We start from the raw sequence: 56,769 nt of genomic DNA on the forward strand, positions 1-56,769 counted from the left end.
CTCCAACCCCCCTGCGGACCCGGTGACTGCTGCCAAAGGCCCGCTCTCGGCTCCAGCCCCAGCACCACGCCCCCAGAAACCCCAGCAGCCGACCATTGACCCCGACAGCCTGTGGCTTCAGGGGCTCCTGGAGCACCATCACCGCCTGGTCAAGCAGGCCCTGCGGGAGCTGCGGCCCGTCACGGCAGGGCTCGAGCTCACCGAGGCCGTGGCTCAGGGTCTGCTGCCGAGGATGGGCCACGCCGGAAACATCGAGTACGTCATCAAGGACAACGTGGCCCGCGCGCTGGTGCAGGGGTATTTCATCCACTGGGACATCCGCACGGGTGGGCTGGTTCCCGGCGCCGAGGCCCAGACGCTGTGGTACATGACCCGTGACCACAAGGAGCAGTTTGGCGACTCGAGCGAGCTGAAGGTGCTCGAGGAGCTGATCCAGCGCCTGCGCAAGGCGGGCAGGCTCGAGACCTTGCTGATCCAGGCCCGCACCCAGGCCGGCCTCTACGGCTCTGGCCTGCGCGGCTGAACCCAGCCGTGCCTGACATGGCCATCAGCCATCGACCATCGACTACTGGCGACTTCGGCAAGAGTTCATTCACGGGCGGTACGTGCCCGCCACGAACTCCCCCATGCCCCTGGCCTCGACGGGCTGCCCCTGCCAGCTTCCCCCGCCCTGCACCGGCCCTTCCCAGTAGGCCACCCCGGTGGAGGTGGTGAGGAGTTCCTGGTCCTGGCGTACGGGGTTTAGCTCGAGCTGTAGCCCCTCGGCTTCGACCTTCCAGGAAAGGGCGTAGCTGCGTCCGCTGGGCGAGGTCCAGCGCTTCAGCGGGGTCATGCGCAGGTCCTTCAGCTCTGCGATCCGGCCCTGTGGGTCGGTGCGGCTCCCCGCCAGTTGTACCACCTCACCCTCAGCCTGCCCGGCACTCGGTGGCTTCTTGACCCGGTAGAGCATGAGGTCGCTGCCGTCGGAGAGGTGCAGGCCGAACCAGTCCCACAAAGCTTCCCGCCCCGAAAGCTGCCCGCCCCACTGATGGTCCATCCAGGCCTCGCCCCACACCTCGCGCCCGTTGATGCGCCCCTCGAGGCCCAGCCGGGTGTAGGAGACGTAGTACATGCGCCCCACCTCCGCCGTGCCCGAGTAACCCGGCGGATGCACCACGGCAGGCTTCCTGGGGGTCAACCGCAGGTCGAGGGGTCCCGCCGTGAGACGGTAGCTGGCCCCCTGCTGGATCAGCTTCCAGTCCCCCTGCTCGATGCGTAAGGGCGGAAACTCAATGATGGCATCGCCCCTGGGAGCGTCCGGGCGAAAGTCGGAGCGCTCGTCGAAGAATTTGCGGCCCTCCCTCAGGTCGGTGACGGCCAGGTGCGAAGCGTGAAAAGGGCCAGGGTACAGCAGGCCGAGGAAGGCTGGCCCAATGCGAGGGGTGAAGTAGCCCTTGAAGATGGCCCAGTGGAAGGCAATTCCCGCCTCGGGCACATAGGCCGAGATGTACCACCACTCCACCGGCGAGGGATTGGGGCCCCAGTTGTCGGCTTGCGGTGCGCGGACGGGATCCACTTCCTGCAAGGCCGGAACACAGGCGGCCAGAAGCAGCATGAGGCTGAGCCATAGCGGCTTCATGGGGCCATTTTAGCGAGGAGCGGGTACCGGCCTCAGGGTGTCCCTACAACCGGCGTTTGGCGCGTTGCGTACGGCGTACGACCCCACGACCATCAGCGTACCTTTAGGCTATTGAGCGTGACCGACACCCACTGCCACCTCGACTACCTCGAGCCCTCCGAACTCGCCTTGGCCCTCGAGGCGGCCCAGGGCTTCCAAGCGATGCTGAGCATCGGCACCGAGCCCGCGAAGTCGCGCCATAACCTCGAGATCGCCCACTCCGCCCCCAACGTCTGGGTAGCGGTGGGCATCCACCCCACCGAGGCCGAGCGCTGGCGGGAGTTCAAGCAAGAAACCCTCGAGCTCGCCCGCCATGAGCGGGTGCGGGCCATCGGCGAGAGCGGGCTGGACTTCTACTGGACCCCCCAGACCCGCCCCCAGCAGTACCAGGCCCTCGACTGGCAGGCCGAGTTGGCCGCGGAGCTCGAGCTTCCCCTCATCCTGCACGTGCGCAGCGCTAAGGACGATGACCGGGCCGAGCGAGAGGTGGCCGAGTGGCTAAAGCTCAACCGTCCTCCCAGGGTCGTGCTGCACGCCTTCGGCGGGCATCCGGCGCTGGTGGAGGCGGGGCTCGAGCTTTCCGCCTACTTCGGCTTCGCCGGCCCCCTCACCTACAAGAAAAACACCCAGATGCGAGAAGTGGCGCGGCAACTGCCCCTGGAGCGCCTGCTGGTCGAGACCGACACCCCTTTCCTGCCCCCCGAGCCCCACCGGGGCAAGCGCAACCAGCCTGCCTACGTGCGGCACACACTCGAGAAGCTGGCCGAGGTGCGCGGGCTGAGCACTGTGGAGATGGAGCGAATCACCGACGCCAACGCCCGGCGCTGCTTTGCCTTCGCCTGAGGCCACGGCACGCTGGTGAGTTAGAATACCTCCATGCGTTGCCAAGCTTTCACCATCCGCCTCGACGAGCGGCAAAGCCTGGACCTGAGCCGGCTCAACGACTTCCTCGAGCGCGTCCAGCCCATCCAGGTTTCCAGCGCCCTGGTCTCGGGCTCCGCCCCGGTGTGGTCGGTCCTGGTGTTTTATGAGGGCGAAACCCCCAAGGCTAAGGAGGGGCTCGAGAAGCCCCTGCCCGAAGCATCTGCGAAACCCCGCCCCACCGCCACCAACGACGCGCTCTATCAGGCTTTGCGCGAGTGGCGCTGGCAAAAAGCCAAAGCCGAGGGCGTGCCCCCCTACGTCATCGCCCACGACGCCCAGCTCGCCGCCATCGCCGACGCCCTGCCCTCCACCCCCGAAGAGCTCACCCAGATCAAGGGCTTCGGGCCCCGCAAGACCGAACGCTACGGTGAGGAAATCCTGGCCTTGGTCAGGGAAAAGACGAAGTAAAAGTTTTGCGTAGGACGTACAGCGTATGACCCACAAAGGCCTCCTTGACCAGGCGAGAACAGCCACTTAGACTATCGGGCAAGATGTTGCGCCGTTGGGACGACAATCCATAGCGGGGGGAGCGATTCCGACCCCCCGGTGCCTTGTTGTACCGGGGGTTTTTTCAATGCCCGCCAGCGGCCTTTTAGGAGAAGCAGATGTCACGCACACTGGTCAAGGAAGTGCCAAACAAGATCGGCGAGAAAGTTACCCTGCAAGGCTGGCTGCACTGGAAGCGCGACCTAGGCGGCATCCAGTTCGCCCTGCTGCGCGACCGCACGGGCATCGTGCAGGTCGTGGTGGAAAAGGGCGTGGACCTACCTCTGGCCGAGTCCTGCCTGCGCGTTACGGGCCAGGTGGTGCACAACGCCAAGGCTCCGGGAGGTTACGAGGTGCTGGCCAACGGCCTCGAGGTGCTCACCCCGGCCCTCGAGCCCTCCCCCATCGAAATCCCCAAGGAGGAGTGGCGCGTCAACCCCGAGACCCTGCTCGAGTACCGCTACGTGAGCCTGCGGGGGGAAAAAGCCCGCGCCGCGCTCAAGGTGCAGGCCGCGCTGGTGCGGGGCTTCCGCAGCTTCCTCGACGCGCAGGGCTTCACCGAGATCTACACCCCCAAGATCGTCTCCGCCGGAGCCGAGGGCGGCAGCAACCTCTTCGCCATCGACTACTTCGAGCAGCGGGCCTACCTGGCGCAGTCGCCCCAGCTCTACAAGCAGATCATGGTGGGGGTGTACGAGCGGGTCTACGAGGTGGCCCCGGTCTTTAGGGCCGAGCAGCACGCCACCAGTCGCCACCTCAACGAGTACCTCTCCCTCGACGTGGAGATGGGCTTCATCGAAAGCGAGCACGACGTGATCGACCTCGAGGAACACCTGCTCAGGGCCATGCTCGACGAAGCCCGCGAGGCAGCGGCGGATGAAGCGACGATGCTGGAGGTAGCGTGGCCCAACACCGCCGAGATGCCGCGCCTGGAGCACTCCGAGGCCCGCCGCATCCTGCGCGAGGAGTTGGGCATGCCGGTGGGCGCCGACTTCAACGAGGAGGCCGAGCGGGCGCTGGGCCAGTGGGCTAAGGAACAGTGGGGCGTGGACTTCCTCTTCGTCACCAAGTACCCCCAGGCCGCGCGGCCCTTCTACGCCTACCCCGAGGAAGGGGGCGCTACCCGTGGCTACGACCTGCTATTCAGGGGCCTCGAGATCACCAGCGGCGGGCAGCGCATCCACCAGTACGACGTGCTGATCGAGGCCCTGAAGAAGAAGGGCAACGACCCGGCCAGCTTCGCGGGCTACCTCGAGGTCTTCAAGTACGGCATGCCTCCCCACGGCGGCTTCGCCATCGGGGCGGAGCGTCTGACCCAAAAGCTCCTGGGGCTGCCCAACGTCCGCTACGCAAGGGCTTTCCCCCGCGACCGTCACCGCCTGACGCCCTGAAGCGCCACCCTCCCCTGGCCAGGGGACGTGCACATTTGCGGGTTGTGGGTTAATGCTTTATTAGAATTGCGCCGTGCTAGGTCTGCGGCCCGGTCTTCACCCCTTGCTGCGTACTGCGCCGCGAGTGGTGGTCGCCCCTGTCGGAGTGGGCTTCGGGCAGCAGGCGCTGGCCCTGTGGGCAAGGCGCAACCATCGCGCGGTGGTAAGGGCTCCTTCCGACATTGGCCGGGAGGCGTGTTTGTTCATTCCCCAAAGGCGCCGCCAGATCGAGTCCGTCCACCTCGACGATCCGGAGGAGGGCCTGTTCTTACACGAGACCGACCTCGCCTACACCAGAGGTGAATGGCTCGCAGCCCTCGGCACGGCTCGCGAAGGTTACGCCGAAGAAAGCTACCACCTGAGCCAGGGCTGGCCCGAGGGCTTGCTGATCGCCGCGCAACTCTCCGAGCGCCAGGATGCCATTCCCTTGCTCCACCATCCCCTCGCCCAGGCCCACCTCGGGCGCTTCATCCCCAAGGACGTCAACCGCGACACCCTCAGCCGCCTGGCCTCGAGCCCCCTCCTCATCCCCGAACTCTACGACTTCCTCGACCTCACCCCCGGCCTCATCGCCGAGTTGTACGACCGGGGCCTGCTCTACGCTGCCGATCAGGGCTACCGCCTGCCTGCGCTGTTGCGCCGAGTCCTCCACCAGCCCATGTCGCCGGAGCGAGCGCTCGAGCTCGCCCAGCTTCTGGCCTCGAAGCACCTGCACGACCCCGCCCTGGAGATTCTCCGCGAGCACCAGCTGTGGGAAGCGTACCTCGAGCTCATCGTCGAAACCTACGCGCCCAGGACCGGAGTCCAGGTCCTGCGCGAGCGCTTGAGCCAGGTTCCGCTCAGCCACCGGGGCCTCGAGGCCTATGAATACCTCACGGCGCTGTTGCAGCGCTCCTCAGGAGACATCGAAGGCGCAGCCCGGCGACTGCAAAGCCTTCAGCAGAGAGCTTCTCCCAGGCTTCAAGCGTGGATCATCAACGCCCTGGGGGTCGCCTATGGAATGCAGGGAGACTGTGCCAGGGCCGCCAAATACTTCGAAAGAGGCCTGGCCCAGACCCAGGTCTCCCTCGTTCACGGGCGTCTGCTGCACAACCTGGGAATCGCGCGGCTACACCTGCACCGCTACCGCGAGGGGGCGGAGGCTTTAGCGAAAGCCGTATCCTTGTACCGCGAGCTCGGCAACCACGCAGAAGAAGCTCTGAGTGCTGAGAACCTGGCAAATGCCAAGGTATTCGAGGGGTATCCCCTCGTGGCTTTAGCCGAGTTCAGCCGTTTATCTCCCATCCACCTAAGCCCACTGGCCCAGGTCAACATGGGGCGGGCCTACATCCAGCTCGGCGAGCTCGAGAAAGCCAGGCAGGCCCTGCTGAGGGCAAGGTTGAAGGCAAGCGAGGCGGACAACCAACGCGCGGTCAAATATTCCGAGATCGTCCAGGCGCAGGTGGCGTTGCTGGAGGAGCAGCCAGAGCTGGCCTATGGCCTGGCCAGCGGCGTGCTCCACGCGACCCAGGAAGCCGACTTACGCGGAGAGGCCCACCTCGTGCGCAGCCAGGTCGAGTTCCGGCGCGGCAACCTCGAGGCCGCACGGGAAGAGCTGGCCCATGCCGCCAATATCACCTTCAGCCACAAAACCGAGGCCGTGCGCCAAGGCCTGAGACCGCTCGAGCCCACCCTCGAGGAAGCCCGCGAAGCCGGGGCGACGTTCGACGTAGCCCAGTTGCTCATGCTCAAAGGCGACCTGACCTCCCTGAGGGAAGCCCTCAGCCTCTGCCAGCAGAACGGCTACGGGCTGCTCCTGAAACATCCCTTCTACAGCCATCACTGGCTGCCCCTGATCAAGGCCGATCCGTCCTGCTGGGCTGCCTTCCCCCTCAGCATCCAGACCTTCGGGGGGTTCAGGGTCTCCTTCCTGGGCAAGACCCTCGACCTGTGTGGCTTTCCAACCAGGAAAATCGCCGCCCTGCTGCTGGCCCTAGCGCTGCACGCCCGGCCACAAAACCGCGAGGTGCTGGCTGAGCAATTGTGGGCAGAGCTGAACCACCCGCTCGATTCGCTCCAGAACGCCGTTTCCAAGCTGAGAAGCCTGCTTCTCCCCCAGCTCATCAGCTCGAGCAAAAGCCAGTTGTCGCTCAACTTCCCCGTCGTGCTCGACTACCTGGAGTTCGTCAAGCAGGCGAGGGCATTTTTGGAAACTTCTGAGCCGGGACTCGAGGACTTCATCCAGCGTCACAGCGAACCCTGGCTTCCTGAGCTGGCCGACCTCTTTCCCTTAGAGCGCTCCGAGGTCGAACGCTACCAGCACGAGCTGTGGGCGATGGTGGCCGAGCAGCAGGAGCAGAAGCATTCGCCTCTGGCAGTAGTGGCCTACCGACACGCCCTCGCCCTCGACCCGTACTCCGAGCGTGCCTGGCAGGGGCTCATCGCCGCGTACGAAAGGCTCGACAACCCGGAGATGGCAGCCAAGGCGCGGCGCAGCATGGCCGAAGCCCTGCGAGAACTCCGCGATTGAGTGGTTTTGGCTTCATTTTAGCCTCGAGCCATAGGCTCTAGGCGGGTAGCTCCACGACCCCCTGAACTACTGCTCTTGGAGGAGGCAATGGGTTCGGACCAAATAAGCTTCGTGATCTGCTTCGAGAATGCCGGTGCGTCGTTTGAGGTCTTGCTCTCACGCGGGGAAGCTCCTCGGCTTTCCAAAGCGCTGTGCCGTGCCGAACAGCTCTGCGAGAAGACGGGCTGGAGATTGCTTCGGGTCGAGGACCGCCTCAGCGGGGAAGTGCTCGAGCCCTGCCCCAAATGCCTGGAGGAAGAAGCCCAGGACCTCGTATGCAGCCACTGTCAGGGGAAAGCCTACGTGAGCGCCTCCCCTGCCGAACAGGCCGCCTGATCAGCGGCCCAAGCGCAGAGGCAGGCGCAGCAGGCGCGCAAACGCGACAAACACACCCGCTCCCACCAGCCCCCCCACCAGCAGGGGGGGCAGGTTGCTGAGGAAGAGTTCGGGCGTGCCGAAGGGACGGGCCACCAGATAGGCCAGCAGCCCTGCCGGAGCCGCCGCGCCCACAACCTTCAGCAGTAGCCTCAACAGCCAGTGCACCGAGAGGATCGAAAGCCGCTCGAGCCGCCCTACATAAGCCAGGAGGCCCACCAGACCGGCCACCGCCGTGGAGAGGTTGAGCCACAACAGCCCCGCGTCGCGCAGGAGCCAGTACCCCAGGGTATTGAGGGCGAAGATGACCGCCGAAACCTGCACCGCCCGCCGGATCTCGCCTGTGGCGTAGAAGGCCCGCAGCATGAGCTGGTTGATCCCCCAGGGGAGCAGGGCAAAGCCATAGGCCAGCAACACCGCCGCCGTGAACTTCCGCACCGTGGGGTCGAGCCCGCCAAAGGAGAAGACCGCCCCCACGATCCAGGGGGCCAGTGCCGCCAGCATGGCTCCGGCAAAACCCAGCAGAACGCCCAGGCGCTCGATCGAGCGCTCGAGCAGGCTCCTTATCCCCGCATAGTCCTGGGCATTGCCCATTTGGACCAGGCGGGGATAGAGGGCCATGGCCGGGGATACGGCCAGGATGCCCAGCGCCGTCTGGAAGATCACCTCCGCATTGATGAATGCGGTCTGGGCCCCCACCGCATAGCGGGTGAGGACATTGGTCAGCACCAGGTTGAGGAACTGGCGCAGGCTGGTGGTGAAGGCAAAGGGCCCCATGCGCCATAGAGCCTCCCGAACCGCCCTGTGCCCCTTCAACTCCAGCCGGAACCCCTTCAGCGAGGGCAGCAACACGACCGCCTGCACCATCGCCCCGAGGGTGTAGGACAGCGCCAGCGCGGTAGCGCTCCCCGGCCAGATGAGCATGATGATGATCGAAACCACGTTGAGCGCCAGAGGCGCGAAGGCTACCAGTCCAAAACGCTCCTGCGACTGCAAAAAGGCCGAAAACAGAGCGGCCATCGAAATGAACAGCAGAAACGGCATCACCAGGCGGATCTGGTAGACCAATAGTTCGAAGCCGGGCCCACGGGCGAAGGGACTCGAGGAATCCACCAGCAAATCCGCGATCCAGGGGGCTAGCAGCAGCCCCAGGCCCAGCAGCAACAGGTTGAGGGCAAACAGCAGCGCGGCAAAGCGCCGCTTGAAGACCTCGCCTTCGTCGGCTGGGAGGGCGCTCAGGACCGGCACCAAAGCGTTGGTAACCGCGCCCTCGGCCACGAGTTCGCGAAACAGGTTGGGAACGCGGGTGGCGATGTTGAAGGCATCGGTCAGCAGGGGTGCAAACAGGTTGTTGATGACGATCTGGCGCACCAGTCCCAGCACGCGGCTCGAGAAGGTGCCCAGCATGGTGATGGCAGCATTGCGCAGGATTCGGCTCGACAAGGCAGCACCAACCCAGGCGGCTATTCTAAGGCCACCCCAACAAAGCACAAATAGACCTGCGGGGACTTACCCATCAGTCATCCGACCAGCGAATCCTGCTCCCGGCAGGGCTCTTCTCCACCCTGAGCCTAGCGGGCAATCGCTCGGCGAGAGCTTCCACGTGGGTCACCACCCCCACCAGCCGACCCCGTGTGGGCAGGGCTTCCAGCACGCCTGCGACCTGCTCGAGGGTCTCTACATCCAGCGTGCCGAAGCCCTCGTCGAGGAACAGCGCGCCCATGCGGCCTTTGGAGAGGTGTTCAGAGAGGGAGAGCGCCAGCGATAAGGAGGCCAGGAAACTCTCGCCGCCCGAGAGCGTGCGTACCGTGCGCACCGACTCGGTCCAACGGTCTTCGACGGCGTACTCGCTGTCCTCCAGGCGGAAGGCATAGCGTCCTTGTGAAAGCTCGTTCATGAGTTCGCTGGCCCGCTGGAGCAGGCCCGACTGGTAGCGCTCGAGGAGGAAGTCCTGGAAGCGGTCGCCCCGCAGGTCGCGCTCGAGCCGCTCCCACACGTCCACCTCACGCACCAGCTTGGCTTGCTGGGCCTCGAGTTCGCGGCGGCGGCGGAGTTGGTCTTCGGCGCGCTTGAGGTCGGCCTTGAGCCCTTCGGCCCTGCCGTGAGCGGCGCGGGCTCCCTGGCGCAGGGCCTCCAGGGCTTCGCGCTGGAGGCGCACGCTCGCCTCGTCCACCGGCTCTAGCCCCTCCAGCTCCCGCTCCAGCCGCCTGAGCCCCTCGGCGATAGCGATGCCCTCGCGCTCGTGCTCCTGGCGGCGCTGCTGGAGGGCCTGACGCTCGGCGGCGCTCAGGCGGGCCGCGCGGACGGCCTCGAGCCCATCGAAACCGGTCTCGCCCAGGAGCAAAGCCAGGCTGGTCTCCAGGCGCTCGAGGGCACGCTGACGTTCCTGGAGCACTTGGGCCTGGGCCGTGAGCTGGCGCTCGGCCTCGGCCAGCCGGGCCTCGGCTTCAGCCAGGCGCTCCTGGGCGGCCTGGAGTTCGGCCACCCGCTTCTGCAGGCCCGCCTTGAAGCGCCCCACCCCCTCTCCTCCCGTGGCCTGGCGAATTTCCTCCGCCAGACCGGCCAGCATGCGGGTTCGCTCGTCCTCCAGGGCCTCCGGCGAGCCGGAAAGGCCGGACCTGAGCTGCTCAACCTCACCCGCCAGCCGCCCGCGCTCCCGCAAGCGCGCCGAAAGTCGCTCCTGCTCCTCGGGCAGGCTCTGTGCGAGGGTCTTGAGCGAACCCCGCTTCTCCTGGAAGGCGTTGCGAAGCTCCTGCAACTGCTGCTCAGCTCGAGCGAGTTCGAGGCCGAGCCGCTCCAGGTCGGGCATCTCCCTCGGCGGGGGGAGCACCGCCACCGCCTGCTCGCACAGCGGGCAGGCCTCGCCCGCACGGAGCAGGTGGCGGTGTGCGAGAACGCCGGCTTTGCGCTGGGCTTGCTCGAGCGCGGTCTTGGCCTGCTCGTGGAGCCGGGCGGCCTCCTGGCCCTCGTCCTTCAGGCGCTCGAGGTCGGCTTCGAGGCGGGTCTTTTCCGCCTGCCGCTCCTCCAGGCGGGACTGCTCCTTCGCCAGTTCTCCCTCCAGCCGGGCGAGCTGGGCCTCGAGCTTCTTCAGCTCTCCCCACCGCCGTTCGGACTCGCGCAGGGTCTCGAGCCGGTCTTCGTCGAAGGGCAGGGGATCGGGCCTCGACAGGCTCAGGCTCCCGCCGTAGCGGGTGAGCCGGGTTTCCATGGCCTCCAGCACCGGCAGCCGGGCGAGCTCGCCCTTAGCGGCCTCGAGCGCCGCCGGGTCGCAACGCTCGCGCAGCCCCTCCACCTCAGCCCGCAGGCGCTCGAGCCCCTTCTGCCATCGCGCCAGATCGGCCAGAGCGGTCTCGGCCTCCTTGCGGGCTACCTCTACGCCCTCCACCTGGGGCCACACCCGCTCGGCCTGATCGGCCCGCTCCAGCCGCTCCCGCAGGCGCCCCATCTCCTCCTGCTCGCCCTCCCAATTCCGCTGCCTTCGCCGCAGGCCATCCAGCTCGTTGAATTTCTCGTAGCGCTTCTCGGCCTCCGCCAGGGCCCTTTGGGCGCGCTCGGCCTCGCGGGTGAGCCGGACCTCCTCGGCCTCGAGCTGCCGAATCTCCTCGCGCATGGCCTCCAGGCGGCCTTCCTCGGCCTCACCGAGCCCCTGCAGCTCTCCCTCCAGCCGCCCCAGCTTCTCCCGGGCCTCCTTGAGGTGTTCTCCCACCCGCTCGCGCATATCCCGCAGGCGCTCGAGGCCGTAGAGTTTCATCAACAGCTCGCGCCGCTCCTTGGGCACCCCCCGCAGGAAGAGGTCAAACTGGCCCTGCGGCAGCAGGATGGCCCGGGTGAAGGTGGAGAAGTCCATCCCCCCCATCAGGACCAGCAGCTGGTTGTTGAGCGCACTCACCTTCTCCGAAGCAGGGTGGGTGCGCCAGTCTCCGCGCTCGAGGTACTCCAGGCGGCTTTGGTTCTCCTTGCCGATCACCCGCACGACGCGCCAGGTCTGGGGGCCAGCCGGATCGGGAAGGCTGAACTCGAGTTCGACCTTGGCCTGCTCAGCCGCCGGATGGCGCAGGCTGTTGTGCCCCTTGGCCCCCGCCCGCGGTGTCTCGCGGTAAAGCGCGAAGGTGATCGCATCCAGCAAGGTGCTCTTCCCCGCCCCCGTCGGCCCGGTGATGGCGAAAAGCTCGACATCGTCGAACTGGACCTCCTGCGGCTCGAGATATGAGCCAAAGCCCTGCACCCGCAATTTGAGGGGCCTCATGATGGCCTCCTCGAGGGGTCGATGATCAGGAGAGGTCGAGGGCTGGTGGCTCGCGGCTCGCAGTCATCGACCTTCAGCCTTTGGCACTGGGCGCTCGGCGTCCTCATAGCCCTTCTCCCGCGTGAACTTCCTCGTAGACCTGCTGGAAAGCCCTGAGCAGGCTCTCATCCGGCTCGGCGGCGTAGGTCTCGCGCGAGTACTCGCCATAGGCCTCGAGCCAGTCCCATTCCTCGGGCACCGGGGCCTGGACCCTGCCGCGCTCAGCCTCGGGCACTTCGAAGATCACGTCCAGCAGCTGGGGGAAACGGCGGAACAACTCCTCCCGCAGCCGCGGGTTGCCCCTCCCTTCGATCACCAGCTTGGCCCAGCCGGGGAAGGTCTGTAGCTCCTCGAGGCGGCGGTCGAGATCCTCCACCCTCACGCGGAAAGTGCGTAGCGGTTTGCCCCAACGGGCTTCGACCGGGTGGACCTTAGGCGGCACCCCGGCCTCCACTTCGACGATCAGCGCTCCACGAGGCGCGCTTTCCCCCTCACCGAAGTCGAGCTGCACCAGCGAACCCGGATACCAGGCCACCGGAGCCTCCGAAACCTGCTGCTGGCGGTGGATGTGGCCCAGCGCCACGTAGGCGAGCTGCTGGGGAAAGGCCGACTTCTCCACGGCGTAGCTGTTGGTGCAGTGAAACTCGAACTCGCCCCCGCCCAGGCGGCTGCCCTCGACGGTGAGGTGGGCCAGCATCAAGTTGATGCCCCCTCCCAGCTCGGTGGCCAGGTTGGCGAAGACCTTCTTCATCCCCTCGGAGTAAGCGCCCTTCCACAAGGTGCCGTCGCCCTCGAGCAGCATCTGGGCCCTGACCAGCCGCCGCTCGGACAAAAAGGGCAGCATGGCGGCCTTCCCTCCCGCCACCTCCACCACTCCGCCCCGGCCCGCCAGCCGGACCTCGCCCCTCACGGTGACCCCGGCCAGCGACAGCAGGGGCGCGATGGCCTCCAGACGCTCCCTCGAGTCATGGTTCCCCGCGATCACCAGCGCCGGAACCTTCATTTCCTGAAGCCGGTAGAAAAAGCCAAAGGCCGCGGCCTCAGCCTCGGTGGTGACCTGGGGCCGGTCGAAGAGGTCGCCCGCAACCAGTACCAGCTCGATGCGCTCAGAACGAACCAGCTTGAGCAATTCTTCCAGCGCCGCCGCAATCTCGCCCGTTCGCTCGGTGCCCTTGAGCAACTTGCCCAAGTGCCAATCAGCAGTGTGCAGAATCCGCATTGCTGTATTAGGTTACTTCATATAGCTGCAGGCAGAAAGCTAAGGGCTCGAGGTCGTACGTTATACGTCCTACGGCGTACGTCGGGTGATTGAAAGCTTTTCTCCACGAGCCCCAGGCCCCCGGCGCCCCTCACCAGCACAGCGCCTCGGTGTAGGACTCGAGGCCGAAGTGGTGGATCACCCGCTCGACCCGGCCCACCTTGCCGTCGAAGCCGGGGCCGCAGGCGAAGAGCTCGACCCCTGGGGTCAGGCAGGGCTGCAGGCCCTCGAGGCGGACCTTGGCCTGGTGTACGTAATACTCGGCCAGTGGAACCTTCTCGGCATAGACGGGCCAGGTCTCCTCGCCGACCCAGACCAGTCCCTTGTTGTCCATGCGCCAGGTCCTGTTGAGGTTGACCATCAAGGCCTCGAGGGCCTGGTAGGCCACGCCTTCCTGGCGGTACCAGTTGGGCAGCACCGCCGTGGTCTGCACGCTGCCAATGCGTTCATCCACCTCGGCCAGGAGATCCTCGATCACCTGGGTGGCCCTTACCCGGCCATAGTGCCTGGCCGGGACGTCACGCGACAGCCCCCCGCTACCCCCCACCAACCTCAAGCGCCAGACGCCCTGCTCCTCGAGCACCGACAGCACGCTCATGTAGAACTCGGGGCCGTACTCCATGTCCAGCACCACCGGTTGCCCCACCTCGGGCCTCGAGGCCGAAGCGCTCGCCTTGAGGATCATCTCGGCCACCGGGCGACCGATGCGCGGCAAGACGATCCGCCCGCTCAACACCGGGCGGTAGTTGAGCAGCAGCGAGGAGGCGGGGAACTCCCTGGTAGGACTAGGCGAGCGCATAACCCAGTAAAATCAGCGCAATTATATGCACCAAGTGCATTCTCTGCATCGTAACTAAAGCATAACTGAAGACCGATATGAGGGCGAAGAACACAGAAGGCGCGTGGTGAGAAGGGCGACGTCCGGCGTTGGACGCCTTGCATTTTGCGTACAATGCACGACTCCTGGCGTTGGGCCTTCGGCATTTAACGTTAGGCTTATCCCATGATCTGCCGCGACATCCAGGAATCCGACTTCGAGGCGCTGGGGGCTCTCGAGCGCGAGCTTCTGGGCCAGCAACCCACCCACCGCTACCGCTGCACCCCTGGGGCCCTGCGCTTTTTCTCCCGCAGCGGCCACTCCTTCGTGGCCGTAGAAGCCGACGAGATCGTGGGCGTGGCCCTGGCGCAGGCGGTGTGGCAGGGCGATCAGGTCACGGTGCTCATCACCCGGCTGCTCTCACGCAGTGATGCGGCTATCCGGGCCCTGCTGGGCGCGGTGGTCAAGTCGGCCTACGATGCTGGGGTCTACGAAGTGGCCATGCACGTCGATCCCAACAACCCAGCCATGTGTCAGGCCCTGCAGGACCACGGCTTCCAGCTGGGCCCTCTGGTGCTGGGGGTGCGGGTGCTGGGCAGCCGGGGCGAACGGGGCGAGGTGGCCGGAGTCTTAGAATGACAACCATGAACCGGGTCTTGATTGGCATTCGAGGCGTGGAGCTACCTGAGCAGATGGAGAAGATCCTCAACGCCCTGAGAGCCCTCGAGGGTGTCCAGCGAGCCGAACAGGCCACGCTAGGACAGGTCGAGGTGGAGTACGACCCCTACCGCCTCACCGTCATGGACCTCATCCGCAGCATCCGTGAGCAGGGTTTCCTGGCCGGGATGTTGTGAGAGCGATGAGAAGGATTGAAGGCGGGTGGCTCGTGGTCATCAGCCTTCGGCGTTTGGCTATCAGCTATCGACCTACTCCGGGCTATCCATGCGGGTGAACTCGAGCACCCCACGCGGGATAGGCTTCTTCCACAACTCACCCATGCACACCTGGTTGGGCTCCCGCCCGGTGAGCTTGAGGGTCACGACGAACTTGTCCCACTCCCATTCGGCAAAGGGGTAGAGCACGCCGCCGTTGGAGGAGACGGGTGGGGTGCCCAGTTGCCGCGAGAGGTGCTGCTTGATCAGGGCGAAAGCCTGCTGGGCATCCACCCCGAGCTGCTTGATGTCGGGGAAGAACTGCGCGTAGCGCAGGCGGCGTGGCTCGCCCTCACCCTCGTGCTCCAAGCGCACGAACTTGCAGTGCAGGCCCACCGGGATGCCTCCCAGAATTCGGTGCCCCTCCCACACCAGCGTGCGCTTGTCGGTGCGGTAGTTCTCCAGACCCAGGTGCATGCGGGCGGTGCCGCTGACGCACAACCAGGGCAGCAGAACATTGGCGCTCTCAATATAGATTCCTTGATCCAGGCGGTACGGCTGATCCATACTGCCGTCATTTTATTTCGCTCGCCCGAAGGAGTTCTCTGGCAAATAAACCTTCGCCAGGCCGAAGCTCGCAGCAGATCAACATCTCAATCTCACACGCCCACCGCCCAGTGCTTCCCAGCATTGCGCGCAAAGCGCCGGAGGGCTTAGAATCAATGCGCTTGAGGTTGGGCGCACCCGCCCTGGCACCCAAACCAGACCCCCGAAAACCCATGCGGTCGTCTCACCGCGCCTTCACCAGCCCTTTCAAGGGCCCTTACGTAATCCAGCCCAATGTAGCTGGCGAGGCAGGGGGCGTAGAATCGTGGGTACTCGGCTTGGCTTTCGTGCTGGTTTGAGCGAAGAGAGGAGTGTGTATGGCTTACCGCGACGAATTTGGCGCACGCAAGAGCCTGTCCACCCGGGCAGGCGAGGTGTTCTACTACGACATCCTGGAGCTCGAGCGGCAGGGCATCGCCCAGGTGTCCAGGCTCCCTTTCTCCATCCGGGTGATGCTGGAGAGCCTGCTGCGCAACGAAGACGGCTACAAAGTCACCAAAGACGACGTGGTAGCGCTGGCGAAGTGGCAGCCCGACCCCGGCGAGATCAACGTGCCCTTGATGCTGGCGCGGGTGATTTTGCAGGACTTCACCGGTGTTCCGGCGGTCGTGGACCTCGCCGCCATGCGCGACGCGGTGGCCAAGCTGGGCGGTGACCCTGAAATGATCAACCCCACCGTCCCCGTGGACCTGGTGATCGACCACTCGGTGCAGGTGGACTTCTTCGGCACCGCCTACGCCTTTGCTCAGAACGTCGAGTTGGAGTACAAGCGCAACGAAGAGCGCTACCGGCTCATCAAGTGGGGCCAAAACGCCCTCAAGGGCTTCCGCGCCGTGCCGCCGGGCACGGGGATCGTGCACCAGGTCAACCTCGAGTACCTCGCCAGCGTGGTCATGCGCCAGAAGTCCGAGGATGGGCGGGTTTACGCCTTCCCCGACTCGCTGGTGGGCACCGACAGCCACACCACCATGATCAACGGCCTGGGCGTACTGGGCTGGGGCGTGGGCGGCATCGAGGCCGAGGCGGTGATGCTGGGCCAGCCCTACTACATGCTCGCGCCCAGGGTGATCGGTTTCAAGCTCCACGGCGAGCTGCCCGAAGGCGCTACCGCCACCGACCTGGTGCTGCGCGTAACCGAGATGATCCGCAAGCACGGCGCGGTGGGCAAGTTCGTGGAGTTCTACGGCCCCGGCGTTTCCAAGCTGCCCCTGGCCGACCGCGCGACCATCGCCAACATGAGCCCCGAGTACGGCGCGACGATGGGCTTCTTCCCCATCGACGAGGAAACCCTGGCCTACCTGCGCCTCACCGGACGGCCCGAGGAGCTCGTAGACCTGGTAGAGCGCTACGCCAAGGCCACCGGGTTGTGGCGCACCGACGACGCGGCCCCGGTATACAGCGAGCACCTCGAGCTCGACCTCTCCACCGTGATCCCTGCCCTCGCCGGCCCCAAGCGCCCGCAGGACCGCGTCAACCTCTCCGACGTCAAGCGCTCCTTCCGCGAACACCTGACCAAGGACGTCAAGGAGCGCGGCTTCGGCCTCTCCCCTGAGCAGTTGGATCGCAAGGTCACGGTCCGGCGGGGCCGCGACGAGTTCGATCTGACCCACGGCTCGGTGGTGATCGCCGCGATCACCTCCTGCACCAACACCTCCAACCCCTCGGTGATGCTGGGCGCGGGCCTGCTGGCTAAGAAAGCGGTGGAAGCTGGCCTCTCCACCCAGCCCTGGGTCAAGTCAAGCCTGGCTCCTGGCTCTAAGGTGGTCACCGAGTACCTCGACGCTGCCGGGCTGACGCCCTTCCTCGAGGCCCTCAAGTTCCACACCGTGGGCTACGGCTGCACCACCTGCATCGGCAACTCCGGCCCGCTGCCCGAGGAGATCTCCAAAGGCGTGAAGGAGGGTGACCTGGTGGTGGCGGCGGTGCTCTCGGGCAACCGCAACTTCGAAGGACGCGTGAACCCCGACGTGAAGGCCAACTACCTGGCTTCGCCCATGCTGGTGGTGGCCTACGCTCTGGCCGGGCGCATGGACATCGACTTCACCAGCGAACCCCTCGGCTACGACCCCAACGGCAAGCCGGTCTTCCTCAAGGACATCTGGCCCAGCCAGGAGGAGATCAAGGAAGTCGTCCACAAGACCCTCGACGCCGAGATGTTCCGTCGCCAGTACGCCACCGTCTTCGAGGGCGACGAGCGCTGGAAAGCCCTCCCCGCCCCCACCGGCCAGCTTTACCAGTTCGACCCGAGCAGCACCTACATCCAGAACCCCCCCTTCTTCGAGAACCTGGGCGCAGCCCGCGAAATCTCCGACATCAAGGGTGCCCGCGTGCTCTTGCTGCTAGGCGACTCCATCACCACCGACCACATCTCCCCTGCCGGCAACATCGCCAGGAACTCCCCCGCCGCCCGCTACCTCATGGGCCACGGCGTCGAACCTGCCGATTTCAACTCCTACGGCAGCCGGCGCGGCAACCACGAGGTGATGATGCGCGGCACCTTCGCCAACATCCGCATCCGCAACCTGATGCTCGAGGGCGTGGAGGGCGGCTACACCAAGAAGTTGCCCAAGAGCGAGGTGGGCAGCGAACCCGGAAGTGGCGAGCAGATGTTCGTCTACGACGCGGCCATGCAGTACAAGGCCGAGGGCGTGCCACTGATCGTGATCGGCGGGATCGAGTACGGCAACGGCTCCAGCCGCGACTGGGCCGCCAAGGGCACCTATTTGCTGGGCGTGAAGGCCGTCATCGCTCAGAGCTTCGAGCGCATCCACCGAAGCAACCTGGTGGGCATGGGCGTGCTGCCCCTGGAGTTCAAAGCCGGAGCCAGCGCCGCCTCCTTAGGCCTCACCGGCTACGAGGCCTACGACATCCTGGGCCTCGAGGACCTGACCCCCGGCAAGGAACTCACCGTCATCGCCCGCAAGGCCGACGGCAGCGAGGTCAGCTTCAAGGTGACCGCCCGCATCGACACCCCGGTGGAGGTGGACTACTACAAGAACGGCGGCATCCTCCAGACGGTGCTGAAGAACATGCTCGAGGAGAAGGCTAAAGCTTAGAGCAATTCCCACGAATGCCCCTCACGGCGCGATTGGCTGTGAGGGGCAAATCACTCCCCGCGCGCGGGGAGTGATTTGCGCTTGAGCGGGGACCTGCCGGATGTTGGGTACGTCGCACCTTTCAGGGCAAAGGTAAGCCCAGTTCCCAGGCCAGCGAAGGCTGCGCGCTATGATGAATCCAAGGAAGCGCGCCTGGGAGCACGCTTGGCGGGGTGAGCCATGCTCGAGACCCGTGTGCCCGAGGAGGCCCCCCTGGGGTCGGAGAGGGGCTACCGCCGCTATCACATCCTCACCCGGCCAGCACCGGAGCGCTTTCCTATTCCCCCGCGCTTTAGGGTCCGGGTCAAGAAGCACCGGCTCGTGGCCCTGGTGTTCAAAGAGCTCCTGGAGTACCGGGGCAACCTGAAAGTAGCCCTCTCCCGCCCCTGCGTCTATGGGGTCTTCGGCGGGCCCCTGGGGGGCCTGACCCCCAGGGAGCACCTGTGCGTGGGCTGCCTGCGCTGCTGCGTGCAATACCCCGAGGTGGTGCAGATCCAGCCCAATCCCCTGCGAAAGCGGCTGGGGGATAGCTATCTGAGGCCGGAGTACGTGGACACCCTGCTCTACGAAGCCCGCACTGGCCGGGTTCCGGTGCGCGGGGCCGGCTGGCGGGGGGCTTTCGGTGGCGAGGGCTGGGACAGCATGTGGACCGACATGTCGGAGATCGTGCGCCCCACGCGCGACGGCATCCACGGGCGGGAGTTCATCTCCACCCAAGTGGACCTGGGCGAGAAACCGGGCTTTCTTCGCTTCGATGCTCGGGGCGAACCTACCGGTCCCCTGCCACGGGTGGTCTCGCTGCCGTTGCCCTTCCTCTTCGACGCCCCACCCCCCACGGCTCCCCCACCACTGCTGGAGGTGTTGAGCGAGGCCGCCCGCCGGCTGGGCACCCTGGCCATCCTGCCCCTCCCGGTCTGCCTGGAGTGGGGCTTGCAGGGCTCCTGGGTGGTGCCCGTGGTGAGCGAGGCCGATTGGGGGGAGATGGAGCGGATGCGCTGGAGGCCCCAACTCGTCGAGCTCGAGGGCTGGCACCCTGGGCGCTACGCCGAGCTGCGGCGGCGCCTCGAGGGGAGCGTGGTGGCAGTGCGCGTACCCATGCACGCCGACCTGTCTGCGATGGTGCAGGCGGGGGTCCGAGTCTTCCACCTCTGCGCCGACTACCACGGGACTTCGGGCGGGCGCTTCGCCGCCGGCCTCCTGCGCGAGACCCACGCGCGGCTGGTGCAGGCCGGGCTGCGCGAGGAGGTCAGCCTGCTGGGCAGCGGCGGCGTGGTGATGGCCGAGCACGTACCCAAGGCCATCCTCTGCGGCCTGGACGCGGTGGCCCTGGACACCGCCCTCTGGGTGGCCTTGCAGGCCCGCTTCGAGGGGGAGTGCCGCTCGCGGAGGGAGGCGCGGGTGGAGTTTCCCTCGTTGGAGCCCTCCTGGGGCGTCCAGCGGCTGTTGAACCTGGCCAATTCCTGGCGCGACCAGTTGCTGGAGGTGCTGGGTGCCATGGGCCTGCGCGAGGTGCGGCGGCTTCGGGGCGAGTTGGGTCGGGCGATGTTCCAGGAGGAGCTCGAGCACGAGGCCTTCGCGGACATCGAGGGCTACGCCGGCTGAGGGGGAGGTGTCCATGCCGGAGCGCTCAGAATCGGTAGCCAAGCACATAGAAGCCCTGCACCGGGGCTTTGACCTCTGGCCCACCCTCCCCTTCCACCCCCCGGCCCTGGGCGACGCCCGCTGGACCGAGGAACTCATCCTCTCCACCTGGGTGCAGGCCCAGACTGGGCGCCCTCCGGCCAGCGGGTTGGAGTACCGCGTGGGCCGCTCGAGAGGGGGCTTCGACTGCCTGGAGTTCAGTTTCCTGCCCGAAGATCGCTGGCTCGCGGAGGAGGCTCCCATCGACACCTCGATTCCCCTCAACCGGCGCAGCGACGGGCCCCAGCCCAGAATCGAAATCCCGGTGCCCTGGTACGGGGCTGGCATGTCCTTCGGCTCGATCAGTGAGCAGGTCATGCTGGCAAGGGCCAAGGCGGCCCAGCGCTGGCGGACTTTTACCTGCACCGGCGAGGGGGGCTATCCCGAGTCACTCTTGCCCTACAAGGAACACGTGATCACCCAGGTGGCCACCGGCATGTTCGGGGTGCGCGAGGAGACCATCCTGTGGGCCCCCATCGTGGAGTTCAAGTACGCCCAGGGGGCCAAGCCAGGCCTGGGCGGGCACCTCCTGGGCGACAAGGTCACCGCCGCGGTGGCCCGCATGCGCGAGAGCCTGCCCTGGGTTTCGCTCTTCTCGCCCTTTCCCTTTCACTCGGTCTACTCGGTGGAAGACCACAAGAAGCACCTCGACTGGATCAGGGCCATCCACCCCCAGGCCCTCCTCTCGGTCAAGGTTTCCACCCCCAACGACGTGGACATGGTGGCGGTGGGCAGCTACTACGCGGGGGCCCACATCCTGCACCTCGACGGGGGCTACGGCGGCACCGGTGCTGCCCCAGAGATCGCCAAGAAGAACATCGCCATGCCCATCGAGCTGGCCATCCCCAAAGTGCACCGCTTCCTCGAGCACGAGGGCATTCGCGACGAGCTGGTGCTCATGGCTTCGGGCGGCATCCGCACGGCCTACGACCTGGCCAAGGCCATCGCCCTGGGAGCCGACGGGGTGGTGCTGGGCACCGCCGAGTTAGTGGCCCTGGGCTGCACCCGCTGCGGCAACTGCGAGCGGGGACGGGGCTGCCCTTTCGGTCTCACCACCACCGACCCCGAGCTCTCCTTGCTGGTAGACCCCGAGTGGGGGGCCGAGCGCATCGGCAAGCTCTACGCCTCGTTCGAGTTCGAGCTTCGGGAGATCCTGCGCCGCCTGGGCCTGAGCAGCGTGCGCGCCCTGCGCGGTCGCACCGACCTGCTGCGCTACCGCAGGGCAGAAGGAGGCCCCGATGGGACTGCCTGAATCCCTGATCGCCTCGAGGCCCCTCCTCCGTGAAGCCCTCCCTACCCGCAAGGGCGAGGCCGAGGGGGGCTGCGGGGTCATTGGCCTGGCGGCCTCGGTGCCGGTGGCAGGGCGACACCTGTTGCAGGCCCTGGTCCAGATGAAAAACCGGGGCAACGGCAAGGGAGGTGGCATCGCCGCAGCCGGCCTGGACCCCACCTTCTTCGGGGTCAGCCAGGAATTGCTGGAGCAGGACTACCTGCTGGCGATAGCCTACCTCGACGGTACCGCCCAAGCCGAGGTGGAGGGTTCCCTCGAGACCACTTTCCTCCTCGAGCACGCCCTGAGTCTGCCCACCCTGCCCGATCCCCGCGTCCTGGGCCTGGAGGCTCCCCCGCCCGCGGTGCGCTGCTACTTCGCCCGAGTGCGGCCCGAAGTGCGCGCGCGCTTCATGCAAGCCCATGGCATCACCGAGGAGGCCGCCGCCGAGGACGAGGTGGTCTACCAGCACAGTTACCGGCTCAACCGCGCCTTCTACGCTTCGGAGGGGGAGAAGCGGGCCTTTGTGTTCTCGCACGGCAAGAACCTGCTGATCCTGAAGCTGGTGGGCTACGGCGACGACGTGGTGCGCTACTACCGGCTGGAGGACCTCCGGGCTCAGGTCTGGATTGGCCACCACCGCTACCCCACCAAGGGCAAGGTCTGGCATCCCGGCGGGGCCCACCCCTTTTTGGGCATGCACGAGGCGTTGGTGCACAACGGCGACTTCGCCAACTACGCCTCGATGGTGAGCTACTTGGCCCAGCGGCGCATCTACCCGCTGTTCCTGACCGACACCGAGGTAGCGGTGCTGCTCTTCGACCTCTACCACCGGGTCTACGGCTACCCCCTGGAGTACGTGATCGAGGCCCTGGCCCCCACCACCGAGCGCGACTTTACCCTGCTGCCCCCGCAGAAGCGGCGCATCTACCGGATGCTCCAGGCCGTCCACCTGCACGGCTCCCCCGACGGCCCCTGGTTCTTCCTCATCGCCCAGTCGCTGCCTCGAGAGCGTACCTTCCGGCTCATTGGCATCACCGATACCTCCATGCTGCGCCCCCAGGTGTTCGCCTTGCAGCAGGGGGTGGCTGGCATCGGCCTGGCGGCCTCGGAAAAGCAGGCCATCGACGCGGCGCTGGAGAGCCTGGCCCAGGAGGACCGCCGCTTCTGGCCCCACGCCGACCGCTACTGGAACGCCCGCGGCGGCAGCCACACCGACGGGGGAGCTTTCATCTTCACCGTGGAGCGTGGCTCCTTCCTCTGCACCGACAAGTTTGGCCGCCCCATCCAGGCCGATCCCCTCAAGCAACCTCCGCTCCCCTGGCCGCCGGTCGTCCGGCGGGCCCGCCCCCCCGAGCTACCGCCGGCGGAACTCTACGCCTGGTTCGTGCGCAAGCTGCCGGAGTGGGGTTACGGCGACCTCGAGGCCCTCCTGGACGAACTAGTGCGCGGCGCGACCTGCGACCAGGAGCGGCAGTGGGCCCTCCAGACCCTCACCCTGCTGCTCGACCGTCGCTACCCCACCGGCGGCCTGAAGCCCAGCGCCGTGCGCTGGCTGCTCGAGCAAACCCTCTCCCGCTTCCTCGAGCACATCCGCCAGGCTCCCTCTCCGGGCTACCGCTGGCTGGGCCAGGGGGCACCGGTGCCCGAGCCCGAGCCCGAGGCCACGCTGGTCCTCGACGCCAGGGGTTACCCCTCGGAGGGTGCGGACTCACTGGCCCGCACCCTGGTGGAGCTCTACCGACGGGGCTTCCGCCGCTTCCTGCTGGCCCACACGCGGGGCCAGCGCTTCGTGGGCTGCGGCCTGGGAGCGGCCTCCCACGGGGTGCACATCGACGTGTACGGCTCGGTGGGAGACTACCTGGGCTCCGGCCTGGACGGGGCCGAGATCACCGTGCACGCCAGCGGCCAAGACCAGCTGGCCCAGATCCTCAAGGATGGCCGACTGGTGGTCCACGGCGACGTGGGCCAAACCTTCATGTACGCCGCCAAGGGGGGTGAAGCCTACATCCTGGGCAACGCCGCCGGGAGGCCCCTCATCAACGCGGTGGGCAGCCCGCGGGTGGTGATCAACGGCACCGCCCTGGATTACCTGGCCGAGTCCTTCATGGCCGGAGACCCCTTGCAGGGCGGGGGCTTCGTGATTTTGAACGGGGTCTACTTCGACGAGGACGGCTCCTTGCGCGACCTAGACACCCCCTATCCCGGCGGCAACCTCTTCTCGCTGGCCTCCGGGGGGGCCCTCTACGTGCGCGACCCTCACCGGAGGCTGAGTGAGGAGCAGCTCAATGGCGGCGAGTTCGCTCCGCTCGGCAGGGCCGATTGGGAGCTGATAAGGCCCTACCTCGAGCACAACGAGCGCCTCTTCGGCATCCCCCTCAGCCGCCTGCTGGACGGGCGCGAGCCCGGCGAGGTCTACCGCAAGGTCCAGCCCGCCGGGCATCAGGCCCTGCTACCCGAGGAGGCTTGGGTACGCAAGGAGGCCTGAACCCCCTAAAGCCCAAACATCTTGCGGTGGGGTGGGTTGACCAGTTCGAGGTATTCGTCACGATGGCGCTGGATGAAGGCTTTGACGAAGGGACACAGGGGGATGGCGTAAAGACCCCTCGAGCGCACGTCCTCGAGCGCGAAGCGGACCAGCCTGCTGCCCACGCCCTGACCCCCCATGGCCTCATCCACCTCGGTGTGGGTGAACATGAGGGCCCCGGTAAGGGCGCGGTATTTGGCAAAGCCCACCACCTTGCCGCCCAGATGGGCTTCGTAGCGGCTTCGGGCCGGGTTGTCGCTGAGCTCGAGAGTAGCGCTTTCCACTCGAGCATTCTCTCACCCCGGCCAGTAACAACTCTGTAACAGGGCTCCGGTAGGATTGGGGAAAGTTGCCACACGAAGGAGAGTGCCCATGGGTTCTATTCCTACGCTCCCCGGCATCGAATCTCGCATGGTCCAGACCCCCCGGCTCCAGCAGCACGTGCTGATGAGCGGGCCCGCCGAGGGCATCCCGGTGCTCTTGATCCATGGCAATGCCTCCTCCGCGACCTTCTGGGAAGAGACCATGCTGGCCCTGCCGCCCGCCTACCGCTCAATAGCCCCCGATCTGCGTGGCTACGGCGACACCGAGGACAGGCTGATCGACGCCACCCGCGGCTGCATGGACTGGGTGGACGACCTCCTGAGCCTCATGGACACGCTGGGCATGCCAAAGTTCCACGTCGCCGGGCACAGCCTGGGCGGGAGCGTGATCTGGGCCATGCTCGCCACCGCTCCCGAGCGGTTGTTGAGCGTGGCGGTGTTCTGCCCCGGTTCCCCCTTCGGCTTCGGCGGCACCAAGGACCTCCAGGGCACCCCCTGCGCCCCCGACTTCGCCGGTTCGGGTGGGGGCATCGTCAACCCCGAGTTCGCCCGGCTGATGGGGGAAAAGTACCGAGGCACCGAGCACCAGGCCTCGCCGCGCACGGTGATGAACAGCTTTTACTGGAAGCCGCCCTTCCGGCACCCCCGTGAGGAGGAGTTGCTCTCGGGCCTGCTCTCGGAGCGGGTCGGGCCGGACAGGTACCCTGGCGACCTCGAGCCCTCCCCCTACTGGCCGGGTGTGGCTCCCGGAAAATTCGGACCCGCCAATGCCATCTCGCCCAAGTACGTCGGGGACAGCGTAGAGCGGATGCTGGCCGCCGAGGCCAAACCCCCGATCCTCTGGGTGCGCGGCTCCGACGACCAGATCGTGAGCGATTTCAGTCTCTTCAACATGGGCACCTTAGGCAAGCTCGGCGTGGTCCCCGGCTGGCCGGGCGAGGAGGTGCACCCCCCCCAGCCCATGGTGGGCCAGACCCGGTGGGTGCTCGAGCAGTACGCCGCCGGTGGCGGTTACTTCCGCGAGGAGATCATCCCCGATAGTGGGCACTCCCCGCACATGGAGAAGCCCGAGGTGGTGAACCCACTATTTCACGCGCACTTGGAAGGAGGTTCGCGGTGAAGTCGTACGCCAGAAGCAATACGCAAGGCACCAAGAACCCCTATCAGCCATCCGCGTTTGGCCATCGCTATCGGCATCGGCAGACTTACGCCGACGCCGACGACCACACCTGGGAGGGGTCCCACGGGTAGACGATCCAGCCGTCGGTTTCCTGGGCGAAGACGTCCGGCCCGTCGCCGGGGAAGTGGCTGTGGGCGGGCTTGTAGTGCAGAGTACACAGGGTTGGTTTACCCCCGGCCTGGCGCACGCGCTCCCGCACCGCCACCGCCGTCTTGCCCGAGTCCCACACGTCGTCGACGACCAGGATGCGTTTGCCTACCAAGAGCGCGTCGCTGGGGAACTGCAAGAAAACGGGCTGCTCGAGGGTCTCTCCCACGTCGGTGTAGAACATCACCGCCGCCGTGAGCACGTTGCGCAGATCCAGGGCTTCGCTGATGAGGCAGGCCGGGACCATGCCGCCCCTGGTCACGCAGAGGATGGCGTCGTAATCGTCGCGGTCGAGCCTGGCCAGCAGCTTGGAAACCAGGGCGCTGATGTCGCTCCAGCTCAGGTAGTGCTTCTCCATGCCCCCTACGCTAACACAGCCAGGGGCAGGCCCCCCACCTGCCCCTGCTCAAGCGCTCACGGGCTTGTCCAGCTCGAAAGCGCTGTGGACCGCCCGCACGGCTGCTTCGGCGAATTGCAGCGGGATGATCACCGAGATCTTGACCTCGCTGGTGGCGATCATCTCGATGTTGGCCCCCACCCCGGCGATGGCGCCGAACATGCGGGCCGGGATGCCGGGGGTCGAGGCCAGGGCTACCCCCACGATGGAGACCTTGGCCACGTCCCGGCGCAGGCGGGCCTCGCCTCCGATTTCGGCCAGCACGGGCTCGAGGGCGTCCATGGCGTCGTCGGCGAAGTCTTGGTTGACCGTAAAAGCCATCTGCTGACGTGAGGCGTCGTGGCCGGGCACCCCCTGGATGATCATGTCCACCGCCACACCTGCTCTGGCCAGGGCTTCAAAGACCCGGCCCGCGATGCCGGGGCGGTCGGGGATGCCGACGAGGCCGATCTGCGCGATTTCGTCGTCCAGGGCTACTCCTGTGACAGGGCGTTCGAGTTCCATGCCGTCCTCCGTGACGATGGTTCCTGGGTTGTAGGAAAAGCTGCTGCGCACGTGGATTTTGACCCCGTAGCGCTTGCCGTAGTAGACCGCGCGGGGGTGCAGCACCCTGGCCCCCAGCGCGGCCATCTCGAGCATCTGGTCGTAGCCAATCTTATTGAGCTTCTGGGCCTCGGGGATGAGGTGGGGGTCGGTGGTGTAGACCCCCTCGGTATCGGTGAAGATCTCGCACTCGTGGGCCCCCAGCGCCGCCGCGATAGCGACTGCCGTGGTGTCGGAGCCCCCGCGCCCCAAGGTGGTGAGCTCGCCATCCGGGGTGACGCCCATGAAACCGGCGATCACGGCCACCTCGCCCCGGTTCAGGGCCTCTTGGATCAGCCGGGGTTCGACCCTTAGGATGCGGGCATCGCCGTAGCGCCCGTCGGTGGTGATGCCCACCTGGCTCTGGGTGAAGCCCCGCGCCGGGATGCCCATCGCGTTGAGCTGCATCGAAAGCAGGGCCACCGACTGCTGTTCTCCGATGGTGGTGAGCATGTCCAACTCGCGCTGGGGAGGCCGAGGGTTGACCCGCTTGGCCAGCGCGATCAACTCGTCGGTCATGCGACCCATGGCCGAGACCACCACCGCGAGTTGGTGGCCCTTTTCCCGGTAGTGCTGGATGCGCTGCGCCACCTTGTGAATGCGCTCGAGGTCGCCCACGCTGGTACCGCCATATTTCTGTACGACCAAGGCCATAATCCGGTGAATCCTATCATGTTTGGTACACCAAAACCAAGCGGGGTGAGGGGTGTGCGCCGTGCCCGTCGGCGATCCGACGGCAAAGCCGAAGCGCCGGTGAACCCCTTATGGGGGCTTATACTCGGGCCATGAACGTTTTTCCTGAGTGGTTCAAGGCGTTCAGGCATGTCACCCTCTGGCCCGGCATGGACATGCCCGTACTCTCGGGGCAGGGTGGGCAGATCGGCTTCGGACACGTAAGCGAGGACACCGAGGTGCCCGAGCACGCCCACAGCGGGCAGTGGGGGGTGGTGCTCGAGGGCCGGGTGGAGTTCGTGATCGGCGGCGAGCGCAGGGTCTATACCAAGGGGGACTATTACCACATCCCTGCTGGAGTACCCCACAGCGCCCGGCTGGCCGCCGGAACCGCCTTCATCGACGTATGGGAGGGCCGACGCTTCAGCGAGGAGAGCATGAAGTAAGAGCGATCTGGGAGAAGTGACGATGAGCGTGCTGTTATCCGAACTCAAAGACGGGGTGCTGACCCTCACCCTCAACCGACCCGAGGCCATCAATGCCTTCAATACCGCGATGCTTCAGAGCCTGGCCCAAGCCATGCGCGAAGCCGCCGAAAACCAGGACGTGCGCGTAGTGGTCATCCGGGGAGCCGGGCGTGGTTTCTGCTCCGGCCAGGATTTGCGCGAGTTCGAGGGCAAAAGCATCTCCTACAAGGCCCACCTCAAGAACTACGCCGGGGCCATCGCGGGCATCGCCACGCTGGACAAGCCGGTGATCGCCGCCATCCACGGTGCCGCCGCCGGAGCCGGGCTCTCGCTGGCCCTGGCTTGCGACCTGCGGCTGGCCGCCTCCGACGCGGTGCTCACCACCGGCTTCAGCCGCATCGCCCTCATCCCCGACGCGGGGATGAGCTACCACCTGCCGCGCATCGTAGGGCAGGCCAAAGCCTTCGAGCTGATGGCCCTCTCGCCGCGCCTCAACGCCGAGCAGGCCCTCGAGCTGGGCCTGGTCAACCGGGTCGTCGGCATCGAGAGCTTCGCCGAGGAGGTGGAAAAGCTCGCGCTCGAGCTCGCCCAGGGCCCCACCCGCGCCTTCGGCCTCATCAAGCAGGCCCTGCGCAAGAGCGCGACCTCGAGCCTGGAGGAGATGCTCGAGGTCGAAGCCGAGTTGCAGGACCTCGCAGGGCAAAGCCAAGACCACAAGGAGGGCATAGCCGCCTTCTACGAGAAGCGTGCCCCGCGCTTTATCGGACGGTAAGCTATTCGCCGTGATCCGCTACCTCAAAGGCACCGTCTTGCGCAAGACCCAAAGCGCCGCCGTGCTGCTGGTGGGGGGGGTGGGCTTCGAGGTGGGCTGCCCCACCTCGACCCTGGCCGAGCTCACCGAGGGACAGGAAGCCGTCCTGCACACCAAGCTGGTGGTGCGCGAAGACGACCTCTCGCTCTATGGCTTCGCCGACGAGCGCTCGCTCGAGCTCTTCGAGCTGTTGCTGGGCGTCTCGGGCGTGGGGCCCAAGGTGGCGCTCAACATGCTTTCCAGCCTCACCCCCTCGCTGCTGGCTCGAGCCCTGGCCGAGGGCGACCTGCGCTTGCTAACCGGGGCGCAGGGAGTCGGCAAGAAGCTGGCCGAACGCATCGCCCTGGACCTGCGCGGCAAGGTTCCGGCCCACCTGATGGGCGAGGGCGGGCCACTCCGGCAGAACCGGGAGGTGGAAGAAGCCGAGCTGGCCCTGGTCACGCTGGGCTTTCGCGAGAGCCAGGTGCGCGGCGTGGTGGCCGACATCGTGCAGAAAAACCCCGAAGCCTCCACCCAGGAGATCATCAAGCTGGCGCTCAAGGCGTTGCGGTAGGAAATTGACGCTCCGGCATCCCATGTCGCATCATGGAAGGGCGCTGTCCGCAGGAGTACCGTGGACATCCGCCCACAGCGAGTTGGGGACGGTGAGAGCCCGACGGCAGGGGCCACGGGAAGGGCGGCGGAGGTTAGCCGAAGGCAGAGGGACGATCCCCTTCGGGACGGGCCGCGGCCCGTACACCAGGTGAACGATCCCCTATAGGGACGGAGCAGGCTCCGTGCACCAGGGGAAGTGAAGCCCGAAGCTCAGGCCAGCGCGATCGAGAGGGCTCGAGGGCAATCCCTCGGGAACTGGGGTGGAACCGCGAGTAGTCTAACTATTCGTCCCCAGGCATCATGCCGGGGACGTTTTCTTTGGCTTCCCCGGTGGTCGGGCGAAACCCACGCAACAGACCCTGCGTCCTGTGAGGGGTGTTTGGCGCGACCGAAAGGAGCAAATCATGCCTGCTGAAACGATGGACGAACTGGTTTCCCTTTGCAAGCGCCGAGGCTTTATCTTCCAGGGCTCGGAAATTTACGGGGGCCTTCAGGGCACTTACGACTATGGTCCTCTGGGAGTCGAGCTCAAGAACAACCTCAAAGCCGCCTGGTGGAGGGCCAACGTCTACGAGCGCGACGACATGGAAGGTCTCGACGCCAGCATCCTGACCCACCGGCTGGTGCTGCACTACTCGGGCCACGAGGCCACCTTCGCCGACCCGCTCATCGACAACCGCATCTCCAAAAAGCGCTACCGCCTGGACCACCTGCTCAAAGAGCAAAAGCCCCAGGTGCTCGAGGCCGTCGCGGAGGCGATGGGTCTTGGGGATTGGGACATGACCACCCTGGTAGCCGCCCTGATGGCGGATCCGGAGAAAGCCGCCGAAGCCATGACGTCCGCCAAGGTGATCGATCCCGCCAACGGAGCCCCCGGCGACTGGACCCCGCCCCGGCCCTTCAACATGATGTTCCGCACCAACATTGGGCCGGTGGTCGATGAGGATTCGTACGGCTACCTGCGCCCCGAGACCGCGCAGGGCATCTTCATCAACTTCAAGAACGTGCTCGACTCCACCGCCCGGCGGCTGCCCTTCGGCATCGCCCAGATCGGCAAGGCCTTCCGCAACGAGATCACCCCACGCAACTTCATCTTCCGGGTGCGGGAGTTCGAGCAGATGGAGATCGAGTTCTTCGTCAAGCCCGGCACCGACGAGGAGTGGCACCAGAGGTGGCTCGAGACGAGGCTGCAGTGGTGGGAAGACCAGGGCATCCCGCGCCACCAGATTCACGTGCTGGACGTGCCTAAAGCCGACCTAGCGCACTACTCCAAGCGCACCTTCGACCTCATGTACAACTTCCCCACCCTCGGCTTCGAGGAGATCGAGGGTATTGCCAACCGCAGCGATTACGACCTGGGCTCGCACACCAAGGCTCAGAGCGAACTCAACATCCAGGCCAGGGTCATGGAGAACACCGACTCCACCGCCAAGCTGGCCGTGCAGGACCCCGATACCAAGGCCTGGTTCGTACCCTACGTCATCGAGCCCTCGGCGGGGGTGGATCGGGGTGTGCTGGCTGTGCTCAGCGAGGCCTACACCAAGGAGCAGCTCGATAGCGGCGAGGAGCGCATCGTGCTCAAGCTCAAACCCCACCTCGCACCCATCAAGGTCGCGGTGATCCCTCTGGCCAAGAACAAGGAGGAGATCACCTCCTACGCCAGGAGCCTCAAGGCCCGGCTGCAGGCCCTGGGCATGGGGCGGGTGCTCTACGAGGACACCGGCAACATCGGCAAGGCCTACCGCCGCCACGACGAGGTGGGTACCCCCTTCTGCCTGACGGTTGACTACGACACCATCGGCAAGAGCCAAGACGGCAGCACGACCCTCAAGGACACCGTGACCGTGCGCGACCGCGACACCATGATGCAGGAGCGCGTCCACGTCAGCGAGCTGGCGCAGTATCTGCTCGAGCGGCTGCGGTGAGGGCCCTCCTATTTGGCCTGGTGAACACTCGTATACTTCGCTCATGTTGGCCAAGCGCATCATCCCCTGCCTGGACGTGCACGCCGGGCGGGTGGTCAAGGGCATCAACTTCGTGAACCTGCGCGACGCGGGCGACCCGGTGGAGTCGGCCAAGGCTTACAACCTGGCCGGAGCCGACGAGCTGGTGTTCCTCGACATCACCGCCACCCACGAGGAGCGCTCGATCATGCTCGACATCGCGGCGCGGGTGGCTGAGCAGGTGTTCATCCCCTTCACGGTGGGCGGGGGCATCAGGAGCCTCGAGGACGCCCGCAAGCTTTTGCTGGCCGGAGCCGACAAGATCTCGGTCAACTCCTCGGCGGTCAAGCGCCCCGAGCTGTTGCGCGAGCTCTCCGAGCACTTCGGCAACCAGGCGGTGGTGCTGGCCATCGACGCCCGCCAGCGCCCCGGCGGCTGGGAGGTCTACGTGGCCGGAGGGCGCATCCCCACCGGCCTCGACGCGGTGGAGTGGGCGGTGCGAGGGGCCGAGCTTGGCGCGGGGGAAATCCTCCTGACCAGCATGGACAAGGATGGCACCAAGGACGGCTACGACCTCGAGCTCACCCGCACCATCGCCGAGGCCGTGAGTGTCCCGGTGATCGCCTCGGGTGGGGCGGGCCGCAAGGAACACTTCGCCGAGGTGCTCACCGAGGGCAGGGCCGACGCGGCGCTGGCGGCGAGCGTGTTCCACTTCGGGGAGATCGCCGTGCAAGAACTCAAAGGCTACCTCCAGCAGCGGGGTGTTCCCGTGAGAATCGAGGCCGTGGCATGAATCTCGATGCCGTGCAGTTCGACGAGAAGGGCTTGGTCCCGGTAATCGTCCAGGATGCCCACTCGGGCAAGGTGCTGACCCTGGCCTATGCCAACCGCGAGGCCCTGACCCAGACTCTGCTCACGGGCTATTCCACCTTCTATAGCCGCAGCCGAGGCGAGCTGTGGGTCAAGGGGGCTACCTCAGGCAACCGCCAGAAGGTGCTCGAGGTGGTGCTCGACTGCGACCAGGACGCGGTGCTCTACCGGGTTGAACCCCAGGGTCCGGCCTGCCACACCGGGGCGGAGAGCTGTTTCCACAACCCCCTGAGCGAGGCCGCGGGGCACCCGCCGCTGGGAGAGGTGCTCGAGAGGGTCTACCGCACCATCCAGCAGCGCCTGCGTGACCTGCCGGAGGGCTCCTACGTCGCCAGGATGCACCAGGAGGGCCTCGACCGCGTGCTCAAGAAGATCGGCGAGGAGGCCGGGGAGGTCATCCTCGCCGCCAAGAACGCCGACGGCGAGGAGCTGAGCTGGGAGGCCGCCGATTTGCTGTTCCACTTGCTGTTCACCCTGGCCGAACTGGGCCTCTCGCCCGATGACCTGGCGCGGGTGCTCTGGCAGCGCAACGCCAGGGACGCCGCTGCCGGCAGCGGGCGGGTGCCGCCTGTGTGATGCGCCGATAGCCAGGAGGCCTCGAGGGTCTGAGAACGCCTCCCACCCAGCCTTTTGGAAACGCTACCGGGCCCAGCGGGCCGCCAGGCTCTGGTAGGCTCAGAGCATGGACATTGTCATCGATATTGAACACCTGATGGTGCTCGAGGTAGTCCGCGTCACCGAGCAGGCTGCGCTCGCGGTGAGCCGTCTGGCGGGGATGGGCGACAAGGAAGCAGTGGACGCGGCTGGCACCGAGGCCATGCGCGAGGTGCTCAACGAGCTGCCTATCTCCGGGACGGTGGTGATCGGGGAGGGGGAGATGGACGAGGCCCCCATGCTCTACATCGGCGAGAAGGTGGGCCGGGGTGGTCCCGAGGTGGATATCGCCGTGGACCCGGTCGAGGGCACCAACATCACCGCCAAGGGGCTCCCCAACGCCATCACCGTGATCGCCATCAGCGAGAAGGGCGGTCTGCTGCACGCCCCCGACATGTACATGGAAAAGCTGGTGGTGGGACCCCCGGCAGCCGGCAAGGTCAGCCTGGATTTCCCCGTGGAAGCCAACCTCCGCATCGTGGCCGATGCCCTCAACCGTAAGGTCGAGGACTTGGTGGTGGTGGTGCTCGACCGCCCGCGCCACGAGAACCTCATCCGTGAAATCCGCCAGGCCGGAGCCAGGGTCAAGCTGATCACCGACGGGGACGTGGTGGCGGCGGTGGCCGTGGCCATCCGGGGCACCGGCGTTCACGTCATGATGGGCAGTGGCGGAGCCCCCGAGGGCGTGCTGGCCGCTGCCGCGCTGAAGTGCATGGGCGGTGAGATCCAGGGCCGCTTCAAACCTTCCAACGAAGCCGAACTCGAGCGCCTGAAGTCCATGGGCGGCGACCCCCGCCGGATCTATCGCACCAGTGACCTCGCTCCCGGCAAGCAGATGGTCTTCGCCGCTACCGGCATCACCCACGGCGAACTGCTCGAGGGGGTGCGCTATTTTGGCGGCGGGGCCCGCACCCACTCCATCGTGATGGGCTATGCCACGCACGTGGTGCGCTTCATCGACAGCATTCACCTGCTCGAGAGCGGGGCGAGGGTGAACATTCGGGTCTAGCGCTCCTCGCGCGTTTGCTCCGAAGGGACCGCCGGTGTCAAGGTAACGCCGGCATAACGCTCGAAGGCGTAAGCTCAAAGCCGATCAACCCCTGCGCGGAGTGTGGAGTTCGGGGGGATTGAATGGCGGCGCATCTGAGCCAAACCCTCGTCACCCCAGCCGGGTTCTCCGGCTGGCTGGGCCGGCTGAGGCCGGTGGCTGCCAAGCGGGTGGGTCTGGCCCTGGGATTGTGGGGGGAGGCTGGGGTTGGAAAGAGCTGGACGGCCCGGCGCTTGCTGGGTGAGACGGCTTGCAAGGGCTTCAGCCTCCACGCCACCGCGCCGCTGGCGGAGCTGGCCGGACTGGCCTCGGCCCTTTCCAAGCCTGGCAGGCTTCCCCTGTGGGCGCAGCGGGTGCTCGAGCGCCTGACCAGGGGCGAGTTTGCCGAAGCTTCCCAGGTCGCCGACGCGCTGGGAGCCTTGCTGGCGGCGCTGGCTCCGGTGATCGTGCACCTGGAGGACCTGCATGAGGCCGAGGCACAGCGGCTCGAGCTGGTCGGGATGCTGGCCCAGCGGGCAGGCCGTACCAGGGGCGTGGCCCTGCTGGTCACGAGCCGGATGCAGCCGCCCCAACCCTTCGAGGCCGTGCGCTTAGAACCCTTGGAGCCGGAAGCCTCGAGGGCGCTGCTCGAGAACGAAGTGGGGGCCTCGCTGCCCGAGGAGGCTACCCGCTGGATCTACGCTCGGGCGAGGGGAAACCCGCTGTTCACCCTAGAGTACCTGCGCTATCTGGCCCGGCAGGGCTTTCTCTGGAATGACCGCACCCGCTGGCACTGGCGCACCCCAACCCAGGACCTGATCCCCCTCACGGTGGAGGCCCTGCTCGAGCGGCAGATCCTGGAGGTCCCGGGCTCGGCGGCGGTTCGCAAAGCCTTCGAAGCGAGGGCCATCCTGCCCCCGGAAGCCTCCGAAGAGCTGTGGGCCAGGGTGGCCGGGCTTGGGCCCGCCGATCTCGAGGAAGCCAGAGCCAGGCTGCTGGAGCAAGGAATCCTGCGGGGTTCCGACTTCGCCCACCCGCTCTTCCGCGAGGTGCGGCGGGGGACCCTGCGCCCCGAGCGCAAGCAGGCCCTGGCGCGAAGAGCCCTGGAGGCTCTGGCCGGTGACCCCGAAGCAGCGGCAGGGTTCGTGGAGGAAGCCGGGCTCGAGCCCGAGCAGGCCAAAGAGTGGCTCTTGCAGGCGGCCCAGAGCGCTAAGAGGCGAGGAAATGAGGTCCAGGCCGCGCGGTTCGTGGCTCGGGCAGTGGAATATGCCCAGGGGGAGGAGCGGGGGAGGTTGGCGCTCGAGGCCGCTCGAATTCTGCGATCTGCCGATTTGCCTCGAGCGGTCAAACTGTTGGAACTGGTATTGCGTTCGCGATCCGATGATGTCGAAGCCACCTATCTCCTAGCAGAATTATTGGCCCACAAGGGGCAGCAAGCCGAGGTCGAGCGGGTGTTGCAGACGCTGCCAGAAAGCTTGCGACAGGGCTCGGCTTGGTTGTTGCGCCTGATCCACCTGAAAGCCATCTTGGATGATCATGCTGGAGTGGTGGAGCTGTGGGAGAGGCATCCCCAGCTTCACCCTCAAGCCAAGGCCGACACCGTGGCCTTGGTGTCGGATGCAATGCTTGCTTTGGGCCAGTTTGAGCAAAGCCAAACCTGGATTGATGCAGTGCTCATGCGGCCTAATCTGACCAACTTTGAACGCGCTAAATTGCAAGTCAATCTGGCGAGGGCCAAATTTTTTCTCGGCCAGTTCGAGCCATCGCTGGCCTTGGTCGAAGCAGCGCTGAGCAGTCTCAGACAGTACGAAGCCCCCCGAGATATAGCTCTTGCACTGCACCGTAAAGGAATCATCCTCCATTACTCGGCCCGTTTTGCCGAAGCCCTGGGCGCGTTTCAGGAAGCCTACGAGGTATTTTCGAACCTGGGGGATGGGCGGTGGTGTGCCATCTTGAAAAACCACATGGCGGCCAGCCTTTTGCAACTGAATCAGGATCAGGTCGCCGAGGACTACCACCTCGAGGCGCTAGAATACCTGCGCCGCCTGGATGCCTCGGATTTCCTGGGCAGCGTGCTCAATTCCCTGGCCTGGCTCTATAGCTCCCGAGGAACCCCCCTCAGCACCCAGCTCGGCCTGAAATACGCCAGGGAGGCGTGTGCTCTCGCCGAAACGCTCAAAAGTCCAAGAGCTAAGATCAACGCCAAGATTCAGATGATCTATGCCCTGATTTACGCGGGCCGCCCGGCAGAGGGTTTGGCCGCCGCCGAGGAATCTATCGCGCAGTTGCGCCAGGGTAACTATCCACAGCTTCTGGGAATGTACTTGGATGCTCGAGCCGAAGCCCTGGAGCGGTTGGGCCAGCCTGAGCGAGCCCTGCAAGACCTCCGCGAAGCCTACTCCATCGCCGACCGAATCGGCGATCTTCTCATGCTGGAATGGGTGGGGGTGAAAATCGACTGGCTGACGGGGAACCTAAGCGGTGTTTCGATGCGGCTCGAGCGGGCCAGAAGCCGGGGTTGGGCTTCTCTTGAGCAGTGGATCTTGCGGGAGTTTCCCCAGCTTGCCCAGCCAGCCCCCGCACCGCAAGCTCCTCTGACGGGCGTTTCACCCCTCGCGGTTTTGGGCTCTATGCTCCTGGGGGGCAAACCCATCCGTGGCCAAAAACGCAAAGAACTTCTAGCCCTATTGGTAGAAGCCCGCATCGCCGGGCGCTTGGAAGTGGGCACCCTCGAGCTGCTCGAGGCCCTCTACCCTGGCCTGCCGGAAACCGAGGCTGCCAACCTGCTCAAACAGGCGGTGTTCCAGGCCAGAACCCACCTTGGCCAAGGGGTGATCGCCACCACTCCGGGCGGCTACGCCCTGGGCTCGCTGGAGACCGACGCCGAGTTGTTCCTCAAAACCGGCGACACTCGGCTGTGGCGCGGGGGTTTCCTCGAGGACGCCTCGGGCGATCGTGACGAGGCCGTGCGCGGGGCCCTGTACCAGGCACTGGCGGGCCGGGTCCGAAGCTTGCTCGAGCCCGAGCCTCACGAAGCCGTGCGGTTGGGGCAGATTCTGCTCTCTGCCGAGCCCTACGACTCCGAAATCCTGGCCCTCACCCTGCGGGCCCTGCGCCAGGAAGGCAACCGCCTGGGGCTCTCGAGGCTCTATCAGGAGGCCAGGGAACGAATGAAAGAGGTGGGCGAGGCATTGCCCGAAGATTGGCAGGGGTTTCTCGAGCATCACCCTGCCTGACTAGACTAATAGCCAATAGCCGATGGCTAGCCAGGCACGATGGCTAGAGGGTGATTCGCAAGCACTTTTGCAGGGGCTACGTACTTGGGTGGCCCCGGCGATCAGCAGGCCCACCGACCGGCAAAAACCTCCCAAGAACTAACCGGCAGATAACCGGGCCTCCTCCACCCTGTAGGGCAGAGGGGGTTTGAATGCGTGGGAACCATCGGCGTTGCTTACCGTCTGTGCCCGCGTTGCTTCCGAGCGGTTCCGGCGGCCTCGGGGGAGAAGTACTGCCCCAACGACGGCACCCGGCTCCTGGAGGCCTGTCCCCGTTGCCAGGCCCCCATCACCTCGCCGTACGCGCGTTTCTGCGTGGTGTGCGGGCAGGGGTTCGGTTTAGCAGCAAGCAGAGGAGGTAAGGCATGAAGAAACGTTGGCTGGCAGCAATCGCGTTAGTGCTGTCCCTGCTCCTGACCGCCGGAAGCTGTGGCACCCAGGGGCCACCTCAGGGCGGGGTTTGGGATAGCAGCCAGTGGGACTCGGCGACCTGGCAGTAGGAGGAGTGTATGAATGGTAATAACCTCAAGTATTTCTTCGTCGGCGCGTTCGTGGTGGCCTCGGGGCTGTGGGTGCTGGCAGTCACGATCCCAAACGCGTTCGCCCCAGGCACCCCCATCAAGTCGGCGGAGGTGAACGCCAACTTTAGCGCACTCAAGAGCGCGGTAGACCCCTTGCAGGCCTTCACGGCGAAACTTTCCACCACTCCCTGCGCGAGCGGGCAGGCCATGGGTGGGGTGGGCGCAGATGGCACCCCTAACTGCGTGGCAGTGAGCGGCGGAGCCGGGCTGGTCAAAGTCGAGCACGATACCAGCCTGGCCGGGGAGGGCACCGCCGGCACGCCCCTGGGGGTGGCGGTGCCGCTCGCGCTGGAAAAAACCGGCGGCCAGGTGCTCGACCTCTCGGGCGGCGGGGTGGGCATCCCGGGCGCCACGCTGCGGGTCAGGAACACCAACCCCAGCAGCGGGATCGGGGCCGAGATCACCTCGCTGGGCGGTGACGCGGCTTTGGTCCTGCAGAAGCAATCGGCAGGCGGGCAGTTGCTCAAAGCCTTCGGCTCCAACGGGGGCGAGGACGAGTTCCGCATCGACGACAACGGCACCGTGACCTTGCGTAAGCCCAACAACACCCCCAACATCACCCTCGACAACTCCAACGGGAGCATCAGCGCCAACGGCTTGAACTTTCCCTCGAGCGTGAGCCAGAAACTCAACTTGTGGGGCAGCCCTGGGAGCGACTATGGCATTGGCATTCAGAATGCCACCATGTACTACCGGGTGGACGCGCACGCCGGTGGCGGGGGATTCGCCTGGTACCGGGGCGGCGCCCACAGCGACAACACCTTCGACCCCGGCGGTGGCACCACCTTGATGACCCTGAGCCGGAGCGGCGAACTCAAGGCCAGCGGAATCGAAGCCAGGACGGGCGATGCTGTCGCCATCTCGGGTACAAACAACAGCAGCAGCTGCACCTTATGCGTGAGCCAGGCCGGCAGTGGCGACGTCATCCGGGCCTGGGGGAGAGAATCGATCTTTCCCAAGTTCTGGGTGGACACCGACGGCAACGTGAACACGGTGGCGCAGTACTACGGCAAGGGCTACAACAACAACAGCGACAGGAGTGCCAAGACCAATTTCGCCGACGTCAACCCGCTGAAAGTCCTCGAGCAGCTCTCGCGCGTGCCCATCCAGAGCTGGAACTACAAGACCGACCCCACCAGCGTGCGCCACATCGGCCCTATGGCCCAGGACTTCAAAGCTGCATTCGGCCTGAACGGTGAGGACGACAGGCACATCTCGAGCATCGACGCACAGGGGGTGGCCCTGGCGGCGATTCAAGGGCTCTACGAGCTTAACCGGCAGCTAAAGAGCGAAAACAAGGCCCTTCAGGACCGGCTGGCCGCCCTCGAGAAACAGCTTTCGAGCCTGAAAGCGCTCGAGCAGCGCCTGGCCGCCCTGGAGGCACGGTAGCCGGAGTGGGGCTCGAGCCCCACCTATTGAGGGATTGTTATGTGGCGAATTTGGATCGGATTGCTGGCGGCGCTGGCCCTTTCAGCCTGCGACCTCTCGGGCGGACCCAAGGGCAACAGCACATCGGCCTTCGTCCCTGCGGCTCAGGGGGGCAGCCTCGAGGTCGCCGGAGCCAGGCTGGTCATCCCACCTGCGGCGCTCTCTCAGGACACCACAGTGACGCTGGAGGTCAAGGAGAAACCCCTCGAGCCCGCCGATAACCCCATGCAGCCCGTGGGCCCGGCGGTACGGGTGGATCTGGGCGGGGCCAACCTGAAACAGCCGGCCAGTCTACAGGCTCCCTACACCCCCGACAGCCAGCCCGCCTATTACCTCTACCTCCAGACCAGCCCTGAGCACGCCGGGGACGGGGGTCCGGCCACCTACGTGCGACCCATCGCCGGCCTCTCGCTGAGCGCGATCCGGGCTCAGGGCAACCCCCTGACCCTGGAGGTGCCCAGGGGCGGGCTGTATACCCCGGTTCGGGTGCGGCAGGTGCCCACCGAGGGCGGGGACAGCCCCTTGCAGGTACCCTTCTACTGGCAGGCCGGGTATCCCTGGTGCAGCCCTACCTCCATGGCCATGCTGATCGACTACTTCAAGCCGCTGCCGGGCATCGATGGCCGTAAAGACGCTCCCACCGGGCGGGTGGCCAACTACACCCTCACCGACATGCTGGACTGGGGGCCGGCTCAGAGCGGCTGGGTAGGCGACTTCGTAAAGAACACCGGGGTGCCCCAGCGCCTGTGGAGCTGGCTGCGCTGGGACCCCAACCTCATGCCCAGCGCTCCCTTCACTGCCTATGCCATCCAGCTCACCACCGGCTTCTTCGGGCTGGGTCCCAAGCGCCCGCTGGTGACCACCTCCGACCGTCAATTCCACGCCTTCGTCATCGTCGGGGCCAACGGCAAGGGGGTTTATATCAACGATGGAAACGCCCGCTGGAACGGCACTCACCCCTTTATGAGCTGGCAGCAGTTCAAGGACTGGACCTGTAAGCTCAAAGACCCTAATGACCCCTCCAAGGGTTGCTCGTCAGAGCCCAACGAGGAACTGGGCACGCTGGTGATCTACGGTGAACCCCGACCGGAGAATGAGCGCAGGGGCTCGCTCGAGCTGGCCCCCTCCTCGCTCAGAATCTACGACCCTTATGGCACCTTGCTCTCCACAAGCAAGTGGGATGGCCGCTACCTGGGCGGATACCTCTTCGACGACGCCCAGGGCTTTGGCTATATCCCCTACGACGCCGACTCGGGTCACGCCATCCCCAGCAGCGCCAATCCCAGGCTGGACTTCAACGTGGTCAACCTCACCGGGGGCTCACTGGAGTATGAGGTGCTGGTGCACCTGCATGCCGGCGGTTTGCCCAGCACCACTAAGCGCAGCCTCACGGTGGGGGCGTATAGCCTGGCCTCCATCACCCCCTACGACGGGCTGTTCAGCCTCGAGGAACTGGCCGGTCACAAGATCAGCAGCCTGACCCCCGCCTTCATAGAGATCGAGTTGCGGCAGGACGGGGTGGTGCAGGACGTCAAGGAGATTCGCTTCAAGGCTACCCCACCCACGCTGATTCCCCAAGTGACCATCACCCAACCCGCGCCGAACGCGACGGTGTACCGGGGCGTCACAGTGCAGCTTTCCGGCTTCGCCAGGGAGGGCACCCCCAGCCTGGACGTGCCCTGCGAGCGCCTTTCCTGGCGTAGCAGCGTGTCCGGCGAGTTTCCCGGTTCGGGGTGCAACACTTCCCTGACCTTCACCACCAACGGCCCTCGCACCCTGACCCTGCGGGCCATCGGGCGGCAGGGGGCCATCGCCGAGGCCAGCGTGAACGTGAACGTGGTGGACCCGCCGCCCAACCTGCCCCCGGCCATTGACGAGATGCACATCAAGGACGCAAACGGCAGCGAAGTGGGCGACGGGCAGCGGGTGGAGACCATGAAGCCTCTCAGCCTCTCGGTCGTAGCCCACGACCCTGAGGGTGACCCCCTCACCTATGCCTGGTCGGCCTGCAAGCCGGAGTGGACGCCGCTCGAGTGCGCCGGTTTAGGCGACCTTCCCACCAACCCCGACGGAAGCTCCAGCTTCGATCCCCTGCAGCGTGGGTTTGGCACCTGGACTTTCTACCTTTTTGTCAGGGATTCTCATTCTGCTACCTCCCGCACGCGCACTATCACCATTGCCCAGATCATCAAGTGAAGTAAAACCCCTCCGGCCTAAACCGGAGGGGTGCTTTAATCGGGCGCTCTCAGAAGCCGATGTTCACACCGAAGGAGCCGCTCAGACCGAAGCCCGTGCTGCTACCGAAGAAGACCATGGGATGAGCTTCGATGAAAAAGCCGATACCCGGCAGTCCCAGGTTGAGCCAGGTGCCCACCACGCCGCGCAGGCCGAGGTTGCCGCTGCCCAGCATTGAGAGGGAGTTGCCGTTGCCGAAGAACACCCCACCTCCGGCGTAGAGGTCGGTCAGGGGGATCTTGGCCAGCAGGTCGGCCCCGCCGCCAAACACCAGGGCTCCGCCCGTTCCCACCGGGCCGCCCGAGGCGTAGAGGCGGCCATCGAGCAGCAGGGGTACCAGGCCCAAGCGGATGCCCGCGCTCAGGCCGAAGGGGCCACCGATGCTGCCTTGCAGGCTTTGGGCAAAGGCCGGTGTGAGCAGAAGGACCAACAGCACGAGAAGTTTTTTCACGCCATACCTCCTGAGTCAGAGTATATCGACCACGGCGCAGACAAAGTTGCGATTTGACCTTCAGGAGTCCTCGAGCCCTGCCCTCATGCGCTGCTGGATTTCCCGCAGAGCCTGGGCCCGCTCGAGCAGCACCGCCTGGGGCCGGCCCGGCTGGTAGCCCACCACGAGCTGCCGGACACCCAGCAGGCCCAGAGCGACCAGGAAGGCTTCCTTGAGCACCAGATCCTCCAGCCGCCCCACCCGCATCCCCCTGGAGGCCGGGCTCTGACGCACGAAGGTCTCGGCTTCCTCCCGCGAGAGCCACACCGGGGCCAGTTTCTGGCCTACCGACTCCATCACCAGGTGCTCGCCGGGGGCCTGGGGATCTTCCAGGACGTACCAGGTGGCCTCGAGAATCGCACGCATGAGGGCTATCTTGCCACGGGCTCGAGCAGCAACTCGGCGATCTGCACGGCGTTGAGGGCGGCTCCTTTGAGCAACTGGTCACCTGCGATGAAGAAGTCCAGCCCGTTATCGAAGACTAAGCTCTTGCGCAGCCGTCCCACCTCGACGTTGAACTTGCCGGTTGCACTGTGGGGCAGCGGGTAGCGCTTGTTGGCCGGGTCGTCCACCAGGTCCACGCCGGGAGCCTGGGCCAGCACCTCTCGAGCCGCCTCCGGGGTCACGGGCCGCTCGAACTCGACCGTCACGGCCTCGCTGTGCACCCGCAGGGTGGGCACGCGCACGGCAGTGCACGAGACCTTCACCTCGTAGTCGCCCATGATTTTCTGCGTCTCCCACAGCACCTTCATCTCTTCCTTGGTGTAGCCATTGTCCTGGAAGCTGTCGATGTGGGGGATGACGTTGAAGGGCAGGGGGTGGACGAAAACTTGGTTGGTGACCGGCTCGTTCTCGAGCCAGGCCCGCGTACCTTCCAGCAATTCCTGCATCCCGCTGGCCCCGGCTCCCGAGCTCGACTGGTAGGTGCTCACGATCACCCGCTTGGCCCTGAAGGCTTTGTGCAGCGGATAGAGCCCCATCAGCAAGATGGCGGTGGTGCAGTTGGGGTTGGCGATGAGGTTCTTGTGCCCCTTGATGGCGTGGGCGTTGACCTCGGGCACGATCAGGGGCACCCAGTCCTCGTAGCGCCAGGCCGAGGAGTTGTCGATGACGATGCTCTGCTTTGCCCAGGTGGGGGCGTACTGCTTAGAGAGGCTGCCGCCCGCGCTCGCGAGCACCACGTCTACTGGCAGGGGGCCTTCCGGCAGGGCTTCGATGAGGTACTCCCTGCCTCGGAACGTGACCCGCTTCCCCGCCGAGCGGGCCGAGGCGTAAAGCCGGAGTTCGGTCAGCGGGAAGTTCCGCTGCTCGAGCACCCGCAAAAGCTCCTGTCCAACTGCTCCCGTTGCTCCTACGATAGCGATTTTCACCCAGACCTCCTCACGCGCTAAACAAAAAACCTGCCTATCTAGGCAGGGGCAAGCGACGACTCGGGGGAGTCGCCGCCTAGGTAGTGGTGGTGCGAGCCAGGCTCACGCCAGCACCATAGCATCACTCGGCCTTGCCGATCAAGGGGTGCCCCAGGTTTCCATCCGGGCCAAGTCCCCCAACGGATCTACGCTCCAGCCTCGCCAGCAGCAGGGCGAAATCGGCAGGGTCGGCCAGCACCAGCACCTCACCCTCCACCGCCACCGAAAAACCCTGGTTGCAGTGCGAGAGGCAGGAGGCGAACTCCACCTCCACTCCCCTCCCCACGCCGCCGAAATAGCCGATGTCAAAGCGTTCTTCCAGCAGTTTCAGCCAGGCGCCAAAACTTTCCTCGCTGCCCCCATAGGCGTGGCAGCCGGTGCAGATTTCCACTCGCATGTTTCAAGGTTTGCTGAAGAGGTCGGGGCTGAGGACGGGGTTGATCTGGTAGTCCTTGTACAGCAGGTCGGCGTAGGGGAAGCCCTCGCGGAACTCGAGGGCCTGCACGGGCACGGTGATTCCGCCTACGACCTGGGTTTTTTCGAAGGTGATGACGTTCTGCCTTGGCGTGAAGTAGCCGGCGAGGGTGCCGTCGTCGAAGAACATGAAGCCCTGTGAGACGCCCTTGGTCTTGGTCAGGACCTGGTGATAGCGCCGGTTCTTGTACATCACGTTCATCACGTAGCTGGCCTCGTCGCGTTCCTTGCCGAAGCGCAGCCCCGGCCACTCGCCATACAGCAAGTCCCACATGAAGTTTCCCGGCTGGGTGACGTAGATTCCCTCCTCCACCTTGTCACCGCGCTTGGTAAAGGTGCGCTCCTTACTGTTGACCCGCACCGCCCCATCGATCTCGACGCGGCTGCGCAGGCCCACGAAGTCGAGGTAGACCTTCAGCACGTTGACCTTGTCGGTGAAGGGCGGCTTGTACTCGAGGGTGTAGCTCAGGCTTTTGAGGTTCTTGAGCGCCTCGCCGCCATTGGCCTTGAGGCCGAGCTCGAGCCAGTAAGCAGGGTCTTTGTTGACGTTGTCCTGTGCCAGGCCCAGCAGGGCCCCCATCGCCAGCGCCACCAGCAGCAGCCGTTTCATGTGGAGGATTCTCCCATACCCGTAAGGAGAACGTATGAGGCGAATGGGCTTCATCGCGAAGCCCAAGGTTAAGGGTGTTTGGCGTACGCTCCCCACCCTCAACCAATGCGATAGCGGCAACACCGCCCGCCTGCCGCGATGCGCTCCTCCCGCACCACCGGCAGGCCCAGGAGTTGCTGGTAGAGTTCCTGCTCGGTTTGACAAAACTCGTAGTGCTCGGTGGAGAGGGCCAGTTTTGGGCAGCGGTTTTGCTCGAGGTACCAGTAGCCATCCTGCTGGTAGCACCTGGCCTGATAACCCTGTTCGGTGAGGTATTCCGCCAAGCGGCAGAGCTTGTCTGCCAGCGGCAAGCCCTCGAGCTGGGGAGTGAGTTCATTCAACAGCCTGGTATTGCGCAAGGAGAGCACCTCGAGCACCGCGCCCCGGCCAAAGAGGTCGTTGATGTGCTCGAGCAACTCGCTGCACAGCCGGACATACGGGGTCTGCTCGTCCACGGCGCTGAACACCTGACGGGGACGGCCCCGGCCCGCGCACTTTTCCTCCCGGCCCCTCACCAGCCCCTCGCGGCTGAGGTCCTCGAGGTGACGGTGCACCGCCACCTTGCTGATGCCCATGCGTTCGGAGAGTTCGGCGACGGTAGCTGGGGATTGCCGCAGGTGCTCGAGGATTCTCAGCTTGGTGTCGCTTAGACCTACCATCGCTCCTCCCCTTCCCAAAGCCGTGATCGCACCTTTAGTCCCATCACGCCATGGGCAGGAGCATATAGCTTTGCACCGACAGCTGCCCGGCCAGCGCCCGGGCCACCTCGCGCAGGGCCTGGGCTTCGGGGCTGTGGGGGGCCGAGAGCACCACCGGAACCCCGGCGTCGCTGGCCTCGCGCACGGCCACGGCGATGGGGATCTCACCCAGGAAAGCCGTCTTGTGGGCTTCGGCCATCCTGCGCCCACCCCCCTGGCCGAAGATGTGGATCCGCTCTCCCCCTTGCTCGAAGTAGGACATGTTCTCGATCACGCCCAAAAGTGGCACCTGCACCCGCTTGAACATGTCCGCCGCACGCTCGGCGTCGATACGGGCGACGTCCTGGGGCGTGGTCACGATCACCCCGCCCGAGACCTTGGTGAGCTGGGCCAGCGAGAGCTGCACATCGCCGGTGCCTGGGGGCATGTCCACGATCAGGTAATCGAGCTCGCCCCAGGCCACCTCGTGCAGGAATTGCCTGAGGGTGCCGTGCAGGATGGGACCGCGCCACACCATGGCCTGTCCCGGCGGGACGATGTTGGCGATGGTGATCAGCTTGATGCCATAGCGCTCGAGCGGCACGATGCGCTTTTGGTCATCCACCATGAGCTTCTGGGTCTGCGTGCCGAACATCTGGGCCTGCGAGGGGCCGTAGATGTCGGCGTCGAGCAGGCCCACCGCGGCTCCCTCTTGCGCCAGGGCCACCGCCAGGTTGGCGGCTACCGTGCTCTTGCCTACCCCGCCCTTGCCCGAGGCAATCGCCACCACGTGCTTGATGCCCGGCAGGGGCAGGTTCTGCGGGGCGCGCACGGTTGCACCAAAATGCACCTCGAGCTCATCCACGCCGATGCGGGCCAGAGCGGCCCGCACCTCGGTCTCGATCTGGCCCTTGAGTGGGCAAGCAGGTGTGGTGAGGTTGATCTTGACCCCCACCCTGTTCCCCTCGACCACGACCTTCTCGACCATCCCGAGGCTGACTAAGTCCTTGTGCAGCTCGGGATCATTCACGGTTTTCAGAGCCTCGAGCACCGAGGCTTCGCTCACGCCACTCATCGTTCTAAGGATAGTGAGCAGAGCGATATCCGAAGGCGGGAAAGCTCACATTAGGCGTATCTGGCGGGGTGCAAAGGCACTTGCCTCACGGGGTTTATGTGTGGTGATGATCGGCATCCCCAGGAGTCGTATGTCAAATGCCCTCGACCCCGATCTCAGGCCACAAGCCACCAGCTTCCCGCTTTTTGCGGATGGCTGGGAGCTGAAGGGTGACAGCCTTTTCTTTTGACGCTCCCCCTGCCACACTGCGCCCTGGGGAGGTCGAAGCGTGTCCGAAGCCAACAAGAGCATCGTCCGGCGGTTCGTGGAAGAAGTGATCAACCGGGGCGACCTGGGAGCGGTGGACGAGCTGCTGGCTCCGGGCTACCTCGATCACGGCGCGCTGATGCGTGGACTGCCCGCCAAACGTGAGGGCGCCAAGCGGCTTTATGCGCTGCTACACGCGGGTTTTCCCGACCTCGAGTGCGCCGGAAGGACTCGAGCCGGAGGAGGTGGCGCTGGAGGTTCTGAGGGCGCTGCGAAGGTCTTATGTCGTAGGCAAGACCCAGCGTTTGAGTATCGGCCATCGACGACTCCTGGAAGAAGCCTCGTGTATACTTGAAACAGGCCGTGACCGGGAGGAGTAGGTTTCTCCCCGCTCCCCAGAGAGGATCGTTCATAGGCTGAAAGACGATCTGGAGAACAGAAACCGAACGTCGCCCGTGAGCCAGCAGGAAGAACGGCCTTTGGCCCAGTAGATCCTGCCGGGGGTGCCCGAAATAGCACATCCGAGTGCCTGGCCGTATGGCCGGGAAGCGCGGTGGTACCGCGGGGGTTTCCTCGTCCGTGCACGGTATTGGCGCGGGCGTTTTTGTTTGAGGAGGCAGGTGAGGGTATGAGCGAGACTCCACAGGAATGGGCCAAGAAAGATCACTGGGAGGTCTGGGTTGGCTGGATGAAAAACCAACCGACCGACTGGAACCGCCAACTCGAGCAGGAGGTCAAGGAGCAAAACCCCACTTCCGGCTTCACCACGGAGGACAAGGACTACCCAGGCTGGTGGCCCCAGCGGGGGCTCTCTCACCCTTTCGAAAACCTGTGTGACAACTACGAGGAAGCCTTGGACGTCATCACTAAAGCCCTCAAGCGACCCAATCTAGGCGAGATGGCCGGCCTCCACTTCAGCAAATCCCAGCGCAAGGCGCTCATCCAGGAGGTACATCAACGCTTCGGGCAACCCGTCCTCGAGAAGGGAAGCTATCATCACGCCTGGTTCTATGGCGACTGGGCGCTCAAGGTGTCCATTGAGCACGTCCCCTTCCGGGAAATATTCGATACCACCTTCGCCGCCCTGAACAACCCCCTTCGCAGCTTGCAAGGACGCCGCGCGCGCGTCGAGCGGCTCTTGGACAGCGCCGGGAAAGACGAAGCCGAGCTCGTGGCAGAGGGTGTGCTGGGCATCGAGGGAAATACCGTGCGCGTGGGCAACTGGAGCCAGGCTTTCGAGGACAAGGATTATGTCGAGGGTGTGGCCTACCCAACCTACGACGCCGAACACGTGTTCGATGGCATCATGCTCTACTCGGAGGCCGCTGGAGCCACTTTTTACTTCTACGATCTCGAGGAGGAACCTGCATGATCAAGGAACTTCCCAAGGCCTACGACCCCCAGACCGTGGAGCCCCGCTGGGCCGAGGAGTGGGCCAAAAACCCGCTCAAGCCTGAACTCAACGCGGGTAAGGGCAAAGGGCCCTTCACCATCGTGATTCCCCCGCCCAACGTAACCGGCAATCTGCACCTGGGGCACGCGCTGGACAACACCATCATCGACACCCTCATCCGCTTCAAGCGCATGCAGGGCTACGAGGCGCTCTACCTCCCCGGCACCGACCACGCCGGCATCACCACCCAGGTGCTCGTCGAGCGGGAGCTGGCCAAGGAGGGCAAGAGCCGCCACGACCTGGGCCGGGAGAAGTTCTTAGAACGGGTCTGGGCCTTCAAGGAGAAGAACGGAGGGACCATCCTGCACCAGCTACGCCGCATCGGGGCGAGCTGCGACTGGAGCCGCGAGCGCTTCACCATGGACCCTGGCCTCTCCCGCGCGGTGCGGCGCAGCTTCGTGGAGTACTACCATCAGGGGCTAGCCTACCGCGGCAAGCGCATCGTGAACTGGGACCCGGTGGCCCAGACGGTGCTCAGTGACCTCGAGGTCGACCGCGAGGAGCGCCAGAGTCAGCTCTGGGTGCTCGAGTATCCCTTCGAGGACGGCGAGCAGGGGATGGCCGTAGGCCATAGCGGCGATGCCGCTAACCTAGGCGGCCTCCGCATCGCCACCCAGCGCCCCGAGACCATCTTCGCCGACGTGGCGGTGGCGGTGCACCCCGAGGACGAGCGCTATAAAGGCCTGGTGGGCCGTCGGGTGCGCATTCCCCTCACCGACCGGCTCATCCCGATCATCGCCGACGAAGCCGTGGAGCGCGAGTTCGGCACCGGTGCGCTCAAGATCACCCCGGCCCACGACCCCGCCGACTTCGAGATCGGCCTGCGGCACGGCCTCGAGATGCCCAGCGTCATCGACCTGAACGCGAAGCTGGTGGGCGAGCTGGTGCCCGCGGAGTTCCGCGGCCTCGACCGCTTCGAAGCCCGCGAGAAGGTGGCCCAGCGGCTCGAGGCCGAGGGCTACCTCAAGGGCGTGGAGACCCACACCGTGCAGCTTCCCCTCTCCGAGCGCACCAAGGAGCCCATCGAGCCCATGCTGCTGACGCAGTGGTTCGTGCGCATGAAGCCGGTGGCCCAGAAGGTGCTCGAGGGGCTCGAGCGCGGCGAGATGCGCCTGGTACCCGAGCGCTGGGAGAAGGTCAACCGCGACTGGCTGGAGAACATCCGCGACTGGGCCATCGGACGGCAGATCTGGTGGGGTCACCAAATCCCGGCCTGGTACGACGAGGAGGGCAACATCTACGTGCCCGACCCCGAAAACCCCGACCTCGACTGCGACAAGGACCCTCGCTACGCCCACCTCAACCTCAGGCGCGATCCCGACGTGTTCGACACCTGGTTCTCCTCGGCGCTGTGGCCTTTTTCCACCCTGGGCTGGCCCGACGAGACCCCCGACTTCAAGAAGTTCTACCCCACCGACGTGCTGGTGACGGGCTACGACATCCTCTTCTTCTGGGTGGCCCGCATGCAGATGTCAGGCTACCAGTTCACCGGCAAAGCCCCCTTCCACACCATCGTGCTGCACGGCCTCTACCTCGACGCCAAGGGCCAGAAGATGTCGAAGAGCAAGGGCAACGGCATCGACCCGCTTGACCTCATCGACAAGTACGGGGCCGACGCCTGCCGCTTCGCCTGGGACTACCTGGCCACAGGCGGGCAGGACATCCGCCACGACGAGCGGCGCTACGAGCAGGGGCGCAACTTCGCCAACAAGCTCTACAACGCGGCGCGCTTCGTGCTGATGAATAAAGACGCGCTACGCCGAACGCAAGACGCAAAACGCGAAGACCTGACCCTTGCCGACCGCTGGATGACCTCGAGGCTCAACCGAGGCATCGCCGAGATCACCGAAGCCTACGAGGCCTATGACCTGGGGCGCGCGGCCCGCCTGATCTACGAGCTGGTATGGAGCGAGTTCTGCGACTGGTACCTCGAGGCCGCCAAGCCCGCGCTGCGTGAGGGCAACCAGGCGACGATGAAGACCCTCGAGGCCACCCTCGCCACGCTGCTCAAGCTGCTACACCCCATCATGCCTTTCATCACCTCCGAGCTGTACGAGGCGCTGACCGGCGACCCCAAGCAGCTCGCCCTGCAAGCGTGGCCCACGCCCGGCGGGCGGGACCTCGAGGCCGAACGGGCCTTCGAGACCCTGCAGGAGAGCATCAGCGCAACCCGTAACCTGCGCGCGGAACTGGGTATAGCCCCCCAACAGGAGATCAGGGTGCACCTGGACGGACCTGGAGCCAGCTTGGTGATGGAAAACCTGCCCCTGTTCCGCTTTTTGAGCAAGGCCGAAGCCACCCTCGGAACTCCCGAGAAGGCCATCGCTCAGGCGACTTCGGCCACGACGGTGTACCTGCGCCCCGAAGGCGACCTCGAGGGCTTCCTCGAGCGCCAGAAAAAGCGGCTCGCCGAGCTGGAAAGGTTGGTGGCCCAGGCCGAGGCCAAGCTCGCCAACGCGGGCTTCGTGGAGCGGGCCAAGCCCGAGGTGGTCGAAGCCGAGCGCGAGCGGTTGGCCGAGAACAGGGCCCAGCTCGAGCGCATCCGGGCCAACCTCGAGCGCCTGAGCTAGCGGAAAAAAGGCTCGTGGCCCTCTTCACCCTCGGCAACAGCGGGCGCAAACGCCTCATCCGGCGCTGGAGCGCTCTCATGCGCGCTCTGGAGGCCCCGGAAGAGATTCGCTTCGGCCTCCTCGATGACCTGCTGCGGCGCTACGGCGAGCCCCACCGCAGCTACCACAACCTCTTCCATATCGAATGGCTGTTCAGCGCGCTCGAGCCCCATCCCATAGCTGAGCAGGCCGCGCTGGAGTTGGCAGTGTGGTTTCACGACGCCGTCTACGACACCACACGCGACACCAACGAGGAAGAGAGCGCCGAACTGGCGCGGCGCACGCTCGAGCCCTTCGATCCCGAACTGGCCCATCGGGTCAGCGATATGGTGCTGGCCACCAAAACCCATCACTCCGACGACCCCGCCACCCAGCTGCTCCTCGACGCCGACCTGAGCATCCTGGGGGCTGAGAGCGCGGTGTACCAGAGGTACAGCCGCGCTATCCGCCAAGAATATGCCTGGCTGCCGCCGGAGGCTTACCGGGCTGGGCGCTTGAGGGTGCTTCGCTCCTTCCTCTCTCGCCCCAGAATCTACGTCACCCAGGCGTTCGGCGGGCTCGAGGAAGCTGCCAGGGCCAACCTCCGAGGCGAGGTCGAGTGGCTGGAACAGGTACAGCCGGAGCAGCTTAATCCCCCCTAACCCCTTGTTCATGAAGCGCCAATAAGGTGAAATCTATGAGGAAATTTCTGGCCATTCCTGCCGTAGCAGCGCTGATCAGCGGTTGTGGCATCATCGAAGTGCGGCCCGTGCCGCCTACGATCAGCAATCTGGAAACCCAAGCCACCTTCTGCACCGACCGCGACACCATCGCGGACTTCCAGTTCGAGGCCAAAGGTCTTATCACCAGGCTCGAGGTATGGGTCACGGAACCCGGCGTCAGCGATCCCAGCGCCGATCCGGCCAACAAAGCCGGTGAGCTCGATGCTTTCGACCTTTTCTCAAACGGGTCGAAATTGGTGGGGTTCATCGCGCTTGACACCAACGGGGACAACAAGGTGCAGCGCAGCGGGCAGAATTTGCCTGCCATCGTGGTCACGCCCACCGAAAAGCAGGTGTGGGTAAGGGGTTATAACCTCGACCAGACCAACGGTTTCGTGAAAGCGGGCAACACCATGCTCCCCAGCGCTGCGAGTGATTGCGACCCCATCTTCCCCTACGGCCAGCCCTGAAGTCCGCACATGCCCCCTCTTTTTTGATCGATTCATAACGGGAGGGGCACGTAGCCGGTGCTCCCCCACCACAAACAAACCTTCTCCCAGGGCTCGAGCAGCGCAGCCAGGGTAGGGCCCCTGATATTCGTTTTTGACTGCAAGGAGGGTAGTGGCATCCTGCTCGCGTAGATCAGGGTGCTGGCTTCATAAGCCACCACCTCACTGACCCGCAGGCCGTGGGCCTCGAGCAAGGCCACCGCCTCGGCTTTTTTGCGGCGCACGACCTCCGGGTTGGGGTCGTAGATTTCGCAGATCACGGCTATGTTGGGATGCCGGGCCAGGGTGCGCTGCATGCCGCGCAGCACCTGGAGTTCCACACCCTCGGCATCGATCTTGATCAGGTCGGGGGTCAGGTCGTGGCGCTCGAAATAATCGTCGAGCGAGACCATCTCCACCTCGAGGGCTTCCCCTGAAGCCCTCTCCCGCAACAGCGAGTGGATGCCGCAATCACTGCCCAGGAAAAGCTCGGCCCGCCCTGAGCGGTCGCTCACCGCCATCTGGCAGAGCGTCACGTTGCGGTGGCCGTTGGCCTCGAGGTTGCGCCGGATGCGTTTGCAGTTGTTAGGTTCGGGCTCGAAGGCGATCACCCGGCCCTGCGGCCCCACCGCCCGCGCCGCGGCCAGGGTGTAGAAGCCCACGTTGGCCCCGATGTCCACGATGGTCTGGCCGGGCTTGATCATGGCGCGAAACAGCTCGAATGCCTCCTTCTCGTGTGTCCCCACGGCAATGCTGAGCTGGGTGCGGTCGTCGAGGTTGAGCCACATCTTCTGGCCGTGTACCCCGACCCAGCTCTCACCCTTGGGCAAAGCCACACTGTAAGTGCGCCACATCCAGCGTCCCAGGGCAGTCTTCCCAATTCCGGTTGGTCCGAGTAAAGCTGAAGCAATCCGGGCAATTCCAATCAATACACGCATACACAGCACCCCGTCGAGTAAGTCGGTTGAGCCAAGGTCGTCGCTAACAGCCAAGCGAGAGAGGAATCCGCAGACAAGGTCTTGAAGTCGATTATAGGGCGTACAGGCTGGCCGTAGTGGTCAAGTTCGACAAAATGCTTTGCCTACGTGTACACGTGGTTGAGGTCAGGGCTTATGAGACGTAAGTCAGCGGCTTTGTACGATTCCACCAGGCTTCCAGAGCATCGGCGAGCAATTGGGGGTGACCGTTTTTATAAGCGAAAATCATATTTTTAGCCAATCCCTCCAGACCGTAAGACTGGGCCTTTGAGCGCAGAGCATCCAGGGCTTTCTCGCTCAGGGCCAGCCGAACCACCCGGTGCATGGGGGTAGCCCGTCCCGATAGGGGATCGTCCACCTCAATCCGCACGGGCTCTTCAGGAAGGGCAAACCAGTAGGCAGCCTGATCGGCGCTCACCACCGGAACGCCCTGCTCGGCAAACCACCCAGCCCCCTCTGCACCGACGAAAACGGGCGCTTTGCTTTGCAGCACTTCCTGGAGGGCGAGCCTGAAGGGCAGGGGCTGAATCCAGCTTCGGGCCTGGCCTGCCTCCCGGTAGGCCAGGGCGCGCAGCTCGAGGCTACGTTCTCCATTCCAGTCGTTGTGGGTCAGGCTGGCGGCGAGTTCGATCTCCCCCGTGGGCAGGCGTTCGCCGTTGTCCTTCCACTTGACGACCCGCAGGCCGCCCAGGCGAAACGACAGGTGCTTGCCCCCCTCGCCCATGGTGCGCACGTTCTCGGGCTTGCCGCTGAGGAAGAACAGCGGCTCGGGGTTGCCCTCACCGTAGGGCTCGAGCAGTTGCAGGGCAGCGTAGAGAGCCTCCAGGTCCTCCCCCTCCAGCACCCCGTCGAGTTCGATCACCGGCTGGGGCGGGGGAAACTGGGAGGCGTAGGCGTAGATGGCCTCGCGGAAGGCCGGGATGCGCTCCTCGGCGATGGCGAAACCGGCGGCTTGGGCATGGCCGCCGTAGCGCTTGAGGTGGGAAGCGGCGAAGCGCAGCGCTCCGACCGCGCTGATGCCGGGGGTGCTGCGCACGCTGCCCTTGCCCTCGGCGATGATGAACACCGGCTTGTAGAAGGCCTCGAGCACCCGGCTGGCCACAATGCCCATCACGCCAGGATGCCCACTGCTGTCTTCGATGACCAGCGCAGGGGCATCGGGGTCGAGGGTGGGCCAGATGCGCTGGAGCATCTCCTCCTCGATGCGCTGGCGGCGGGCGTTGAGCAGGGACAGGGCATCCGCGAGGGGACGGGCTTGCAGGGGATCGTGGGTGGTGAGCAATTCCAAGGCCAGCTCGGCCTGCCCCAGGCGACTGGCGGCGTTGATGCGGGGAGCGATACGGAAGGCCACTTCGCTTGCGCTGTAGCTCTTGCAGTGCTCGGCAGCCAGGGTGGCCAGCCCCAGGTGCTGGCTGTGGCGAAGCTGCTCGAGGCCCCGCCGCACCAACGCCCGGTTGAAGCCCCGCAAGGGGGCCACGTCGGCGATGGTGCCGATGCAGGCCAGGTCGGCGTATTCGATGGGGGCGGGCTTGCCCAGCATTTCATAGATCTTCCACAGCAACAAGAAGGCCACGCCCGAGCCGGTGGGGTGGGGCTGGCCCTCGAGTTCCGGGGTGAGCATGGGGTGAACGAGGATGCCCGGAGGGTGGACCTGCCCTGGACTGTGGTGATCGGTGACCAGCACCGAGACCCCGTTCTCGGTGAGCTCGCGCAGCTCGGCGTGGTTGGAGATGCCGCAGTCTACGGTGATGAACAGGTCGCAGGCGTCGATGTGCTCGGGGATGCGGTCCATCAGCACGCCGTAACCCTCCTCGAGCCGGTGGGGCACGAAGGCGTGGATGTCGGCCCCCAGCCTGCCCAGCCCCAGCAGCAGCACCGCCGTGCCGGTGAGCCCGTCGGCGTCGTAGTCGCCGTGGATGCGGATGCGTTCGCCGCGCTCGAGGGCCTGCAACACGCGCTTGGCGGCCTCCTCCAGGCCCCGTAAGGGCAGCAAGGTAAGGGGCGGGTCGAGGTCTTGAGGGGTGCGAAAGCCCCGGTTATAGCAGATGGCCGCCGCCAGGGGCGGGAGGCCCAGCTTCAGCAGGGGCTCGAGTTCGGAGGTCGTGGGCCAGGGGCGGAACTTCCAGATCATGGCAGGGAGCTCTTCAGGTTCTGCCGTCTTCAAGGCTGTTGGTCAGGACCGGGAGCCGCGGAGACTTCCTGAGTCTGCGCGCGCTTGAGGGTTTCGACCTCGTTGCGCACCTGGCGCAGCTCACGTCCCTGGCGGCCCAGGGTGCGGCGCAGTCCTATCCACCAGGCCAGGGCGTACAAGGCCATCACCAGCACCCCAAGGGCAAAAGAGCCCGCCAGCAGGACCCCTACGTGCACCGGCCCCCAGGGCGTGCCCAGCAACAGCTCGGGCTGGTAGGTGTATAGCCCCCAGCTCACCGCCACGACGACCAGGGCGATGAGGAAGGCCAGCCAGTTGAGGACGATCATGGGGATAGTCTAACCCTAAAAACAGGGGGCCGGGGGACGGGAAGGAGGGCCTTCCTCACAGCCACCGGCTCAGGTCGATCCGGCCCTCGTAAAGGGCCTTACCGGTGATGGCCCCCTCCACCCCCAGGCGTTGCAGGCCCTCGAGGTCGGCGTCGGAGGCGATCCCACCCCCGGCGATGAGAAAGCTGGGCCAGGCCTCGCGCACCCTGGCGACGGTCTCGAGGTCGAGCCCCTGCAAGGTACCGTCGCGGCGCACGTCGGTGTAGATGAGGGTCCGCACGCCTGACTGGTGCATCCGGCGGGCCAGTTCGCGCACGTCCTGCGCGGTGCCCTCGGCCCAGCCCGAGACCACCACCTCCAGCCCCCGCGCGTCCAGGCTGACCACCACCCGCTCGGGACCGAAGGCTTCGAGCATGGCCGCCAGCACCTCCGGCTGCTTGACTGCCACCGTGCCCACCACCACCCGGCCCGCGCCCAGCTCCAGCAGCGCGCGGGCCGCCTCTAAGCTGCGCACTCCACCCCCCACCTCGAAGGGCACCTCCAGCCGCTCGGCGATACGGCGGATTACCGCGCGGTTCTCCCCGCGGCCCGTAGCCGCATCGAGGTCTACGAGGTGCAATAACCCAGCCCCCTGGGCTTGCCAGTGCAGGGCAGCTTCCAGGGGGTCTTCGAAGTAGACGGTCTCGAGTTCGGGCTTACCTTCAAACAGCCGCACCGCGCGGCCTTGTTGGATATCTACCGCAGGAATCACCAGCACGCAGGCGATTGTACTGGTTTTCGGCGGTCAACTGTCGGCGAGAAAGATCGACCATCGACCTCCGCTCACGCCCGAATGATGGAGCGCTGGATCGGGGGCTCGCTCACCTGGGCTGCGCCCTGCTGAATGCCAATGAGGAAGCCCAGCTTCATCAGGTTGATGATCTGCTCGGTCTGGCCGGACTGCACCAGCTCCTGCACGTACTCGGCCATGCCGGGAGGGAAGGGCATCTGCTGCAAGGCTTCGCGGTTGACCTCCAGCATGTGTTGGATCCACTCGAGGGGTGTCATGCTTTATACTATAGCACTCAACTTACCTGATAACTTGTACTTAGACACTTTCGGGCTCGAGGTCGTCGCGCGAAAGATCGCTCTGCAACCAGGCCAGGATGGCTTCGGCAGCGGCCAGGTTGCTGGCCAGAGGCACGTTATGCACGTCGCACACGCGCATCAAAGCCTGCACGTCGGGCTCGTGGGGCTGGGCTGCCAGGGGGTCACGCAGGAAGATCACGGCGACCACTTTTCCCTCGGCCACCCGCCCCCCGATCTGCTGGTCGCCGCCCATCGGCCCGGAGAGCAGGGCCTCGACCTCGAGCCCCGCCTTCTGTCTGAGCAGCCTGCCGGTGGTCCCGGTGGCGATGAGCTTGTAGCGCGAGAGGATTTCGCGGTGGTCCTTGGCGAAGGAAACCATGTCGGCCTTCTTGCCGTCGTGGGCGATCAGGGCCAGAGACTTGCTCATGCTCCCTAGCTTAACGCCCTGCTCCGAATCGGGGCGCGCCCGCGGAATTTAGGCCCTGCCACGGTTAACCATCCGGTGAGGCGGCAAAATCGGAGCATGCAACATCCCCTACAGCCTCGAGCCCGCTCGCAAGCCCCATCCCCACTCAGTTCCATCGCCGCGCTGTGGTGGGGCGTCGCCTTCAGCACCCTGGTCACTGGCCTCATCTGGCTTCTGGGAGAGCGGCTCGAGCGCGTCCCGCTACTCCCCGACCAGGGCGCGGCCTGGTACTACTGGCAGCTCCCCGACCCCACCCTCCTCACCCGCCTCTCGGCCTGGGTGCCCTACCTGCTGCACAACCTCGCCATCTGGTACCTCATCTATCTCGCGCAGAAGCAGCGCCCCGCCTACACCGCCGGGCTACACCCCTTCAACGTGTGGGCCCTGGCGATCAACGGCTTATTCGGCGTGCTGCACGTACTTCAGACTCACCTCTTCTACGACGGGCTGGCCCAGGACGTCTCGATCTTCTCCTCGCAGGGCTCGGTGATCG

General features: G+C 65.6%; 52 protein-coding genes and 1 other annotated feature (1 of these 53 only partly in view). Of the genes, 30 read left to right on the forward strand and 22 right to left on the reverse strand.

What is annotated here, in order from left to right; genetic code table 11:
* On the forward strand, window positions 1-523 hold a 523-nt coding region (locus Mrose_RS04060), incomplete at its 5' end, for a hypothetical protein (RefSeq protein WP_220452279.1).
* 69 nt (window positions 524-592) lie between these two features.
* On the opposite strand, the gene Mrose_RS04065 is transcribed toward Mrose_RS04060, so the two are convergent.
* A complete protein-coding gene (locus Mrose_RS04065; protein WP_119276153.1) occupies window positions 593-1,618 on the reverse strand; it encodes a lipocalin family protein in 1,026 nt (341 codons plus the stop codon).
* Between the two features lie 117 nt (window positions 1,619-1,735).
* On the opposite strand from Mrose_RS04065, the gene Mrose_RS04070 reads away from it, so the two are divergent.
* The 5 genes from Mrose_RS04070 to Mrose_RS04090 all read left to right on the forward strand — a co-directional run bounded on the left by Mrose_RS04070 (window position 1,736) and on the right by Mrose_RS04090 (window position 7,381).
* Window positions 1,736-2,500, forward strand: coding sequence for a TatD family hydrolase (locus Mrose_RS04070; protein ID WP_119276154.1), 765 nt, complete (start codon window positions 1,736-1,738; stop codon window positions 2,498-2,500).
* 33 nt (window positions 2,501-2,533) lie between these two features.
* Complete coding sequence (locus Mrose_RS04075) at window positions 2,534-2,989, forward strand: HRDC domain-containing protein (protein ID WP_119276155.1); 456 nt, start codon at window positions 2,534-2,536, stop codon at window positions 2,987-2,989.
* Between the two features lie 197 nt (window positions 2,990-3,186).
* Window positions 3,187-4,458: an aspartate--tRNA(Asn) ligase gene (gene aspS / locus Mrose_RS04080; protein WP_119276156.1), complete on the forward strand. Its 1,272-nt coding sequence runs from the start codon at window positions 3,187-3,189 to the stop codon at window positions 4,456-4,458.
* A 73-nt stretch (window positions 4,459-4,531) separates the two neighbouring features.
* Window positions 4,532-7,006, forward strand: a complete 2,475-nt coding sequence (locus Mrose_RS04085) for a hypothetical protein (RefSeq protein WP_119276157.1) — start codon at window positions 4,532-4,534, stop codon at window positions 7,004-7,006.
* Window positions 7,007-7,093: 87 nt separating this feature from the next.
* Window positions 7,094-7,381, forward strand: coding sequence for a hypothetical protein (locus Mrose_RS04090; protein WP_147371568.1), 288 nt, complete (start codon window positions 7,094-7,096; stop codon window positions 7,379-7,381).
* On the opposite strand, the gene murJ is transcribed toward Mrose_RS04090, so the two are convergent.
* The 4 genes from murJ to Mrose_RS04110 form a co-directional block, all read right to left on the reverse strand.
* Entirely contained in the window at window positions 7,382-8,863 is a 1,482-nt protein-coding gene (gene murJ / locus Mrose_RS04095; RefSeq protein ID WP_119276159.1) for a murein biosynthesis integral membrane protein MurJ, read from the reverse strand. It lies immediately after the preceding gene.
* A 73-nt stretch (window positions 8,864-8,936) separates the two neighbouring features.
* Complete coding sequence (locus Mrose_RS04100) at window positions 8,937-11,666, reverse strand: AAA family ATPase (protein WP_119276160.1); 2,730 nt, start codon at window positions 11,664-11,666, stop codon at window positions 8,937-8,939.
* 103 nt (window positions 11,667-11,769) lie between these two features.
* Window positions 11,770-12,924 carry a metallophosphoesterase family protein gene (locus Mrose_RS04105; RefSeq protein WP_119276161.1) on the reverse strand — a complete coding sequence of 385 codons (1,155 nt, stop codon included), beginning with the start codon at window positions 12,922-12,924 and terminating at the stop codon, window positions 11,770-11,772.
* A 130-nt stretch (window positions 12,925-13,054) separates the two neighbouring features.
* Complete coding sequence (locus tag Mrose_RS04110; RefSeq protein ID WP_119276162.1) at window positions 13,055-13,762, reverse strand: hypothetical protein; 708 nt, start codon at window positions 13,760-13,762, stop codon at window positions 13,055-13,057.
* Between the two features lie 204 nt (window positions 13,763-13,966).
* Between Mrose_RS04110 and Mrose_RS04115 the strand changes: the two genes are divergently transcribed.
* Window positions 13,967-14,419 carry a GNAT family N-acetyltransferase gene (locus Mrose_RS04115; protein WP_119276163.1) on the forward strand — a complete coding sequence of 151 codons (453 nt, stop codon included), beginning with the start codon at window positions 13,967-13,969 and terminating at the stop codon, window positions 14,417-14,419.
* A gap of 5 nt (window positions 14,420-14,424) precedes the next feature.
* Window positions 14,425-14,634, forward strand: coding sequence for a heavy-metal-associated domain-containing protein (locus Mrose_RS04120; RefSeq protein WP_119276164.1), 210 nt, complete (start codon window positions 14,425-14,427; stop codon window positions 14,632-14,634).
* Between the two features lie 72 nt (window positions 14,635-14,706).
* Here the strand turns inward: Mrose_RS04120 and Mrose_RS04125 are convergent, their stop codons facing one another.
* Complete coding sequence (locus Mrose_RS04125; RefSeq protein WP_119276165.1) at window positions 14,707-15,219, reverse strand: hypothetical protein; 513 nt, start codon at window positions 15,217-15,219, stop codon at window positions 14,707-14,709.
* 356 nt (window positions 15,220-15,575) lie between these two features.
* On the opposite strand from Mrose_RS04125, the gene acnA reads away from it, so the two are divergent.
* The 4 genes from acnA to Mrose_RS19610 all read left to right on the forward strand — a co-directional run bounded on the left by acnA (window position 15,576) and on the right by Mrose_RS19610 (window position 23,791).
* Entirely contained in the window at window positions 15,576-18,314 is a 2,739-nt protein-coding gene (acnA, locus tag Mrose_RS04130; RefSeq protein WP_119276166.1) for an aconitate hydratase AcnA, read from the forward strand.
* 219 nt (window positions 18,315-18,533) lie between these two features.
* The gene (locus tag Mrose_RS04135) at window positions 18,534-19,955 is read left to right on the forward strand and encodes a glutamate synthase-related protein (RefSeq protein ID WP_119276167.1); all 1,422 of its coding nucleotides are present in this window, start codon (window positions 18,534-18,536) and stop codon (window positions 19,953-19,955) included.
* A gap of 13 nt (window positions 19,956-19,968) precedes the next feature.
* Window positions 19,969-21,285, forward strand: a complete 1,317-nt coding sequence (locus tag Mrose_RS04140; protein ID WP_119276168.1) for an FMN-binding glutamate synthase family protein — start codon at window positions 19,969-19,971, stop codon at window positions 21,283-21,285.
* Window positions 21,272-23,791 (forward strand): GltB/FmdC/FwdC-like GXGXG domain-containing protein, encoded by a 2,520-nt coding sequence (locus Mrose_RS19610; RefSeq protein WP_119276169.1) that lies wholly within the window; start codon window positions 21,272-21,274, stop codon window positions 23,789-23,791. The genes Mrose_RS04140 and Mrose_RS19610 overlap by 14 nt, the downstream gene beginning before the upstream one ends.
* Before the next feature lie 5 nt (window positions 23,792-23,796).
* On the opposite strand, the gene Mrose_RS04150 is transcribed toward Mrose_RS19610, so the two are convergent.
* Window positions 23,797-24,114 carry a GNAT family N-acetyltransferase gene (locus Mrose_RS04150; protein WP_119276170.1) on the reverse strand — a complete coding sequence of 106 codons (318 nt, stop codon included), beginning with the start codon at window positions 24,112-24,114 and terminating at the stop codon, window positions 23,797-23,799.
* 88 nt (window positions 24,115-24,202) lie between these two features.
* Between Mrose_RS04150 and Mrose_RS04155 the strand changes: the two genes are divergently transcribed.
* Window positions 24,203-25,273, forward strand: a complete 1,071-nt coding sequence (locus Mrose_RS04155; RefSeq protein WP_119276171.1) for an alpha/beta hydrolase — start codon at window positions 24,203-24,205, stop codon at window positions 25,271-25,273.
* A gap of 85 nt (window positions 25,274-25,358) precedes the next feature.
* Here Mrose_RS04155 and Mrose_RS04160 read toward each other — a convergent pair whose 3' ends face one another.
* On the reverse strand, window positions 25,359-25,838 hold the full coding sequence (locus tag Mrose_RS04160; protein WP_119276172.1) for a phosphoribosyltransferase: 480 nt from the start codon (window positions 25,836-25,838) through the stop codon (window positions 25,359-25,361).
* 48 nt (window positions 25,839-25,886) lie between these two features.
* Window positions 25,887-27,113 carry an aspartate kinase gene (locus tag Mrose_RS04165; protein WP_119276173.1) on the reverse strand — a complete coding sequence of 409 codons (1,227 nt, stop codon included), beginning with the start codon at window positions 27,111-27,113 and terminating at the stop codon, window positions 25,887-25,889.
* A gap of 131 nt (window positions 27,114-27,244) precedes the next feature.
* Between Mrose_RS04165 and Mrose_RS04170 the strand changes: the two genes are divergently transcribed.
* The 12 genes from Mrose_RS04170 (at window position 27,245) to Mrose_RS04220 (ending at window position 40,977) form a co-directional block, all read left to right on the forward strand.
* On the forward strand, window positions 27,245-27,577 hold the full coding sequence (locus Mrose_RS04170; RefSeq protein ID WP_119276174.1) for a cupin domain-containing protein: 333 nt from the start codon (window positions 27,245-27,247) through the stop codon (window positions 27,575-27,577).
* Between the two features lie 22 nt (window positions 27,578-27,599).
* On the forward strand, window positions 27,600-28,370 hold the full coding sequence (locus Mrose_RS04175) for an enoyl-CoA hydratase-related protein (RefSeq protein WP_119276175.1): 771 nt from the start codon (window positions 27,600-27,602) through the stop codon (window positions 28,368-28,370).
* A 10-nt stretch (window positions 28,371-28,380) separates the two neighbouring features.
* On the forward strand, window positions 28,381-28,962 hold the full coding sequence (gene ruvA, locus Mrose_RS04180; RefSeq protein WP_119276176.1) for a Holliday junction branch migration protein RuvA: 582 nt from the start codon (window positions 28,381-28,383) through the stop codon (window positions 28,960-28,962).
* A gap of 445 nt (window positions 28,963-29,407) precedes the next feature.
* Window positions 29,408-30,928 carry a glycine--tRNA ligase gene (locus Mrose_RS04185; protein ID WP_119276177.1) on the forward strand — a complete coding sequence of 507 codons (1,521 nt, stop codon included), beginning with the start codon at window positions 29,408-29,410 and terminating at the stop codon, window positions 30,926-30,928.
* Between the two features lie 43 nt (window positions 30,929-30,971).
* On the forward strand, window positions 30,972-31,739 hold the full coding sequence (gene hisF / locus Mrose_RS04190; protein ID WP_119276178.1) for an imidazole glycerol phosphate synthase subunit HisF: 768 nt from the start codon (window positions 30,972-30,974) through the stop codon (window positions 31,737-31,739).
* Window positions 31,736-32,392 carry a bifunctional phosphoribosyl-AMP cyclohydrolase/phosphoribosyl-ATP diphosphatase HisIE gene (hisIE, locus tag Mrose_RS04195; RefSeq protein ID WP_119276179.1) on the forward strand — a complete coding sequence of 219 codons (657 nt, stop codon included), beginning with the start codon at window positions 31,736-31,738 and terminating at the stop codon, window positions 32,390-32,392. The genes hisF and hisIE overlap by 4 nt, the downstream gene beginning before the upstream one ends.
* Window positions 32,393-32,498: 106 nt before the next feature.
* On the forward strand, window positions 32,499-33,479 hold the full coding sequence (glpX, locus tag Mrose_RS04200) for a class II fructose-bisphosphatase (protein ID WP_420808332.1): 981 nt from the start codon (window positions 32,499-32,501) through the stop codon (window positions 33,477-33,479).
* Window positions 33,480-33,601: 122 nt separating this feature from the next.
* The gene (locus Mrose_RS04205; protein WP_119276180.1) at window positions 33,602-36,733 is read left to right on the forward strand and encodes an ATP-binding protein; all 3,132 of its coding nucleotides are present in this window, start codon (window positions 33,602-33,604) and stop codon (window positions 36,731-36,733) included.
* A gap of 195 nt (window positions 36,734-36,928) precedes the next feature.
* On the forward strand, window positions 36,929-37,141 hold the full coding sequence (locus Mrose_RS19760) for a double zinc ribbon domain-containing protein (protein WP_119276181.1): 213 nt from the start codon (window positions 36,929-36,931) through the stop codon (window positions 37,139-37,141).
* On the forward strand, window positions 37,138-37,272 hold the full coding sequence (locus Mrose_RS19615) for a hypothetical protein (RefSeq protein WP_275052654.1): 135 nt from the start codon (window positions 37,138-37,140) through the stop codon (window positions 37,270-37,272). Before Mrose_RS19760 ends, Mrose_RS19615 begins: the two co-directional genes overlap by 4 nt.
* Before the next feature lie 9 nt (window positions 37,273-37,281).
* Window positions 37,282-38,742, forward strand: coding sequence for a tail fiber domain-containing protein (locus tag Mrose_RS04215; RefSeq protein WP_119276182.1), 1,461 nt, complete (start codon window positions 37,282-37,284; stop codon window positions 38,740-38,742).
* Window positions 38,743-38,781: 39 nt separating this feature from the next.
* A complete protein-coding gene (locus Mrose_RS04220) occupies window positions 38,782-40,977 on the forward strand; it encodes a cysteine peptidase family C39 domain-containing protein (protein ID WP_147371569.1) in 2,196 nt (731 codons plus the stop codon).
* 49 nt (window positions 40,978-41,026) lie between these two features.
* Here the strand turns inward: Mrose_RS04220 and Mrose_RS04225 are convergent, their stop codons facing one another.
* From Mrose_RS04225 to Mrose_RS04255, 7 genes are all read right to left on the reverse strand, one after another.
* Window positions 41,027-41,467, reverse strand: coding sequence for a hypothetical protein (locus tag Mrose_RS04225; protein ID WP_119276184.1), 441 nt, complete (start codon window positions 41,465-41,467; stop codon window positions 41,027-41,029).
* Between the two features lie 60 nt (window positions 41,468-41,527).
* Window positions 41,528-41,872, reverse strand: coding sequence for a DUF3234 domain-containing protein (locus Mrose_RS04230; RefSeq protein ID WP_119276185.1), 345 nt, complete (start codon window positions 41,870-41,872; stop codon window positions 41,528-41,530).
* Window positions 41,873-41,877: 5 nt separating this feature from the next.
* Entirely contained in the window at window positions 41,878-42,876 is a 999-nt protein-coding gene (locus tag Mrose_RS04235) for an aspartate-semialdehyde dehydrogenase (RefSeq protein WP_119276186.1), read from the reverse strand.
* A gap of 121 nt (window positions 42,877-42,997) precedes the next feature.
* Window positions 42,998-43,312, reverse strand: a complete 315-nt coding sequence (locus Mrose_RS04240; RefSeq protein WP_182482666.1) for a (2Fe-2S) ferredoxin domain-containing protein — start codon at window positions 43,310-43,312, stop codon at window positions 42,998-43,000.
* Window positions 43,313-43,315: 3 nt separating this feature from the next.
* Window positions 43,316-43,999, reverse strand: coding sequence for a hypothetical protein (locus Mrose_RS04245; protein ID WP_119276187.1), 684 nt, complete (start codon window positions 43,997-43,999; stop codon window positions 43,316-43,318).
* 98 nt (window positions 44,000-44,097) lie between these two features.
* On the reverse strand, window positions 44,098-44,697 hold the full coding sequence (locus Mrose_RS04250) for a helix-turn-helix transcriptional regulator (protein WP_119276188.1): 600 nt from the start codon (window positions 44,695-44,697) through the stop codon (window positions 44,098-44,100).
* 43 nt (window positions 44,698-44,740) lie between these two features.
* The gene (locus tag Mrose_RS04255) at window positions 44,741-45,790 is read right to left on the reverse strand and encodes an Mrp/NBP35 family ATP-binding protein (RefSeq protein WP_119276189.1); all 1,050 of its coding nucleotides are present in this window, start codon (window positions 45,788-45,790) and stop codon (window positions 44,741-44,743) included.
* A 600-nt stretch (window positions 45,791-46,390) separates the two neighbouring features.
* Window positions 46,391-46,620, forward strand: a binding site (T-box leader).
* Between the two features lie 104 nt (window positions 46,621-46,724).
* Between Mrose_RS04255 and Mrose_RS04260 the strand changes: the two genes are divergently transcribed.
* The 4 genes from Mrose_RS04260 to Mrose_RS04275 are packed head-to-tail and all read left to right on the forward strand — an operon-like array spanning window position 46,725 to window position 51,269.
* Window positions 46,725-47,408, forward strand: coding sequence for a hypothetical protein (locus Mrose_RS04260; RefSeq protein ID WP_119276190.1), 684 nt, complete (start codon window positions 46,725-46,727; stop codon window positions 47,406-47,408).
* Window positions 47,405-50,059 carry a valine--tRNA ligase gene (locus tag Mrose_RS04265; RefSeq protein WP_119276191.1) on the forward strand — a complete coding sequence of 885 codons (2,655 nt, stop codon included), beginning with the start codon at window positions 47,405-47,407 and terminating at the stop codon, window positions 50,057-50,059. The genes Mrose_RS04260 and Mrose_RS04265 overlap by 4 nt, the downstream gene beginning before the upstream one ends.
* 14 nt (window positions 50,060-50,073) lie before the next feature.
* Complete coding sequence (locus Mrose_RS04270; RefSeq protein ID WP_119276192.1) at window positions 50,074-50,739, forward strand: HD domain-containing protein; 666 nt, start codon at window positions 50,074-50,076, stop codon at window positions 50,737-50,739.
* 35 nt (window positions 50,740-50,774) lie between these two features.
* Window positions 50,775-51,269, forward strand: coding sequence for a hypothetical protein (locus tag Mrose_RS04275; RefSeq protein ID WP_119276193.1), 495 nt, complete (start codon window positions 50,775-50,777; stop codon window positions 51,267-51,269).
* 32 nt (window positions 51,270-51,301) lie between these two features.
* Here Mrose_RS04275 and Mrose_RS04280 read toward each other — a convergent pair whose 3' ends face one another.
* From Mrose_RS04280 to mgsA, 6 genes are all read right to left on the reverse strand, one after another.
* The gene (locus Mrose_RS04280; RefSeq protein ID WP_182482667.1) at window positions 51,302-52,141 is read right to left on the reverse strand and encodes an FkbM family methyltransferase; all 840 of its coding nucleotides are present in this window, start codon (window positions 52,139-52,141) and stop codon (window positions 51,302-51,304) included.
* A gap of 256 nt (window positions 52,142-52,397) precedes the next feature.
* Window positions 52,398-54,395, reverse strand: a complete 1,998-nt coding sequence (locus Mrose_RS04285; RefSeq protein ID WP_119276195.1) for a single-stranded-DNA-specific exonuclease RecJ — start codon at window positions 54,393-54,395, stop codon at window positions 52,398-52,400.
* 29 nt (window positions 54,396-54,424) lie between these two features.
* On the reverse strand, window positions 54,425-54,742 hold the full coding sequence (locus tag Mrose_RS04290; protein WP_119276196.1) for a LapA family protein: 318 nt from the start codon (window positions 54,740-54,742) through the stop codon (window positions 54,425-54,427).
* A gap of 55 nt (window positions 54,743-54,797) precedes the next feature.
* Window positions 54,798-55,499: a 1-(5-phosphoribosyl)-5-[(5-phosphoribosylamino)methylideneamino]imidazole-4-carboxamide isomerase gene (gene hisA, locus Mrose_RS04295; RefSeq protein WP_119276197.1), complete on the reverse strand. Its 702-nt coding sequence runs from the start codon at window positions 55,497-55,499 to the stop codon at window positions 54,798-54,800.
* A 65-nt stretch (window positions 55,500-55,564) separates the two neighbouring features.
* Window positions 55,565-55,789 (reverse strand): hypothetical protein, encoded by a 225-nt coding sequence (locus Mrose_RS04300; RefSeq protein WP_119276198.1) that lies wholly within the window; start codon window positions 55,787-55,789, stop codon window positions 55,565-55,567.
* 40 nt (window positions 55,790-55,829) lie between these two features.
* Entirely contained in the window at window positions 55,830-56,237 is a 408-nt protein-coding gene (mgsA, locus tag Mrose_RS04305; protein ID WP_119276199.1) for a methylglyoxal synthase, read from the reverse strand.
* A gap of 96 nt (window positions 56,238-56,333) precedes the next feature.
* On the opposite strand from mgsA, the gene Mrose_RS04310 reads away from it, so the two are divergent.
* Window positions 56,334-56,769, forward strand: the 5' end (the start) of a protein-coding gene (locus Mrose_RS04310) for a hypothetical protein (protein ID WP_119276200.1). It continues 593 nt past the right edge of the window; the window shows 436 of its 1,029 coding nt (coding positions 1-436); the start codon lies at window positions 56,334-56,336; its stop codon lies off the right edge, out of view.

Source organism: Calidithermus roseus (assembly GCF_003574095.1).
Taxonomy (GTDB): Bacteria; Deinococcota; Deinococci; order Deinococcales; family Thermaceae; genus Calidithermus; species Calidithermus roseus.

Bases quoted from the DNA above. Each gene is read 5' to 3' on its own strand.
- Mrose_RS04065 (WP_119276153.1), bottom strand. From the start codon at position 1,618: ATGAAGCCGCTATGGCTCAGCCTCATGCTGCTTCTGGCCGCCTGTGTT.
- Mrose_RS04075 (WP_119276155.1), top strand. From the start codon at position 2,534: ATGCGTTGCCAAGCTTTCACCATCCGCCTCGACGAGCGGCAAAGCCTG.
- aspS (WP_119276156.1), top strand. From the start codon at position 3,187: ATGTCACGCACACTGGTCAAGGAAGTGCCAAACAAGATCGGCGAGAAA.
- Mrose_RS04090 (WP_147371568.1), top strand. From the start codon at position 7,094: ATGGGTTCGGACCAAATAAGCTTCGTGATCTGCTTCGAGAATGCCGGT.
- Mrose_RS04100 (WP_119276160.1), bottom strand. From the start codon at position 11,666: ATGAGGCCCCTCAAATTGCGGGTGCAGGGCTTTGGCTCATATCTCGAG.
- Mrose_RS04105 (WP_119276161.1), bottom strand. From the start codon at position 12,924: ATGCGGATTCTGCACACTGCTGATTGGCACTTGGGCAAGTTGCTCAAG.
- Mrose_RS04110 (WP_119276162.1), bottom strand. From the start codon at position 13,762: ATGCGCTCGCCTAGTCCTACCAGGGAGTTCCCCGCCTCCTCGCTGCTG.
- Mrose_RS04115 (WP_119276163.1), top strand. From the start codon at position 13,967: ATGATCTGCCGCGACATCCAGGAATCCGACTTCGAGGCGCTGGGGGCT.
- Mrose_RS04120 (WP_119276164.1), top strand. From the start codon at position 14,425: ATGAACCGGGTCTTGATTGGCATTCGAGGCGTGGAGCTACCTGAGCAG.
- Mrose_RS04125 (WP_119276165.1), bottom strand. From the start codon at position 15,219: ATGGATCAGCCGTACCGCCTGGATCAAGGAATCTATATTGAGAGCGCC.
- acnA (WP_119276166.1), top strand. From the start codon at position 15,576: ATGGCTTACCGCGACGAATTTGGCGCACGCAAGAGCCTGTCCACCCGG.
- Mrose_RS04135 (WP_119276167.1), top strand. From the start codon at position 18,534: ATGCTCGAGACCCGTGTGCCCGAGGAGGCCCCCCTGGGGTCGGAGAGG.
- Mrose_RS04140 (WP_119276168.1), top strand. From the start codon at position 19,969: ATGCCGGAGCGCTCAGAATCGGTAGCCAAGCACATAGAAGCCCTGCAC.
- Mrose_RS19610 (WP_119276169.1), top strand. From the start codon at position 21,272: ATGGGACTGCCTGAATCCCTGATCGCCTCGAGGCCCCTCCTCCGTGAA.
- Mrose_RS04155 (WP_119276171.1), top strand. From the start codon at position 24,203: ATGGGTTCTATTCCTACGCTCCCCGGCATCGAATCTCGCATGGTCCAG.
- Mrose_RS04160 (WP_119276172.1), bottom strand. From the start codon at position 25,838: ATGGAGAAGCACTACCTGAGCTGGAGCGACATCAGCGCCCTGGTTTCC.
- Mrose_RS04165 (WP_119276173.1), bottom strand. From the start codon at position 27,113: ATGGCCTTGGTCGTACAGAAATATGGCGGTACCAGCGTGGGCGACCTC.
- Mrose_RS04170 (WP_119276174.1), top strand. From the start codon at position 27,245: ATGAACGTTTTTCCTGAGTGGTTCAAGGCGTTCAGGCATGTCACCCTC.
- Mrose_RS04175 (WP_119276175.1), top strand. From the start codon at position 27,600: ATGAGCGTGCTGTTATCCGAACTCAAAGACGGGGTGCTGACCCTCACC.
- Mrose_RS04185 (WP_119276177.1), top strand. From the start codon at position 29,408: ATGCCTGCTGAAACGATGGACGAACTGGTTTCCCTTTGCAAGCGCCGA.
- hisF (WP_119276178.1), top strand. From the start codon at position 30,972: ATGTTGGCCAAGCGCATCATCCCCTGCCTGGACGTGCACGCCGGGCGG.
- hisIE (WP_119276179.1), top strand. From the start codon at position 31,736: ATGAATCTCGATGCCGTGCAGTTCGACGAGAAGGGCTTGGTCCCGGTA.
- glpX (WP_420808332.1), top strand. From the start codon at position 32,499: ATGGACATTGTCATCGATATTGAACACCTGATGGTGCTCGAGGTAGTC.
- Mrose_RS04205 (WP_119276180.1), top strand. From the start codon at position 33,602: ATGGCGGCGCATCTGAGCCAAACCCTCGTCACCCCAGCCGGGTTCTCC.
- Mrose_RS19615 (WP_275052654.1), top strand. From the start codon at position 37,138: ATGAAGAAACGTTGGCTGGCAGCAATCGCGTTAGTGCTGTCCCTGCTC.
- Mrose_RS04215 (WP_119276182.1), top strand. From the start codon at position 37,282: ATGAATGGTAATAACCTCAAGTATTTCTTCGTCGGCGCGTTCGTGGTG.
- Mrose_RS04220 (WP_147371569.1), top strand. From the start codon at position 38,782: ATGTGGCGAATTTGGATCGGATTGCTGGCGGCGCTGGCCCTTTCAGCC.
- Mrose_RS04230 (WP_119276185.1), bottom strand. From the start codon at position 41,872: ATGCGTGCGATTCTCGAGGCCACCTGGTACGTCCTGGAAGATCCCCAG.
- Mrose_RS04240 (WP_182482666.1), bottom strand. From the start codon at position 43,312: ATGCGAGTGGAAATCTGCACCGGCTGCCACGCCTATGGGGGCAGCGAG.
- Mrose_RS04245 (WP_119276187.1), bottom strand. From the start codon at position 43,999: ATGAAACGGCTGCTGCTGGTGGCGCTGGCGATGGGGGCCCTGCTGGGC.
- Mrose_RS04250 (WP_119276188.1), bottom strand. From the start codon at position 44,697: ATGGTAGGTCTAAGCGACACCAAGCTGAGAATCCTCGAGCACCTGCGG.
- Mrose_RS04255 (WP_119276189.1), bottom strand. From the start codon at position 45,790: ATGAGTGGCGTGAGCGAAGCCTCGGTGCTCGAGGCTCTGAAAACCGTG.
- Mrose_RS04260 (WP_119276190.1), top strand. From the start codon at position 46,725: ATGAAAAACCAACCGACCGACTGGAACCGCCAACTCGAGCAGGAGGTC.
- Mrose_RS04265 (WP_119276191.1), top strand. From the start codon at position 47,405: ATGATCAAGGAACTTCCCAAGGCCTACGACCCCCAGACCGTGGAGCCC.
- Mrose_RS04275 (WP_119276193.1), top strand. From the start codon at position 50,775: ATGAGGAAATTTCTGGCCATTCCTGCCGTAGCAGCGCTGATCAGCGGT.
- Mrose_RS04280 (WP_182482667.1), bottom strand. From the start codon at position 52,141: ATGTGGCGCACTTACAGTGTGGCTTTGCCCAAGGGTGAGAGCTGGGTC.
- Mrose_RS04285 (WP_119276195.1), bottom strand. From the start codon at position 54,395: ATGATCTGGAAGTTCCGCCCCTGGCCCACGACCTCCGAACTCGAGCCC.
- Mrose_RS04290 (WP_119276196.1), bottom strand. From the start codon at position 54,742: ATGATCGTCCTCAACTGGCTGGCCTTCCTCATCGCCCTGGTCGTCGTG.
- Mrose_RS04300 (WP_119276198.1), bottom strand. From the start codon at position 55,789: ATGACACCCCTCGAGTGGATCCAACACATGCTGGAGGTCAACCGCGAA.
- mgsA (WP_119276199.1), bottom strand. From the start codon at position 56,237: ATGAGCAAGTCTCTGGCCCTGATCGCCCACGACGGCAAGAAGGCCGAC.